The sequence below is a fragment of the Nocardioides hwasunensis genome (assembly GCF_014779665.1).
Classification (GTDB): Bacteria; Actinomycetota; Actinomycetes; order Propionibacteriales; family Nocardioidaceae; genus Nocardioides; species Nocardioides hwasunensis.
In genome coordinates this window covers 336,002-391,727 of sequence record NZ_JACXYY010000001.1, presented here as the reverse complement: position 1 = coordinate 391,727, position 55,726 = coordinate 336,002, and the positions used below count along the sequence as shown (strand labels likewise).

Sequence of the window (55,726 nt, the reverse complement as noted above, 5' to 3'; positions counted from 1 at the left end):
GCTGGTCCGGACGCCGGCTCGCATCGGTCGCGGGTCGGCGAGCCCCATCGCCATGAAGACCGGCGATCTCGCCGGGATCGGCGGTAGCCACCATCCCCTGACCTCGGCCGAGGTCAGAGCGGTGAAGCAGTTGTCGTCCGACATGAGCAGCTGCCAGGCGTGCAGGCCACCGACGTCGTCATCGAGCTCGGTCAGGCGATGGACGCCGCGGGACTCACGGACGTACGCCCTCAGGTGTGGGTGGCCCCGAACGGCCTTCGGGCGATCTGCCGGACCCGTGTCAGCTGTCATCCGGCGATGGTCGGATCGGCCGCGCGGCCACTTCCACCGCGTGCGCTCCAGCCTGTGGATCAACGGGCCCGGACGGCACCTGTGGACGGTGGCCGGTTCGGATCGGAACGAGGTGGCCGCCGCGACCCGGCTTACCCTGGCGGCGTACGACACCAGAATCGGCCGAATCGATGTCGCAAGCCGCCACCGTCGCTGCCGGCCTCGCCACCCTGGCGGCGTACGACATCCGTGCGGGCAATTCCGATGTCGCAAGCCGCCACCGTCACAGCGGGCGGGGCGGCGGGCGGAGCGAGGACCCCCGTCAGCGCGACCAGGTGCGCGCCGCGCGCTGGGCGAGCTCGGCGAGGGCGTCGGCGGAGTCGCGCATCGCACGCTCCTCGCCCACGAGGTCGACGAGGGCGTACGCCGACTCGATGCCGAGGGCGCGCATCTCGCGCGCCCCGACCAGGACCTTGCCCGCGAGCGCGATGCACGGACGCAGCGCCTCACCCGCGACGCCAGCCACGCCGTAGGGCACCTTGCCCGCCCGGCTGGAGAAGTCGAAGGCTCCCTCGCCCGTCACGACGAGGTCGGCGGCCTTCGCCCGATCCGCGAGCGAGACGGCCGCGGCGACGAGCTCGATCCCGGGCTCGCGGGTGGCGCCGAGGGCCAGCAGGGCGTAGCCGATGCCACCGGCGGCGCCGGCACCCTTCTCCAAGGACGTACGCCGGTCGGTCGCCGTCGCGAAGCCCTCGAGCAGGGCGTCGACGTCGGCGATCCGGTCCTCGGCGATGCCCTTCTGGGGGCCGAACGTCTTGGCGGCGCCGAAGAGGCCGGTGAGCGGGTTGTCGACGTCGCTCGCAGCGACGAGCCTCACCCCGGACAGGCGCTCGCGCGCGGCGGACAGCTCGACCGAGGTCACCGAGGCGAGACCGGCCGGCCCGCCGTCGAGCACCCCGTCCGAGGTCGCCCCGAGGGCGCCGAGCGCGCCCGCGCCCCCATCGGTCGTGCCGGAGCCACCCAGACCGACGACGACCTTCCGTGCGCCCGCCGACACGGCAGCGAGCACGAGCTCGCCGACACCCCACGAGCTGGCGGTCTCCGGTGACTCCGAGGCGGCGCCCGACAGCAGGTGCAGGCCCGCAGCCTGCGCGCTCTCGACGTACGCCGTCTCCCCCACGTGCAGCACCGCCGCGGGCACCTGCTCACCGTGCGGCCCGCGGACGGTGACCGCGGCGAGCGACCCACCGAGCGCGGCGTGGAGGACGTCGACGAACCCCGGCCCCCCGTCGGCCATCGGCGCGAGGTCCAGCTCGTCGCCGGGGGCGTGACGCCGCCAGCCGGTGGCGATGGCCTCGGCGGCCTGCACCGCGGTCAGGGTGCCGGCGAACTTGTCCGGTGCGATGAGGACGCGCATGGGGGGCATCCTCGCAGCGCGTGGCACCCGAGGGGGCCTCCGGGCGTCCGGCATGCTGGAGGCATGAGTATCGCCCCCCTCGTCGCGGAGGTCGTCGTGCCCGTGACGCCCACCCAGGCCTTCGTCGGATTCACCGCCCAGATGGGCGAGTGGTGGGACCCGGTGCTGAGCCCCGACGCGGCGACCTTCACCAGCATCGCGATCGACCCGAACGGCCCGGTCGCGACGGTCCACGGCGACGAGCAGTTCGTCTTCGGTCGGGTGATGACCTGGGACCCGATCGGGCACCTCGTGATGGAGTTCTGGCTCGGGCACGCCGAGGACGAGGCGACGGTGCTCGACGTGCGGTTCACCGACGCCCCCGAGGGGGCGATGGTCCGTCTCGTGCACAGCGGGTGGCGGGAGGGCAGCGAGGAGGTCCGCGCGAAGTACACGCACTGGGACGACCTGCTCCGCCGGTTCGCCGCCTACGTCTCGTGACCGCACCGGTCATCCGGCCGATGCGCGAGGGTGACCTCGAGGCGCTGGCCGACATCACCGCGACGAGCTACCACGAGGTCGACACCCGCACCCACCAACGTTCGTGGCCCGATCCCGTGCGCCGACCCGCGGCCCGCCACGGCCACTGGATCCGCCGCACCGGGCAGGCGCTGGTCACCGACCCGGGCGGCTGCTGGGTGGCCGAGGTCGACGGCGAGGTCGTCGGCGGCGCGGTCTCCCGCGTCCGGGAGCTGATGTGGATCCTGGCGTCGTTCGCGGTGCGTCCCGAGCACCAGGCGCAGGGCATCGGGACGCAGCTGATGGCCGCCGCGCTGCACCATGGTCGCGGCTGCCTGCGCGGGATGTTCGCAGCCAGCGCAGATCCCGGTGCCGTACGCCGCTACCGCCTCGCCGGCTTCGACCTGCACCCGCAGATGATGGTCACCGGGGTCGTCGACCGGTCCGCGCTCCCGGTCGTGGAGCGGGTGCGCGAGGGCTCCGCCTCGGACGTCGACCTCCTCGACTCGATCGACCGCCGGACCCGCGGCGCCGCGCACCTCTCCGACCACGAGCTGCTGCTCGAGCAGTTCCGGCTGGCCGTGGTGGACCACTCCACCGGCTCCGGCTACGCCTACGTCGACGACGACGGCGCGGCGGTGCTGCTCGCTGCGACCAACCGGCGCACGGCGGCGTCGCTGATGTGGGAGGCCCTGGCCTCGTCGGCCCCCGGAGAGCAGGTGTCGGTCCACCACGTCACCGCCGCCAACCAGTGGGCGCTCGACGTCGGACTGGCCGCACGCCTGGCGATCTACTCCCACGGCTACCTGTGCGTGCGCCGGATGAGGCCACCGGCGCCCTACCTGCACCACGGCAGCCTGCTCTAGGAGCTTCCCGGCTCCAGCCGGCCACCCGCCGGCACCCGGTCGCCGACCGAGGAGCCGCGACCGACGAGCGTGACGTCGTCGTCGTGGGCGACCCGTCGAGAGGGCTCGGCGCCGACCACGGCGCGCGGCAGGACCTCGCACCGCTCGTCGAGGACCGTCGTGCGCACCACGGCCCCGGCCCGGACCACGCAGTCCTCCATCAGCACGCTGTCGTGGACCTGCGCACCCTTCTCGACGACGACGCCAGGGCCGAGCACGCTGCCGACGACCGTCCCGCCGACGTCGGCACCGGGCGACAGGACGGAGTCGCGGCAGTCGGCAGACGCCCGCACCCGGGCTGCCGGGCGGTCGGGCCAGTGCGAGATGACGGGCCGGCCCGGGTGGTCGAAGACGTCGACCTTGCCGCGGAGCAGGTCGCGGTGGGACTGGAGGTAGAGGCCGGGCTGGCCGACGTCGCGCCAGTAGCCGGTCAACGGCACCGCGACGACGCGCCCACCATCGACCAGGCGCGGGAGCAGGTGCTCGCCGAAGTCACCGATGCCGCTGTCGCCGTCGTCGCTGCCCGCCAGCTCACGGCGCAGGTCCTGCAGCGTGGTCAGCAGCGCCTCGGTGTCGTAGAGGAAGATCTCGGTCGCCACCGTGCCGGACGACGGCCGCGACGGCTTGTGCTCCACGCCGGTGACGACCCCGTCCCGGCCCGCCAGCACGACGACGTTGTCGCTCGCATCCTTCTTGCTCACCTCGCTGGTCAGCACCGTCGCCGTACGACCGGCCGACACATGCTCCTCGACCACGGGCGCGAGGTCCATGTTGAAGACGTGGTCGGCGCTGCACACCACCAGCGTCCGGGCACCGAAGGCCTCGATGTCGGCGGAGATCCGCAGCAGCAGGTCGCCGTTGCCGTGGGCGAAGCCGCTCTCGGTCGCAGGGCCGGTGCCGGTCTGCGGCACGATCCTCCGGAAGCCGCCGCGGTTGCGGTCCAGGCTCCACGGCCGACCGCCGGAGAGGTAGTCGTCGATCGAGGTCACCTGGTACTCCAGGGAGACCCACACGTCGGCCAGGTCCGCGTGGGCCAGCCCGGAGAGCGCGAAGTCGATCAGCCGGTGCACGCCGCCGTAGGGCAGCGCGGGCTTGGCGCGCTCACGGGTGAGCACGTCCATGCGCGAGCCCTTGCCACCCGCCTGCACCAGGGACAGGACCGCGCCGCGGCGAGGCAGGGAGGGAGGCATGGCCGCAGCATGGCACGGACCCAGGGCCGCGGTGCTCCCCTCCTAGGATGAGCCACATGAGTCTCATCGACCTACCGCTCCTCCCCCTCGGCAAGGGCCGTGACCTCGATGCCGAGCGCGGCGTGGAGTGTCCCGGTGACCTCCCGGCGGCATCGGACCCCGACCTGGTGGCGCGGGCCGAGGCCGCGAAGGCAGCCCTGGGCGACCGGGTCTTCGTGCTGGGCCACCACTACCAGCGCGACGAGGTCATCCAGTTCGCCGACGTCACCGGTGACTCCTTCAAGCTCGCCCGGGACGCGGCCGCGCGGCCGAACGCCGAGTTCATCGTCTTCTGCGGCGTGCACTTCATGGCCGAGTCCGCCGACATCCTTACCTCGACCGCGCAGCAGGTGGTCCTCCCCGACCTGGCCGCCGGCTGCTCGATGGCCGACATGGCCCGCCTGCGCCAGGTCGAGGACGCCTGGGACGCGATGGCCGACGCCGGCATCCAGGACGCGGTCGTCCCGGTGACCTACATGAACTCCAGCGCCGACATCAAGGCGTTCTGCGGCCGCAACGGTGGCGTCGTGTGCACCTCCTCCAACGCCGACGTGGCGCTCGAGTGGGCCTTCGACCAGAGGGCCGACGTCGACGGCGGCGCGAAGATCCTCTTCCTCCCCGACCAGCACCTCGGCCGCAACACCGCCGTCCTGCAGATGGGCATCGCTCTCGACGAGTGCGTCGTCTGGGACCCGCTGCAACCAGGTGGCGGGCTCACCGCGGACGAGCTGCGGAAGGCCAGGATGATCCTCTGGAAGGGCCACTGCTCGGTGCACGGCCGCTTCTCCGAGGACGTCGTCGACGAGCTGCGGGCCAAGCACCCCGGCATCAACGTCCTCGTCCACCCCGAGTGCAAGCACGAGGTCGTGCTCAAGGCCGACCTGGTCGGCTCGACCGAGTTCATCATCAAGACCATCGAGGCCGCCGAGCCCGGCTCGGTCTGGGCGATCGGCACCGAGCTCAACCTGGTCAAGCGCCTGGCCGACGCCCACCCCGACAAGACGATCGTCTTCCTCGACCGCAACGTCTGCTACTGCTCGACGATGAACCGCATCGACCTGCCCCACCTGGTCTGGGCGCTGGAGAACCTCGTCGCCGGCACGGTCGTCAACCAGATCACGGTCGACCCCGAGACCGAGGCCGACGCCCTGGTCGCGCTCCAGCGGATGCTCGACCTGCCCGGCAAGTCCCACCGCGACTGAGTCGGCCGATGCGGCACGTCAGCGACTCCGAGCGGCGCAGCCGGATCGGCGTACGCCACGCGCTCTCCCCTGCGCACCGACTCGACAGCGTCGAGGCCGTCACCCGCGCGATGACGGTCCTCCACGCGACCGAAGCGGCGACGGTGCACCTCGCGGTCGCGGCCCGCGCGGAGGGCGTGGCTCCTGCCGACGTCGACGCGGCGCTGTACGACGAGCGCGCCGTGGTCAAGCAGCTCGCGATGCGCCGGACACTGTTCGTCTTCCCGCGTGACCTCCTGCCCGCCGCCTGGGGCAGCGCCTCGAGCAGGGTCGCGACAGCGGAGCGCAAGCGCATCGCGAAGGCCATCAGCGCGGCCGGGATCGCCCTCGACGGCGACGCGTGGCTCGAGGCGGCCCGATCAGCGACCCTCGAACGCCTCGCCGACGGTCCGGCGACGACCGGCGAGCTGAAGTCGTCGGTGCCGGAGCTCGCCGGGACGGTCGGGGGCGACTCTGACAAGACGTGGGACCGGCCGGTCTCGGTCGCACCCTGGGTGCTCACCCACCTCGGGCTCTCCGGCGCGACCGTGCGCGGTCGCAACGCCGGGCACTGGCGACTCAACAAACCCACCTGGACACGCACCGAGGACTGGCTCGACGACGCGCCGGCGCCGCTCGACGAGCAGGCCGGCTACGCCGAGCTCGTACGCCGCTGGCTGGGCACCTTCGGCCCCGGCACGGCCGCGGACGTGCAGTGGTGGCTCGGCTCGACCAAGACCGCCGTCACCCGCGCGCTGGTCGACGTCGAGGCCGTCGAGGTCTCGCTCGACGACGGCACGACCGGTTGGGTGCTGCCCGACGACGCCGACGTCGGACCGGTCGAGCCCTGGGCGGCGCTGCTGCCGACGCTCGACCCTTCCGTCATGGGCTGGAAGGCCCGCTCGTTCTACCTCGACCCGGCACACGTGCCGTTCCTGTTCGACACGAACGGCAACGCCGGCACCTCCGCCTGGTGGGACGGCCGGATCGTCGGGTGCTGGGTGCAGGACGGCCAGGCCGTCGTACGCCTCTCGCTCCTCGAGGACGTCGGGCCGGTGGGTCGTGCCGCGCTCGAGCACGAGGCCGAGCGACTCACGGCGTGGCTGGACGGCACCGTGATCGGCAACGTCTACGCCTCCCGGCAGATGAAGCAGGCCAGGCTGCCGTAGCCGAGGCTGGGTCAGTCGGCGATCGGCAGCTCGACCCAGAAGGTGCTGCCTCCGCCCTCTCGCCCGACGACGCCCATCGTGCCGCCGTGGGCCTCGATGATGCGGCGGCACGTGGCCAGGCCGATGCCCGAGCCCTCCACGGTCTTGTCGAGCCTGGCCAGGGGCGCGAAGACCCGCTCACGCTTCTCGGGCGGGATGCCACGACCCCGGTCGCGCACCTCGATGCGGTTGCGACCCGCGACGGTGTGGGCATCCACCTCGATCTCGGGCTCCTCGCCGTCGTGACCGAACTTCACCGCGTTGTCGATCAGGTTCATCAGGACCGACCGCAGCTGTGAGCCATCGCCACGGGCGAAGCCGAGGTCCCCGGTCGTCACCAGGTCGCGTCGTACGCGTCCGGCCAGGTCGTCGAGGGCGGTGGACAGCTCGGAGGTCAGGTCGACCAGGTCCTCGCCCGGCGCGTCGCCCTGTGAGGCGAACTCGAGCAGGCTGTTGATCATCTCGGTCATCCGGTCCACCCCGCGTCGCGCGCGCGCGACGGTGTCGACCTGGTAGTCGTCGGTGAGCTCGAGCTCGAGGGACTCCAGCGACAGCGAGACCGAGGTGAGCGGGTTCTTGAGGTCGTGGCTGACCTGGCCGGCGAAGTGGGCCAGGCGGTCGTTCGACGTGCTGAGGCGGGCGTTGACCTCGCTGAGCCGGCGCGAGGCCAGCTCGAGCTCCAGCACGTCCACCACCCGGTCAGCCAGCTGCGCGAGGCCGTTGGCGGCCTCCGGGGTGACGGTGTGCGACTGACTGTCGAACACGCACAGGGTGCCGATGGTGACGCCGGACGGCGTGGTCAGGGGGTGCGAGCCGTAGTACTTCACGTCGGCGAGCTCGCCGGTCGTCCACGGGTTCCCGGCGAAACGGACGTCGTGACCGGCGTCCTCGAGCATGATCGGCGACCCGGTCTCGACCACGAGTCGGCACATCGAGTGGTCGACCGGCGAGTCAGCTCCGTCGAACCCGGCCGTGGCGACCTGGTGCTGGGCGTGCGAGTCGAGCAGGTTCACTGCGGCGAAGGGCACCCCCGCCACCTGCGCAGCGAGCTGGACGAGCGAGTCCAGCTCGCGTCGAGGTTGTCCGTCGAGGACGTCGTAGCGGGCGATGGCGCGATCGCGTCGGTCGGCGCTGCTGGGGCTGCTCACAGCCCGGGCGCATTCCAGAGCGCCAGCCAGCGCTGAAGATCGGGTTCCATGGGGAGCTCCTGTCCGAGAAGGTCGCGCACCGACAGCTCCACCAGGGTGTCACGGGTCTGCTCCCCGGTGGGGGCGAACGCGTAGAACGTGCCCTGCTTGTAGAGGTAGACCAGGCCGAACTTCTGGCCGGCGCCGTTGGCGAACGGCACCATCGAGCACAGCAGCCCTCCCGCGAAGCCGTTCAGCTCGAGGGAGGTGTTGACCGCGTGGAGGTCGGTGCACAGGCCGGACGTGTCGGAGGGATCACCGTCGACCACCAGCCAGGTGAACCCGAAACCGTCCTGCGACACGACGACCTTCGGCGCCTCGGCGTCGCTGTCGATCAGGGACACGACGTCCTGCTGGGTCTGGGCGAAGGCAGCGCCCGCGGCCGAGCGGTAGCAGACCGAGCCCGAGCCGATCGGCTCGAATCCCAGAGCGGTCTGCAGTGTGATCGCGGCGCTCGGCACGAGGAAGAGCGCGTCGAGGTCGTTGCGCTTGGGCTGCGACCGACCTCGCATGGCCTCCCAGAGTCCCATCTCCCCTCAGTCCGTGGGCCGGCTGAGCTCGGCCTGGATGCGGGCCAGCTGCTCGAGGCGCTTCTCCAGCGGCGGGTGGGTGGCCATGAGGCCGCCCAGGTTGCCGCGGAGCGCCGGGGCGATGCACAGCGCGCTGGCCACGTTGGCCGAGCGGAGGTCGCGCTGCGGCGTGGCCGCCGCCTGGCCGCTGATCTTCTGCAGGGCCGAGGCGAGCGCCGCCGGCTTCATGGTCAGGTAGGCCCCCGACCGGTCGGCGCAGAGCTCGCGGTAGCGCGAGAGCAGGCGCAGCAGCAGGAAGCTGACGGCGTACACCATCAGGCTGACCAGGATCGCGACCATCGCGGGGATCGCGGTGCTGTTGTTGCGGGAGCGACCCAGGGCGCCGAACTGCGCGAACCTCATCAGCATGCCCGCGGCGATGCCGGCCGACGATGCGACCGTCATGACCAGGACGTCGCGGTGCGCGACGTGGCTGAGCTCGTGGGCCAGCACCGCCTCGAGCTCCTCGGCGTCGAGCGTGTGCAGGATCCCCGTCGTCACGCACACGACCGCCCGATCGGGCGAGCGCCCGGTGGCGAAGGCGTTCGGCACGGACATGTCGGCGATGCCGACGCGCGGCTTGGGCATGTCGGCCAGCGCGCAGAGCCGGTCGATCATGCCGTGCAGCTCGGGCGCCTCCTGCGGCGTGACCTCGCGGGCCCGCATCGCGCGCATCGCGAGCTTGTCGGAGGACCACCACTGGTAGAAGGCGACGCCGATGCCGGCCACGCCGATGAGCACCGACAGCCCCGGGCTCCTGACGACGAACATGAGCGTCACGACCAACCCGACGAAGAGTCCGCCGAGCAGGAACATGGTGAGGGTCATCCGGGCGGTGAGCCCGCTGTCCTTGATGAAGCGAGAGGTGGCCATGTGGTGGGCGTCAGCCCGGGATCAGTCCGTCGTCGCCCAGGAGCTCGCGGACCTCGTCGATCGTCGCGTCAGGGGGCGGGAGGATCAGGTCGGACTCGTCGAGCGAGTCGGGATCGTGGTGGGTCCCGCTGGCGCGCACGCCGGACAGCAGCCCGTGCAGGGCCGTGCGGAACATCGCCTCGTCGCCGGCCTCGATGGCCTGCTCGACCTGGTTGTCGAGCCCGTTGAGGGCGTCGAGCGCGTGGTCGTCGAGATCGTACTGGCCCTCGCCGAGGATCCGGACGATCATGCCTGGCCGCCCTCGTTGGTGCTGCGCTCGACCGGGTGCTCCTGCGGTGCCTCCTCGAGGATGTCGCCACCCTCGGAGGCCTCGATGGCCGGAGTCGACTGCGGAGCGCTGAGGCCCTTGAGGCGAGCGAGCTCGGCCTCCACGTCGGAGCCGGAGCTGAGGGCGTCGAGCTCGCGGGTGATGTCGTCGCCCGCGTTGAGCGAGGACGCGTCGTCGAGTGCGCCGGAGGCCAGCAGCTCGTCGATCGCGGCACCACGCGCCTGCATCTGCGCCGTCTTGTCCTCGGCGCGCTGGATGGCGAGGCCGACGTCGCCCATCTCCTCGCCGATGCCCGACATCGCCTCGCCGATGCGCGTCTGCGCCTCGGCGGCGGTGTAGGTCGCCTTGATCGTCTCCTTGCGGGTGCGGAAGGCCTCGACCTTGGCCTGCAGGCGCTGCTGGGCCAGGACGAGCTTCTCCTCCTCGCCCTGGAGCGTGGCCTGCTGCTCCTTGAGGTTGGTGATCTGCGACGCGAGGCCGGACTTGCGGGTGAGGGCCTCACGGGCCAGGTCCTCGCGACCGGCGCCGATCGCCTTCTCGGCCTGTCCCTGGAGCTTGGTCGCCTGCTGCTCGAGCTGGTTGACCTGGAGCTCCACGCGCTTGCGGCTGGTGGCGACGTCCGCGACACCACGCCGCACCTTCGAGAGGAGCTCGAGCTGGCGCTGGTAGCTGTAGTCGAGGGTCTCGCGGGGGTCCTCCGCCCTGTCCAGGGCCTTGTTGGCCTTGGAGCGGAAGATCAGGCTGATGCGCTGCATGAGGCTCATCTGCGGGTGAACCCTCTCTTGGGTGTCGGTCGTGAACGAGGCGCTCGTCGTCGCGGGGCGCGACGTGGAGCGTCGCCTTCACCCTAGAACCAAACCCAAGCCGGAGGTAGGCCATCCCCCTTGGCGCCCCCTCCATGCCCCCTTCGCGCCCCCGTCGCGCCCCGTCGGGGTGCCGGCTGGCCGCGCGGGCCCCCGCGACCACGGTGGTTGCGCCGCACGGCGATAGGCTGACCCCAGCATCCGAACCATGTGAAGGCAGCACACGTGTTCCGTCGTAACAGCTCCGCACAGGAGACCGAGACCGTCGCCGGCAAGGTCGGCGGCAAGGGCCGGCCTACTCCCTCCCGCAAGGAGGCCGAGGCGGCAGCCCGGGCCCGCGCGAAGGTGCCGAGGACCCGCAAGGAGCAGGCGGCGGCCCAGCGCGCCGCGCGCGGCGACAACTCGCGCAAGATGCGCGAGGCGATGAAGACCGGCGACGAGCGCTACCTCCCCAGCCGTGACCGCGGTCCCGTGCGACGCTTCATCCGCGACTTCGTCGACTCCCGGTTCTCCTTCATCGAGCTGATGATCCCGCTGCTGATCATCTCGATGATCCTGGGCTACTCACGCAGCCCCGGCCTGGTCCAGCTCGGCAACACGGTGCTGTTCACCACGCTCCTGGTGATCATCGTCGACATCGTGATGCTGCGGTTCCGGCTCCGCCGCGAGCTCGCTCGCCGCTTCCCCGACGAGTCGGCCAAGGGCGCGGTCCTCTACGCCGCGATGCGGTCGCTGCAGATGAAGTTCCTGCGCCTTCCCAAGGCGCAGGTCAGGATCGGCGAGAAGCTCCCCGAGTCCTACCGATGAGCACCACCTCGGACCCGCTCGGGGCCCTGGCCTGATGGGGCACGACCACTCCGGCGGCCCGACCGCCGACGTGTCGGTGCGCGTGGCGTGGGCCGACGACGCCGACGCCATCGCCGCCGTGCAGGTGCGCGCCTGGCCCGAGATGTACGCCGACCTGCTGCCGGCCGACGTGCTCCCGACCGACGTCGACGTGGTGGCTGCCCAGTGGCGCCAGGTGCTGGCCAGGCCGGCCGACGCCCGTCACCGGGTGCTGGTCGCACTCGAGCGCAACCGGGTGACCGGCTTCGCCCTCACCTCTCCCGCCGACGACCCCGACTGCGACCCGATCGCCGACGGAGAGCTGTCCGAGGTCACCCTCGACCCCACCGAGCGTGGCAAGGGCCACGGGTCCCGGCTGCTCCAGGCGGCCGTCGACACCCTGGCCGCCGACCGTTTCACCCGCGCCGTCACCTGGGTGAACGCCGGCGACGACGGCCTGCGCACCTTCTTCACCGACGCCGGCTGGGCTCCCGACACCGCCCACCGCGAGCTCGACCTCGACGGCAGCGGCACGACCCGCGTCAAGCAGGTCCGGCTGCACACCGCGATCGCGTAACGCGCCACGACCGCGCGCCGGCGCAGCGGGCTGCCGGCGATCAGCGCCTGCCACGCGCTCCGGCCCGCACAGGGCTGAGCATCGTGGGCACACGTGTCCGAGAGGTCGCCCCTGTCGTGCCTGGGCAAGGGCGACGCGGCGGACACGTGTCCGAGAGGTCGCCCCTGTCGTGCCCGGTCGAGGGCGGCGCGGCGGACACGTGTCCGAGAAGTCGCCCCTGTCGTGCCCGGTCAAGGGCGACGCGGCGGACACGTGTCCGAGAGGACGCCTTCAGCTCCACCGCTACCGATGCGAGCACAGCGGCCCGATCCGCCTCGACGCACGGTGCCGGTCGACCGTGCTTCCAGGTGTCCACACGCGCTCGGTCCTCGAGTCGCTCACACCCGAGTCCGCGAATCCACCCCTGGGGTGGCTTGATTTCCGCGTGACGTGGGTCACCATGGAGGTCCGGCCACCTCGCCGGATCACCACGGGGGTCCAGATGCTCGGTCCGCTTCCCACGCTCCACCGGTTCGTGCTCGTCCTGGCAGCGCTCGTGGTGTGCGTCGGCATCGGCTTCTGGTTCGGTGCCATGCCGACGATGCCGTTCACCCTGCGGCTGGGCCTCATCGCCGGCGCCGCGGCTGGAGTGATGGCGGGCTTCGTCCTGGTGCACGACTTCCACCACCGGCAGGTCGGCACCACCCGCGTACGCCGTCGGGCGCACTGACCACTCCCGCCGGTCCGGAAGGCGTGGGCACCGGGACGGAGGCCGTCGGGGATGACCTAGCCTCGGGGCGTGAACGCCCGTGCCCTGACAGCTGGTGAGCGCTCGGGGATCGTCCGGGACGGCCTCGCCGTCGGCCTCGCGACCGGTGCCTACGGGATCGGCTTCGGCGCGGTGTCGGTCGCGTCCGGGCTCAGCGTGGCGCAGACGTGCGCGCTCTCGCTGCTGATGTTCACCGGCGCCAGCCAGTTCGCCCTGGCCGGGGTCGTCGCCGCGGGTGGCGCTCCTCTGTCCGGCGCGGCCACCGCACTCCTGCTCGGCACCCGCAACACCCTCTACGGACTGCGGATGGCCCCCGTGCTCCAGTGGCGAGGCTGGCGTCGGGTCGCTGCCGCCCACGTCCTGATCGACGAGTCGACGGCGATGTCGGTCAACCGGGACACGACCGAGGGCGCCCGGCTCGGGTTCCTGACGACCGGGCTGTCCGTCTTCGTCCTGTGGAACGTCGCCACCGCGATCGGCGCGGTCGCCGGCGAGGCGGTGGGCGACCCCCGCACCTACGGCCTCGACGCCGCGGTCGGCGCGGCCTTCCTCGCCCTGCTCTGGCCGCGCCTGAAGGATCGGCGCAACGTCGTGGTCGGGCTGCTCGCGGCCCTGGTCGCGCTGGCGGTGGTGCCGGTCACGGCGCCCGGTGTGCCCGTGCTCGCCGCGGGTGGCGTCGCGGTGCTCGCCGGCGTGCTCGCGCGCAAGCCCGGTCCCACCGAGGCGCGGCCGCATCCGCTGGGAACCGACGACGCCGCGGGAGGGGAGCGCTGATGTGGACCGCGGTGCTGCTGGCGTGCGTCGGTTGCTACCTGCTCAAGCTGGCCGGCCTCTCGCTGCCCGAACGCGTGCTGAGCCACCCGACGGTCGAGCGGGTGGCCGACCTCATCCCCGTGGCCCTGCTCGCCGCGCTGGTCGCGGTGCAGGTCTTCGCCGGCGGGGCGGACGGGCCGGCGCTCACCCTCGATGCGCGTGCGCTGGGGCTCGGGTTCGCGGTGGTGGCGCTGCTGCTGCGCGCGCCCTTCCTGGTCGTGGTGGTGGGGGCGTCGGTCGTGGCGGCCCTGTCCCGCCTCGTCTGACGCCCCCACCCGACCCCGCGAGGTTCCCCTCCCTCTGCCGCAGGGGTGTGCCTCAGGCCACCGAGACCGCGCTCCAGGCGGCCGCCACGGCGTCGTGCTGGGTGCTGCCCTCACCGAAGAGGTCCTCGGCAGCGTCGAGGGTCGCGGTCCGCGCGCCCGCATAGGTGGTGCCCGACGTCATGTAGACGGTCAGCGCGCGGTACCAGATGTCACCGGCCGCCTCCCGGCCGATGCCGGCAACCGTGGATCCGTCGCAGGTGGTCGAGCTGTGCGCGACTCCGCCGATGGTCTTGGCGCCACTCCCCTCGGCGAGCAGGTAGAAGAAGTGGTTGCCGATGCCCGAGGAGTAGTGGACGTCGACGTCCTTGGCGCTCGGACTCCAGCAGTCGAGGGACGTGCCGTCGGCCGACGGCTGGTCCATCCGCCGGAAGCCGGCGTGGTCCTTCAGGTCGAACTGCTCGCCGATCAGGTAGTCGGCCGGGTCGCTCGGGTTGTCGGCGTAGAACTCCACCATCGAGCCGAAGATGTCGGAGGTGGCCTCGTTGAGCCCGCCGGACTCACCGGAGTAGGTGAGGTCGGCGGAGTTCTCGGTGACGCCGTGCGACATCTCGTGACCCGCCACGTCGAGGGAGACCAGCGGGCCGAAGTCGAGCCCGTCGCCGTCGCCGTACGTCATCTTGGAGCCGTCCCAGAACGCGTTGACGTAGCCGTTGCCGTAGTGGACCCGGTTGAACGACCCGCGGCCGTCTCCCCAGATGCCGTCGCGGCCGTGGACGTCCTTGAAGTAGTCCCACGTCTCGTTGGAGCCGTACTGCGCATCGGCTCCGGCCGTGGCCCGGTCGGCGTTGGTGCCGTCGCCGAAGGTCGTCGACGTCGAGGTGATCGTCGTGCCCGCCGAGCAGCCGATCTGGAGCACCTGGCACAGGACGGTGTCCTCGGCGTTCCTCATGTCGGTCGTGTAGGTGCCGCCGCGCGAGGCGTCCTCCAGGGTGTAGGACGACCCGGACCCGGACACCTGGAGCGGCACGCTGCCGCTGTAGAGCGTCTCGCCCCGGCCGTCGACGTTGACGACCTGCTGCTCGCTGCGGATGACCAGCCCGGTCTTCGCGTCGACGTACGTCGCCAGCCGTGACGGGGTTCCGTCGGCCTGCACGCCACCGGTGACGACCTCCCACGCCAGTCGTGGCGTGACGCCGGTCGCGTCGACGACGAGCTCACCTGCCTCGGCCTCGTCGTCACCGCGGACGGTCGTGGTGCGCGCGTTGCGAGAGAGCACGGTCCGCTGGGCGGCGGCCTCGGCGACCGAGGCCTCGGTGCCGAGGGTGAGCGGCTTGGCGAGCGTCTGGCTGACACCGGCGAAGGCGTCGTCGGCGTCGCGGTGGACGACGAGGTCGCCACCGACGACCCGCAGCCCGTCGATCGTGCGGTCGAAGCGCACGTGCGTGCTGCCGTCGGCGTCGGTCAGGGTGGTGCGGGCGACGAACGTCTGGCCGTCGGCCGCCCGCGCCGCGCCGGGACGGGCCTGGAGCGTGGCGAGGGCCTCGGACGCGAGGGCCACCTCCCGTCCCTTCAGGCCTGACGTGTCGCCCGACCTGGCGCTGGCGGGCGCCGCGGTCGGGGCACCCTGGGCGCTCGATGCCGTGGTGAGCGGCAGCGCGGCTGCTGTGGCAGCTGCGACGGCGAACGCGGCGAGTCCTGCGGTTCTGCGCATGGTGGTGCCTCCCGAGAGCAAGCCGGGTCCCCGAGTGGACCGCGGCGATCACCCGTCCAACGATCACGGGCGACCGGGAGTTACCCCACCGAGCCGGTCAGTCGATGTCGAGGAAGGCGTCGAGGCCGACCGTCAGGCCTGGGTGCTGCCCGATCGAGCGCACACCGGCGAGCACGCCGGGGGTGAAGGAGACGCGGTCGAGGGAGTCGTGACGGATCGTGAGGGTCTCCCCCGCCGTGCCGAGGATGACCTCCTGGTGGGCGACCAACCCGCGCACCCGCAGCCCGTGCACGCGCACGCCGTCGACGTCAGCCCCCCGAGCGCCCTCGAGACCGGTCGAGGTGGCGTCCGGCATGGGGCCGCTCCCGGCCCCTCGGCGTGCAGCGGCGATCAGCTCGGCGGTGCGCCGAGCGGTGCCGGACGGGGCGTCGGCCTTGTCGGGGTGGTGCAGCTCGACGACCTCGACGGACTCGAAGAACGGGGCGGCCTGCGCGGCGAAGCGCATCATCAAGATCGCGCCGATGGAGAAGTTCGGTGCGATCAGGACGCCCACGTGGGGCGCATCGGCCAGCCAGGACTCGAGCCGGTCGAGCCGCTCCTGGTCGAACCCGGTGGTGCCGACCACGGCGTGGATGCCGTGCTCGATGCAGAACCTCAGGTGGTCCATCACCACGTCGGGGTGGGTGAAGTCGACCACGACCTCCGCGCCCGACCGGGCCAGCTCGGCGACGTCGTCCCCGGCGTCGACCAAGGCCACCAGCTCGGTGTCGGCCGCGGCCTCGACGGCCCGGCAGACCTCGGCGCCGACCTTGCCGCGGGCGCCCAGCACCCCCACCCTGATCCGGCCCGTGTCGGCGCCTTGGCTCTCGTCTGTGCTCACGCGCCCAACCTATCGCCGCCGGCAGTTGGCGAGTGGCGGTGGCTGACTCGTGAACCGCGGTCTGGCAGGCTAGAGGCCATGCCCAGCCCGACCATCCCCCCGCGCATCAAGTGGGCGGTCGACCTCATGGACGTCCAGCCGAACGACCAGGTCCTGGAGATCGGCTGTGGACCCGGCGCCGGCGCGGAGGCGATCTGCAGCAAGCTGGAGACCGGCAAGCTGTTCGCGATCGACCGCTCCGAGTCCGGCGTCGACCGCACCAAGCGTCGCAACCAGAAGTACGTCGACGCCGGCCGCCTCACGGTCCGCCAGATCGACCTGGCGACGCTGCGTGTCCCGGTGAAGCGACTCACGAAGGTGTTCGCCTTCAACGTGAACCTGTTCTGGGTGCGCAACTGCGACGAGGAGATCGCCCTCCTGCACGAGCGGGTGGTGCCCGGCGGCGCCGTCTACCTCTTCTACGAGGCCGCCCGTCCGGAGCTGGTGCCCAACATCGTCAAGAAGGCCTCGGAGAACCTCCTGCGCGGTGGTTTCCGGGTGAGCGTCGTGGAGCAGAAGGCACCCCCGGTCATCGGGTTGATCGCCAAGCGCTGAGCGCAGTGCGGAGCGCAGCGACGAGCTGCGCTCGGTGGTGCTCGAGCGTGTCGAGACCCGGTCAGCCGGGAAGCAGCCTCAGCCACGGCCCCGGTTTCGACACGCGCTCCTCAACCTGCGGCGGGTGCGAACTCCGCGGCCACCGACGTGAGCGCGTCCAGCACCCGACGCACGGCCCGGCGCTCGGCACGGTCCTTGCGCAAGATCGCGAAGACGTGGCGACCCGACGCGAGGCCCGCGAGCGGTCGCAGCACGACGTCGTCACCGGCCGGCGCGGTGAAGCGAGGAAGCACCGCGACGTGGTCGCCCGCACCGACGAGCGCCTCGGCCAGCCGGTTGTCCCGCACTCGCTGGCGTACGTCGACGCCCCGGCCGGTCGCCTCCTCGACCGCGAGGCGCACGCTGTCGAACGGATAGCCGAGCGGTACGCCGACCCACGGCAGGTCGACCAGGTCGTCCGGGGTCACCCGGTCGAGCACCGCGAGCGGGTGACCCGCCGCCATCGCGATGTCGAGCGGTTCGCGCACCAGGTGACGCACCACCGTGTCCTCGGTGTGTGCAGGTGTGCGGATCGCGCTGTGCGCGACCACGATGTCGTGGTCCACGACCTCCGCGGCGTAGGCCGCCTCCGCCACGTCGAGGTCGGTGCACACCACCTCGATCGGGTCGTCCGCGAGCTCCCGGAGCACGCCGGGCAGCAGGAACGTCGCCGCGCTGGGGAGGGCCGCCAGCGAGACCACGCCGGACGCCCTGCCGCGGAACTCGTCCCACCGCGCCTCGGCCTGCGCCAGCGCGACCGCGACGTCACGGGCGGACGCGGCGAGCACGCGGCCCGCGTCGGTCAGCCGGAGGCCGCGGCCACGCGGCTCCACCAGCGGCGCGCCGAACGCGCGCTCGGCGCTGCGCAGCTGCTGCGAGACCGCGGAGGGCGTGCGGTGGGTCGCCGTCGCGACGGCGGTCACGCTGCCGCGGTCGTCGAGCTCGCGCAGCAGCTCCAGGTGTCGCACGTCCATGTAGGCAGCCTACAAAGAAAGTGGAGCACTTCTCGCTTGTCCTTCAGATTCCGGGCCGAGAGAGTGAGTGCATGCCCACCCGTCACCGCCTGCTCGCCGCGAGCGTCGCCCTCTGCTGGGGCCTGAACTTCCTGGCGATCGACGCATCCCTGCAGCACTTCCCGCCGTTCTTCCTGGTCGCCCTGCGCTTCGCGCTGATCGCCGTCCCGACGATCCTGCTGGTGCCGGTCCCCCGCGTGCCGCTGCGATGGCTGGTCGGCTACGGGCTCGGCTTCGGCACGTTCCAGTTCCTCTTCCTCTACTGGGGCATGGCGGCCGGCATGCCGGCCGGGCTGTCGTCGCTGGTGCTGCAGGCATCGGCCCCGTTCACCCTGCTCCTCGCCGCGGTGTTCCTGCGCACCAGGCTCGCCCCGCGAGCCGCTGTCGGCGTCCTGGTCGCCGTCGTGGGGCTCGCCGTGGTGGGGTGGCAGCGCCTCGACGGCCCGGCCGCCTTCGCGCCGTTCGTGCTCGTCCTGGCCGGTGCTCTCGCCTGGGCGGCGGGCAACCTCTGCTCCGCGCAGGCCAAGGCCCCGGACCCGCTGCACCTCGTCCTGTGGATGTCCGTCGTGCCGGTCCTCCCGATGCTCGCGCTCTCACTGGCCGTCGAAGGACCGCAGCAGATCATGGACTCGATGACCACGTGGGGCTCCCCCGACGCGCTGCCCGCACTCGTCGGTCTGGCCTACACCATCCTGATCGGCACCGTGCTGGGCTCGGGCATCTGGACGTGGCTGATGGCCCGACACCCGGCAGGCACGGTGGCACCGTTCTCCATGCTGGTGCCGGTGGTCGGGATGAGCGCGGCGTGGCTGGTCCTCGGCGAGACCGTCAGCCCCGGCGAGATCGCCGGCGCCGGCCTCGTGGTGGCCGGGGTGCTGGTCGCGACCGGTCGGTCGCGACCTCCGGCCCAGGAGCTCAGGCCTGCGGACCCACGACCGCGAGCAGCTCAGGCTGCGTGAAGAGCTCGTCGGCCAGCCGCGCCACGTCCTCGAGCGTGACGGCCTCGATCCGTGCGACGACCTCGTCGATGGTCAGCAGCTCCTCGTCGACCAGCTCGGTCTTGCCGATGCGCGACATGCGGGACCCCGAGTCCTCCAGGCCGAGCACGAGCCCGCCCTTGAGCTGGCCCTTGCCGCGCTCGAGCTCCTCCTCGGTGAGGCCCTCGGCCGCCACCTTGGCGAGCTCGCCGCGCACGGTCTCGAGCACGGCGTCGTACTTGCCCGGCAGGCAGCCGACGGCGACGCCGACGACGCCGGCGTCCGCGTGGTGGGTGGCGAACGAGTAGACCGAGTACGCCAGGCCGCGCCGCTCGCGCACCTCCTGGAACATCCGGGAGGAGGTGCCGCCGCCGATGGCGGTGTTGAGCACGCCCAGGGCGTAGCGGCGGGGGTCCGTGCGGGTCAGGCCCCGCACCCCGAGCACGAGGTTGACCTGCTCGAGCGGCCGGACGGTGCGGGACTCCCCGGCGGTGACCTTGCGCGCCCTCTCCGACTGGTCGGACGGCGTCGGGTCGGCCTGGCTCGACAGGAAGCCCTCGCGCCCGAACGCCTTCTTGACCTGGCGTACGACAGTTGCGTGGTCGATGTTGCCGGCGACGGAGACGACCATGTTGTCGGGCCGGTAGTGGCGCCGGTAGAAGCGGTGGATCTGGGCGCGCGTCATCGCCGTGATCGAGGCCTCGGTGCCCGCGATCGGGCGGCCGAGCGGGGTGTTCTCGCCCCACGCCTGCTGGGCGAAGAGGTTGTGCACCACGTCGTCGGGGTCGTCGTCGTGCATCGCGATCTCGTCGAGGATCACGTCGCGCTCGGCCTCGACGTCGGCCGAGGTCAAGGTGGAGGCGGTGATCATGTCGCCGAGGACGTCGACCGCGGTGGCCAGGTCCTCGTCGAGGACCCGGGCGTGGAAGACGGTGTACTCCTTGGTGGTGAACGCGTTGAACTCGCCGCCGACCGCGTCGAGCTCCACCGAGATCTCCATCGCCGACCGCTCCGGGGTGCCCTTGAAGAGCAGGTGCTCGAGGAAGTGCGAGCAGCCGTGCAGGGTGGGCGACTCGTGGCGAGAGCCCACGTTGACCCACACGCCGATGCTGGCCGAGCGCGAGCCGGCCATCTGCTCGGTGACGACCCGCAGGCCGCTGGGCAGGACCGTGCGTCGTACGCGCGAGGTCACCACGCCCTCGGCGTCCTTGACGGTGTGGAGGGTGCGGGTGGTGCCGTTCTTCTGCACGGGGGTCCTTCCAGGTGATGCGGCGGTGCTGCTGGGGTGGCGCACGGGGAGAAGCGCCACGACCGGCCGGCGGAGGCCGCCGGCCGGTCGTGGATGGAGCTGGGGTCGATCAGGTCACTCGGCGTCGACCGACTCGGGAGCGTCGGCCGCCTCCTCGGAGCCCTCGGCCTCGTCGACCACGGGGACCAGCGACAGCTTGCCGCGGTCGTCGATCTCGGCGATGGAGACCTGGACCTTCTGGCCGACCGAGAGGACGTCCTCGACCGCCTCGACGCGCTTGCCGCCGGCGAGCGCACGCAGCTTGCTGATGTGGAGCAGGCCGTCCTTGCCGGGCATGAGCGAGACGAAGGCACCGAAGTTGGTGGTCTTGACCACGGTGCCGAGGTAGCGCTCGCCGACCTCGGGCATCGTCGGGTTGGCGATGGCGTTGACCGCGGCCTTGGCGGCCTCGGCGGCCTCGCCGTTGGTCGCGCCGATGTAGACCGTGCCGTCGTCCTCGATGGACAGCGTCGCGCCCGTGTCGTCCTGGATCTGGTTGATGACCTTGCCCTTCGGACCGATCACCTCGCCGATCTTGTCGACGGGCACGCGGACGGTGATGATCCGCGGAGCGTGGATCGACATCTCCTCCGGCGCGTCGATGGCCTCGGCCATCACGTCCAGGATCGCCAGGCGCGCGTCGCGGGCCTGGGTCAGTGCGGCACCCAGCACCTCGGCGGGGATGCCGTCGAGCTTGGTGTCGAGCTGGAGCGCGGTCACGAACTCGCGGGTTCCGGCGACCTTGAAGTCCATGTCGCCGAACGCGTCCTCGGCGCCGAGGATGTCGGTCAGCGCGACGTACTGGGTCTCGCCGTCGACCTCGTCGGAGATGAGGCCCATCGCGATGCCGGCGACGGACGCCTTCAGGGGCACACCGGCCTGCAGCAGCGACAGGGTCGAGGCGCAGACCGAGCCCATCGAGGTGGACCCGTTGGAGCCCATGGCCTCGGAGAGCTGGCGGATCGCGTAGGGGAACTCCTCGCGCGAGGGCAGCACCGGCAGGAGGGCACGGCGCGCCAGCGCGCCGTGGCCGACCTCGCGCCGCTTGGGCGAGCCCACGCGGCCCGTCTCACCGGTGGAGAACGGCGGGAAGACGTACTTGTGCATGTAGCGACGGTGCTTCTCCGGCGACAGCGTGTCGAGCTGCTGCTCCATCTTGAGCATGTCGAGGGTGGTGACGCCCAGGATCTGGGTCTCGCCACGCTCGAACAGCGCGGAGCCGTGCACGCGCGGGATGACGTCGGTCTCGGCGTGCAGCGGACGGATGTCGGCCAGGCCGCGACCGTCGATGCGGACCTTGTCGCGCAGCACGCGCTGACGCACCAGCTGCTTGTTGAGCGAGCGGAACGCCGCGCCGATCTCCTTCTCGCGACCCTCGAAGTCGCCGGCGAGCTTCTCGAGCAGGCCGGCCTTGATCTCGTCGACCTTGGTCTCGCGCTCCTGCTTGTCGCCGATCTGCATGGCGGCGGCGGTCTCGTCCTTCGCAGCGGCCTCGACCGAAGCGTAGACGTCGTCCTCGTAGTCGAGGAAGACCGGGAAGTCCTGGACCGGCTTGGCGGCCTCGGCGGCCAGCTGCGACTGCGCCTCGCACAGCTGCTTGATGAAGGGCTTGGCGGCGTCGAGGCCACCGGCCACGATCTCCTCGGTGGGCGCCTGGGCGCCACCCTGCACGAGCGCGATGGTGTCCTCGGGCGCCTCGGCCTCGACCATCATGATCGCGACGTCGCCGGTCTCGGTGACGCGGCCGGCGACGACCATGTCGAAGACGGCGGTCTCGAGCTGCGAGTGCGACGGGAAGGCGACCCACTGGCCGTCGATCAGGGCCACGCGCACGCCGCCGACCGGGCCGGAGAACGGCAGGCCGGAGAGCTGGGTGGACAGCGACGCGGCGTTGATGGCCAGCACGTCGTAGGGCATGTTGGGGTCGAGCGCCATGACGGTGATGACGACCTGGACTTCGTTGCGCAGGCCCTTCTTGAAGGTCGGGCGCAGCGGCCGGTCGATCAGGCGGCAGGTGAGGATCGCGTCCTCGCCCGGGCGGCCCTCGGAGCGGAAGAACGAGCCGGGGATCTGGCCCACGGCGTACATCCGCTCCTCGACGTCGATCGTCAGGGGGAAGAAGTCGAAGTGGTCCTTGGGCGTCTTGCCGACGGTCGTCGCCGACAGCAGCATGGTCTCGTCGTCGAGGTAGGCCGTGACGGAGCCGGCGGCCTGGCGGGCCAGCAGGCCGGTCTCGAACTTGACCGTGCGCTTGCCGAAGGAGCCGTTGTCGAGGACGGTCTCGACAGCGGAGATGATGGGTTCACTCATGAAGGCAGGATCTGCTTTCTCTTCGCGGAGCGATCCGCGACACCGCATGAGATGCCGGTCTTCGATCGAGGCCCGCAGGACTGCGCCCACGAGGGGGAGCACCTGAAGGCCACTACCGAGGACCGAGCCGGATGGGCGGGTCGCTCCTGGATCTGGTGTGTTCAGTTGTGTGTTCCGGGACCGACACTAGCGCGGCGGCACCCCCGAAACCGAGCGGAGCGGCCTCCCGTGTCCGGGAGGCCGCTCCAGTGGTTCAGCGGCGAAGGCCGAGGCGCTCGATGATCGAGCGGTAGCGCTCGATCTCGGTCTTCTGCAGGTAGTTCAGCAGGCGACGACGCTGGCCGACGAGCAGCAGCAGGCCACGACGGCTGTGGTGGTCGTGCTTGTGCGTCTTGAGGTGGTCGGTGAGGTGCGAGATGCGGTGGCTGAGCAGCGCGATCTGGACCTCGGGGGAACCGGTGTCACCCTCGGTCAGGGCGTACTCGGCGATGATCTTCTTCTTGGTCTCCGCGTCGGTACCAATCGACATGGGGGCTCCTTCGGTTCTCGTTGCGCGGCGCGCCCGGGCCTGTTCACCGGGGCACTCTGGATCCGCGGCCGTCGTGACGGCGTGTCGCCCACCTGGGCAACCGGAGAAGCATAACGAGGCGCCCGCACGCGGCCCAATCCGCGTGAGGCGCCTCGAGGGCCGACGACTCAGACGGCCGGCGGCGGCGGCTCCTCCGTGGTGCGCTGCGTGGTCGCCTGGCGACCTGCGGAGTCCGTGGTGGTCGCCGTGGCGGTGTGCCGGCGGCGGGTGTTCTGCTGGACGAGCGTGAGCACCAGCCACGCCGCGCCGGCGACGACGAGGATCCAGCCGACGGTGGTCACCTGCACCGGGCCCACTTGCTGTTCGGTCAGCGCCAGCGACAGCACCAGCCCGATGACGATGAGGCCGATCGGTCCTCCGTAACCCATGACGTGCTCCGTTCGCGTGGGGGAACGCCCGGATCTGACCGGGCGGCGGCAAGTGTGCCGGAACCAACCTCGCACGCGGAACCCTCCATCAGGTGAACGTCGCGTGCTTGGATCGGAGTGTGTCCACCCACGAGCAGACCGAGAAGCGGATCGGGGTCTGCAACCTCTGCGAGGCCATCTGCGGCCTCGAGATCACCATCGAGGGCCGCGACGTCGTCGGCGTCCGCGGCAATCCGGCCGACCCGCTCTCCCGCGGTCACGTCTGCCCGAAGGGCGTGGCCATCGCCGACGTGTACGCCGATCCGGACCGGCTGCGGCGACCGGTGCGGCGCGTCGGTGCCACCTGGCAGGAGATCGGCTGGGAGGAGGCGTTCGACCTCGTCGCCGACCGGCTCGCCCGCACGATCAACGAGCACGGCGACGACGCGCTCGGGGTCTACCTCGGCAACCCCAACGCGCACAGCCTCGGGTCGATGACGCACGGGACCGCGATGGTCAAGGCGTTCCGCACCAGGAACCGCTACTCAGCGACATCGGTCGACCAGCTCCCCCACCAGCTGGTGGCGCACCTGATGTTCGGCCACCAGCTCTTCCTCCCGATCCCCGACATCGACCGCACCGCGTGGTTCCTGGTGGTCGGCGCGAACCCGATGGCGTCCAACGGCTCGCTCATGACCGTGCCCGACTTCCCTCAGCGGCTCCGTGACCTGCACGCCCGCGGCGGGCGGATGATCGTGCTCGACCCGCGCCGGACCGAGACCGCGAAGGTCGCCGACGAGCACCACTTCGTGCGGCCCGGCACCGACGCGTGGGTGCTGCTCGCGATGCTGCACGTCCTGACGACCGAGCAGACCCCGGCGGTGGCGTCGTACGTCGACGGGCTGGCGACGGTGGTCGACCTCGTGGCCGGATTCACGCCCGAGCGGGCGGCAGCGACGAGCGGGGTGCCGGCCGACGAGATCCGCCGTCTGGCGCGCGAGCTGGTGGCTGCGGACGCGGGCGTGGTCTACAGCCGCATCGGCGTCTCGGCCGGCCCGTGGGGCTCGGTGTGCCAGTGGGCGGTCAACTGCCTCAACCTCCTGAGCGGCAACCTCGACCGCGCCGGCGGCGCCATGTTCACGACCCCCGCCATCGACGCGGTCGGGACCGGCCTGATCGGGCGCGGGCACCACGACGTGTGGCGCTCGCGGGTGCGTGGGCTGCCGGAGACCGCCGGCGAGCTGCCCGTCGCAGCGCTGCGGGAGGAGATCGAGACTCCCGGCGAGGGCCAGGTGCGCGCGCTGCTGACGGTCGCGGGGAACCCGGTGCTCTCGACGCCCGCCGGCGCCCGGCTCGACGGGGCGCTGCGGGGACTCGACTTCATGGCCGCGGTCGACATCTACGTCAACGAGACGACGCGGCACGCCGACGTGATCCTCCCGCCGACCACCGCTCTGGAGCGCGACCACTACGACCTGGTCTTCCACCTGCTGGCCGTGCGCGACACCGCACGGTTCACCCCAGCGGTCTTCGACAAGGACGCCGACCAGCGCCACGACTGGCAGATCTTCCGCGAGATCGCACTGCGCACGACGGCCCGGCTCGATCGCAAGCCGCCGTTGCGGAGGCGACTCGTCCAGCGGGCACGGCTCTCCGCGAGCCCGACCCTCCTCGTGACGGCTCTCCTGCGCCGCGGTGCCAGCGGCGTGACCATGACGAAGCTGCGCGCGCGTCCCGCGGGCATCGACCTCGGCCCGCTGCGCGGCGGCCAGCTGCCCGGGCGACTGGCCTCGAGGGACCGACGCATCGACCTCGCGCCGAGGCTCGTCGTCGACGACGTGGCACGGCTCGACGCCGTCGCGGCTCTCGCCGACCACGAGCTGCTCCTCATCGGGCGACGCCACCAGCGCGACTGCAACTCCTGGATGCACAACTCCGAGCGGCTCACCCGCGGTCGACCGCGGCACCAGCTGCTGATGAACCCCGCCGACCTGGCCGACCGGTCGATCACCGACGGCTCGGTCGTCCGGGTCACCTCCCGGGTCGGCGCGGTCGAGGTGGAGGTCGCCGCCTCCGACGACCTCATGCCGGGCGTGGTGTCGCTCCCCCACGGCTACGGGCACGCGCACGACGGTGTGCTGATGGGTCGCAGCCGCGAGGTGCCGGGCGTCTCGGTCAACGACCTCACCGACCCCGACCTGCTCGACGTGTCGGGCAACGCCGCGCTCAACGGCGTACCCGTGGCGGTCACGCCCACCTGACGACGCGCCGGCCTCGCCTGGCTCCGCCGAGCCACCCCGACGCGCGAGAGCCCCCGCCGTCGTCCGGCGGGGGCTCGTCGGCCTGTGTCAGCTCCTACAGCTTCTCGCCGAGGATGGCCAGCACGTCGTCGGGCGTCTCGGCGGTGGCCAGCGAGTCGACCCCGCCCGCGGAGGTGAAGATGCCGGCGATCGCCTGGAGGACGGTGAGGTGGTCGTCGCCGGCGCCGGCGATGCCGACGACGAAGAAGGCGAAGTTGCCGTTCCAGTCGATGGGCTCGTCGTAGCGGACGAACGAGATGGCCGTGCGCTCGATGAGAGACTTGGCCTCGTTGGTGCCGTGCGGGATCGCCAGGCCGTTGCCCATGAACGTCGACACGGAGCCCTCGCGCTCGTGCATGGCGGCGACGTAGGCCTCGGGCACGGCACCGCTGGCCACCAGCAGGTTGCCGGCCTCGGTGATGGCGGCGTCCCGGTCCCGGGCCTGCCCACCCAGCACGATCGACTCCCGGCTCAGTACGTCGCTCATCTCGGCCTCATTCCTCGCAGGTGCTGGCACGATCCGCCACCGCGGACGCCGACGCGAGTGCGTCGTGGAGCCATCACACCACATCTGCGGTGACGGCCGGGTTCGCGAAGTCCGTCACACGCGGGCGCGTGCGCCTCTAGTCTGGGCGCGTCGATCGGATGCTCGTGGCGACGGTCGCAGGTCCCTTGGTCGAGCACGAGAAGGACAGTCGCATGAGTGACACCCAGACCACGCAGGCGGGCGGCTTCACCGCCCACGGCGACGGCCGCTACCGCGGCGACGACGGGCACGGCGGCGAGCTCGCCGGGATGGCGCTGTACGTCGTCCGGGCGCTCGCCCAGGTCGACCAGCTCCTCGGGCTCGGCGAGATGCAGGCCCTCCACGCAGGCGGCGGGCGCCGGGAGCTGTCGGCCACGGTCGGCCACGAGGGCGACTTCGGCCTGGAGGTGACCTGCACGCTGAGCAGCACCGGCGTCGAGCCAGCCGAGACCACCACCCAGGCTGTGGCCGCCACCCTCGGCGACGAGCTCGACCACGTGATGGACCAGGTGAGCGGGATCGAGATGGTGGCGGGCTGCTTCGTCGTCTCGGCGTCCGGTGACCTGGTGGCCGACAAGGTCCCCGGCATCGACCGCGACGGCCTGGCCGGGACCGGCCGTCGGATGAAGGTGGCCTACGACGCCTTCGACCGGTTCCTCGGCACGACGTCGCTCGTGGCCGGCTACGCCTGGGTGCAGCTGGTCTCCGCACCCGTCGGCAACGGCCTCGCCGTCGCGATCGCCGACCTCGGCTGCTCGGCCGAGGAGATCGTCTCGGCCATCCACGTCGGCGGCGGCGTGCTGAGCGGCGTGGACCTCGCGACGTTCCGCACCGGCGTCCTCGCCGACTGACCGGCGCCCGCCCGGCGGCACCCGACGTACGCCCGGGCCACCCATGCCACAGGGCCCGGTCCTCCGCTCGTGCGGATGGCCGGGCCCTGCGTCAGGTCACCCGCTCGGGACGGGTCGGGCCTGGGTCTGGCTGGGCGTCAGGAGGGGTTGTTCTCCTCCACCATCGCCACGATCTCGTCGTAGCGCGGGCTGCCCATGAAGTTGTCGACCGACACGTGGATCGCCGACGGGCTCCTCTCCTGGGCCCGGGCCGTCAGGTCCTGGTGGGTGACCACCAGGTCGACGTCGTCGCTCAGGTTGGAGATCGCCTTGTTGACCACCGTCACCTCGCTGTGACCGGCGTCCTGGATCTTCTTGCGGAGCACCGAGGCACCCATCGCCGAGGAGCCCATGCCGGCGTCGCAGGCGAACACGATGTTGCGGATCTCCTTCGTGGACGTGGACGTGGTCGTGGCGGTGCCGGCGGCCGCGGTGCCACCGGTCAGCGCGCTGGCGACCGAGGACTTCTTGCCCTTCATCTGCTCCATGGAGGCGGTCGCGTGGACCAGCTCGTCCTCGGCCTCCTCGGTCTTGTCCGTCTTCAAGATGATGGCGGCGACGACGAAGCTGGCAGCCGCACCACCGATGATGGACAAGGTGACGCCGACGTAGTCCATGACCGTGGAGTTGGTCTGGATGTAGACCGCGAACACCGAACCCGGCGCAGCGGGCGCGCGGAGGCCGACGTCGAAGATCACGTTGATGAAGATCTGCGACATGCCGCCGGCGATCATGGCCACGATCAGCTTGGGCTTCATCAGCACGTAGGGGAAGTAGACCTCGTGGATGCCGCCGAGGAAGTGGATGATGAGCGCGCCGGGAGCCGACGACTTGGCCATGCCCTTGCCGAAGAACATGTAGGCGAGGAGGAGACCCGCGCCGGCGGCGGGGTTGGCCTCGAGCAGGAACAGGATGGACTTGCCGGTCTCCTGGACGTCCGCGGTGCCGAGCGGGGTCAGCACGCCCTGGTTGATGGCGTTGTTGAGGAACAGCACCTTGGCGGGCTCGATCAGGATCGAGGTCAGCGGGAGCAGTCCTGCGTCGGTGATGGCCTTCACGCCGTCGCCGAGGATGTTGGCGATCCAGGTGAGGACCGGGCTCATCGCGAAGAACCCGAACGTGGCGAGGATGAAGCCCCAGATGCCGGCCGAGAAGTTGTTGACCAGCATCTCGAAGCCGGGCTTGATCTTGCCGTCCCAGATCGCGTCGATGTGCTTCATCGTCCAGCCGCCGAGCGGGCCCATGATCATGGCGCCCATGAACATCGGGATCGACGTGCCGGCGATGACGCCCATCGTGGCGATCGCGCCCACGACGCCACCGCGAGCGGTGTCGTTGTAGACCATCCGTCCGCCGGTGTACGCGATGAGCAGGGGCAGCAGGTAGGTGATCATCTTGCCGACGAGCCCGCCGCCCGTGTCGGCGAAGTCGCCCCACCCGCCGATCTCGGCGACCCAGCTGTCGGGCGCGAGGCTGCCCTTGCCGCCGAGGTTGAGCCAGCCCACCTCGATGAAGAGCGCGGTGATGAAGCCCCAGGCGATGAAGGCGCCGATGTTGGGCATCACCATGTTGGAAAGGAACGTGCCGAACTTCTGCACGCGCACCCGTGCGCCCGGTCCGGACGAGGTGGTGGAAGTTGTGGTCGCCATGCTTGATGTCCTCCAGTTGAACGAGGGGTGACCCCCATCACATGATGCAGGAATTAAACCTCACGAACGGGCATGTTGCCAAGCATTCGGGCAGGAATTCATGCCCGACTGTGTGGCTTTCTCAGGATCGGGTCCGCGCTAGCCACCCAGCTGGCTGTCGAACAGCGCCTTCTCCACCTCGCCGTTCCACGTGTCGCCGGGTCCCAGCTTCTCGGCGACGTCCGGCAGCGCGTCCTTCAGCTCGTCGAGCCCCGTGAGGGGGAGGTCGTGGATCTGCGGGAAGATCAGGACCTTCCCCGAGTAGGTGCCGTCGACGAGCGCCTGGAGGCCGTCTCGGACCGCTCGCATGCCGCCGACGGCCCCGACGATCGATCCCGGGGAGAGCTCACCTCGGGTGGCCAGGTCCACCACCTGCTGCTGGTCGTGGATGGTCAGGCCCGAGGTCCCGGTGTACTGGGCGTTGCTGAGGTAGACCTCGCTCAGGTTCAGCGGCGCGAGCGTCCCGTTGGGGACACCGGCGAAGAAGACCAGCATCCCGTCGGACCTCATCAGGGTGTCGGCCTCGGCCATCACGCCGGAGATGGGGACGCTGACGACCACGTCGTCGGCCCCCTGGTCGTCGGTGAGCCCCATGACGAAGTCGTGGAGGGACTGCTCCGCGGTCTGGGAGTTGAACGTGATCAGCTCGCAGCCGTTGTCCTCGGCGAGGTGGGCCAGACGGTCCTCGAGGGCCTTCAGGCGCTCGTCGCTCACCTCCGTGGCGATGATGCGTCGGGGACCGTCGGGCTGCTGGATGGCGCGCTGGACGTGCATCAGCCCCATGGGGCCGCCGGCGCCCACGAAGACGGTGGTGCCGCCCGAACGCAGGTCGCAGCGGTTGCGCTCCTCGCCGTAGGAGGCGGCGATGTCAGGGCCCTGCCCACCGACGTAGGCGGTGTAGTCGTAGTGCAGGCGGCCCACGTCGGCGTCCACCAGGCCGTCGAGGGCGGTTTCGCCCACCATGTTGAGGGTGCCCCGCCGGGCGATGTGGGTGGCCACGGCGCCCGCCGTCGCCGCGGAGCGCGGATCGAGCATGACGATGTCGTCGAAGCCGACGCCGTCGGTCAGCTCGTCCACCAGCGCCTGGTAGTCGTCGGTGCCGATGCCGTCGCGCACGACGACGGTGGCCGAGGTGTCGTCCAGCAGCTTCGCCACCGAGGCGGGCACGTCGGTCAGGACGACGGTGGCCGGGGCATCGAGCCCCGAGGAGAAGGCGTACTCCCGCTCGTCGCCGGGCCGGCCGACGATCCACATGGTCCCGCCGTTCTTGGGCTCCAGGCGGCGACGCTGCGTGTAGGCGGCCATCACGCAGCCCCAGGGCTCCAGCGTGGACGCCTCGGCGTAGCCGAAGGAGTCCGGGAGCGGCAGCAGGCACGCCCCGTCGTCGGTCTCGAGCATCTCGGCGCCCATCAGGTGGTACTGGATGAGGCCGCCGGGGATCGTGTAGCCGTAGGCCGTGCTCCTGCCGTCCTGGTAGATGTCGGGCTGCACGGCGAGCCGCTGGCCGGGGTGATAGCTGTCCTTGAGGTGCTCGCCGACCTCGATGACGGTCAGGCTCACCTCGTGCCCGAGCCGGGTGGGGTCGTGGGCCAGGTCGCGGTTGTAGAGCTTCGGGTGGCTGCCGCCCTGGCGCATGATCTTCACGTCGGAGAAGCAGAGACCGACGCTGTCGATGCGCACCAGCATGTGGTCGGCGTCGGGTCGAGGGATGGCGACCTGCTCGGGTGCACCGTCCTTGCCGAGGCTCTCCTCACCCGCGCCCCACAGGTTCCAGGCCCAGGCCTCGTCGGGCACGTCAGTGTCGGCGGCGCGGTAGCGGTCGTAGGCAGATGTCATGGTTCCTCCGTCGTGGGTTCGGTCGTCGGCGAGCGGGTTCAGTGGCCCAGCAGCTCGCGCACAGCGGCACGCGCCGCCATCGGGTCGGGCGCACCCAGCGCGGCCTCCGCGGCCGCCTCGCAGGTCTCGAAGGAGACCTTGCCGAGCTGGGCACCCACCGGGCGTACGGCGCGGGCGGCCATCGAGAGCGACGTGATGCCCATCCCGATGAGCGCCGTGGCCAGCAGCGGGTCGGCCGCGGCCTCACCGCAGACACCCACCGGCTTGCCGGCCTCGGTGCCGGCGTGCGCGGTGATCGCGATCAGCTGGAGCACAGCCGGCTGCCAGGGGTCGGTCAGGTGCGCCAGGTCGGTGGCCATGCGGTCGGCGGCCATGGCGTACTGGGTCAGGTCGTTGGTGCCGATCGAGAGGAAGTCGACGACCTCGAGCATCCGGTGCGCGAGCAGGGCGGCGCTGGGGATCTCGACCATCACCCCGGCCTTGAGCCCGCGGTCACGCACCTTCGCCGCGAAGTCGGCGGCCTCGGCGACGGTCGCGACCATCGGCGCCATCACCCAGGTCTCGGTGCCGGTCCTTTCGGCTGCCGCGGCGATGCCGTCGAGCTGGCGGTCCATCAGGCCGGGGTTGTCGAAGCTCAGCCGGAGGCCGCGCACGCCCAGCGCGGGGTTCTCCTCGCCCTCGTGGGTCGCGAACGCGATCGGCTTGTCGGAGCCGGCGTCGAGGGTGCGGACGACGACGTAGCGACCGTCGGAGTAGGGCGCGAGCACGGCGCTGTAGATCTCGGCCTGCTCCTCGACGCTCGGCTCCTCCAGCTGGTCGAGGAAGCACAGCTCGGTGCGGAACAGGCCGACGCCTCCCACGGGCTCGGAGCCCGCGGACTCCGCCGAGGCGCCGTCGGCGACGTTGGCGAGCAGCTTGAACGGCATGCCGTCCGAGGTGGAGGCGGGCCCGCTCCAGCTGGCGAGCTCCTCGCGCAGCCGGCGGCTCTCCTCCACGCGGGCCCGGGCCTCCTCGGGATCGGCGCCCTGCTCGATGGTGCCCGCCTCGCCGTCGACGACGACGAAGGTGCCGGACTCGAGGGCCGTGATCCCGGCGGCCCCGACGATGCAGGGGATGCCGAGCTGGCGGGCGATGATCGCGGTGTGGCTGGTGGCGCCGCCGCGCTCGGTGACCAGCGCCGTCACGAGGCTCGGGTCGAGCCCCGAGGTGTCGCTCGGAGCGAGGTCCTCGGCGACCAGGATCGACGGCTCCTTTGGGGTCGGGACGCCCGGCTCGGGCTCGCCGACGAGGTGCGCGACCACCCGGCGCTCGATGTCACGCAGGTCGGTCACGCGCTCGGCCATCAGGCCGCCCATGTTGGTGAAGATCGTGACGAACTGCTCGACCGCGCCCTGGACGGCCGCGACCGGCCCCTGCCCGGACTGAAGGTTCTTCGACACGCCCGAGCGCAGACCCTTGTCACGGGCCAGCCCGGCGCTCGCGGTGAGCACCTCGGCCGCGGCGCCCTGGGCGCGGGCGGCCTTCGAGGTGAAGGTGTCGGCGACGGCACCGGCCGCGTCGTCGTAGGCCGCCAGGGCCGCGTCGGCGTCGGAGAAGTCGCCCTCGCCGTAGCGCGCGATCGCGTCGGGCGAGACCTCGCCGCGCACGTGGAGGACGGGACCAGCGGCGACACCCGGCACGACCGGGGTCCCGCTCAGACTTTCGCTCTGGGACGGGTGCTCGGGTGTGGTCATGGACACACCGTAGAACACGGCGTTGTTGACAAGCAACACATTCGGGACTAAAACAACACATACGCAGATCCCGGAAGGGGGCCCATGTACGCGGAAGAGCGCCAGCAGGCGATGGCACACCTGATCAGCCGCCGCGGGCGCCTGTCCGTGGTGCAGCTCTCCGAGGAGTTCGAGGTCACCACCGAGACCGTCCGCCGCGACCTCTCGACCCTCGACCGGATGGGCCTGGTCCGCCGTGTCCACGGTGGCGCGGTCCCGGCCGGGTCGCTCACGGTCATCGAGTCCGGCATCGGCGAGCGCGACCAGTCCAACACCCAGGCCAAGGAGGCCATCGCCAACGCGGCGATCGCCTTCCTCCCCTCCCCCGACTCGGTGGTCGTGATCGACGCCGGGAGCACCACGGCCCGCTTCGCCGCCGCACTCCCGCGTGACCACCGCCTGACGGTGGTCACCCACGCGGTGCCCGTGGCGACCCGGCTGGCCGGTCTGCCGCAGATCGAGCTGCACCTGCTCCCGGGCAAGGTGCGACCCGCCACCCACGCCGCCGTCGGCGCCGAGACCGTCGCCGCGCTCGCCGAGCTCCGCGCCGACGTCGCCTTCGTCGCCACCAACGGCCTCACGGTGGGCCACGGGCTCACCACCCCCGACAGCGACGAGGCCGCCAGCAAGCGCGCCATGATCGCGTGCGCGCGCCGCACGGTCGTGCTCGCCGACTCCACCAAGCTGGGCGTCGAGACCGCGGTGCGCTTCGCCACGCTCGACAGCCTGGACGTGCTCGTCACCGACAGCGACATCGAGGCCGCGGACCGCCGCGCGCTGGAGAACGCCGGAATCGAGGTAGTGATCGCATGATCCTGACCCTGACCCCCAACCCGAGCTTCGACCGCACCGTCATGCTCGACGGTGAGCTCGAGCGAGGACAGGTCCACCGGCTCGTCTCGGTGACCTCGCAGGCCGGCGGCAAGGGGGTCAACATCTCCCGCGCGGCCGTGAGCGCCGACATCCCCAGCATCGCCGTCGTACCTGCCCTCAAGGACGACCCGTTCGTCCTCGAGCTGCTCGGGGCGGGGATCGACTGCCGCCCCGTGCGACCCGCGGGCGGCGTGCGGGTCAACCTCACGATCACCGAGCCCGACGGCACCACCACCAAGCTCAACTCCCCCGGCGCGGAGGTCGGTGCGGAGGACCTCGAGCGGATGGTCGAGGCCGTCCTCGCGCGCGCCACGACCGCCGACTGGACCGTGCTCGCCGGCTCGCTGCCCGCTGGTGCACCGGCCGGTTTCTACGCCGACCTCGTCTGCCGCCTGCGCGCGGTCGGCGGCCACGTCGCGGTCGACACCAGCGAGGGTCCGCTGCTGGCCCTGGTCGAGGCCCTGCCCGAGGCCGCTCCCGACCTGATGAAGCCCAACGGCGAGGAGCTGGCCTCCTTCACCGGCGCGGACCCCGACGAGCTCGAGTCCGACCCCGAGGCCACCGCGGCCGCCGCCCGCCAGCTCATCGCCCGGGGTGTCGGCGCCGTCCTGGCCACCCTGGGCGGCAACGGGGCCGTCCTCGTCACCCCCGAGGGGGCGTGGCACGCCACGCCTCCGCCCACGACCGTGGTCAGCACGGTCGGCGCAGGCGACTCCAGCCTCTTCGGCTATCTGCTCGGCGACATCAGGGGCCTTGCGGCTCCGGAGCGCCTGGCGTTGGCTGTGGCCTACGGCAGCGCCGCCGCAGGACTGCCCGGCACCACCATCCCCCAGCCCTCACAGCTCCGCACGGAGCTGGTCGGCGTCACCGCCCTCGGAGGCACCGCATGACCGACCTGATCACCACCGACCTCGTGCGGCTCGGTGCCGCCTGGGGCGACGACAAGCACGACGTCATCCGCGCCCTCGCCGGCGTGGTCGACGACGCCGGTCGCGCCTCCGACAGGGACCAGATCGTCGAGGACGCGTTCGCGCGCGAGTCCACCTCGGCGACCGGCCTCCCCGGCGGCATCGCCATCCCGCACTGCCGCACCGCGGGCGTCGAGACGCCGACGCTCGCCTTCGCCCGCCTCGACCCGCCGGTCGACTTCGGCGCCAAGGACGGACCGGCCGACCTGGCCTTCCTGATCACCGCGCCCGCCGGCGGCGACGCGGACCACCTGACCATCCTCACCAAGCTGGCCCGGGCCCTGGTCAAGCCGGCCTTCACCGACGCCCTGCGCACCGCCGAGACTCCCGAGGACGTCGTCGACCTGGTCAGCCACGAGCTCGGCGAGGCGCCGACCCCCACGGCGAGCGCCCCCGCGCCGTCCGGAGCCCCCTCCGGTGCCGCCACCGCCGACGGCGAGGTCGCGTCGACCCCGCAGGCCGATCCCGCAGTGACCACGAGCCCGGGCGGCAAGCCGTCACTGGTCGCCGTGACCGCCTGCCCGACCGGCATCGCCCACACCTACATGGCCGCCGAGGCGCTCGAGGCCGCGGCCGAGCGCGCCGGCGTCCAGCTCCAGGTCGAGACGCAGGGCTCGGCCGGGTCGACCCCGCTCTCCCCCGACACCATCGCGTCCGCCGGCGCCGTGATCTTCGCCGTCGACGTGGGCGTCCGCGACCGCGGCCGCTTCGCCGGCAAGCCCATGGTCAGCTCGAGCGTGAAGCGGCCGATCGACGACGCCGACGCGATGATCGCCGAGGCACTGAGGTACGCCGCCGACCCGGCCGGCTCGCCGAAGGTCGAGGGCACCGCCAGTGAGGGTGGCGCCTCGTCGACCGCGGAGGAGTCCTGGGGCGGCCGCGTGCGTCGCGTGCTGATGACCGGCGTGTCCTACATGATCCCGTTCGTCGCGGCGGGTGGCCTGCTGATCGCGCTCAGCTTCCTCCTCGGCGGATACGAGATCGTCGGTCCCTACGGGGACATCGCGGTCAACAACACCCTCTTCAGCCCACCGGACCCCGCCGCGCTCGGCCTGGACCACGCGCTGTTCGGCTCGGGGGTGCTGGCCTACATCGGCGCCATCTTCTTCATCATCGGCAAGACGGCGTTCATGTTCTTCGTGCCGGCTCTGGCCGGATACATCGCCTACGCCATCGCCGACCGGCCCGGGATCGCTCCGGGGTTCGTGATGGGTGGCCTCGCGATCAACATCTTCAACGTGCAGTCCTCCGGCGACGACCCGGTCGGCCTGGCACAGACGGGCTTCCTCGGCGCCATCGTCGGTGGTGTGCTCGCCGGCCTGATCGCGCACTGGCTGCAGCAGCGCAAGGTGCCCTCCTGGGCGCGCGGGCTGATGCCTGTCCTGGTGATCCCGCTGTTCACCTCGATCGTCGCCGGGCTCCTGATGATCCTGGTGTTCGGCAAGCCGATCTCGTGGTTGATGACCCAGCTCACCGACGGACTGAACGGCATGAGCGGTTCGAACGCGATCCTGCTCGGCGTCATCCTCGGGCTGATGATGGCCTTCGACATGGGCGGCCCGCTCAACAAGGTCGCCTACAGCTTCGCAGCAGCAGGCGTCGGCACGGCGGCAGCGGCCTCGGCCGACGCTCCGGAGCTGAAGATCATGGCAGCGGTAATGCTCGCGGGCATGGTGCCGCCGATCGCCCTGGCCCTCTCCACCGTCGTGCGACCGAGCCTCTACACCCCGGCCGAGCGGGAGAACGGCAAGGCCGGCTGGCTGCTGGGCGCCTCGTTCATCACCGAGGGCGCGATCCCGTTCGCTGCCGCCGACCCGCTTCGCGTCATCCCGGCGATCATGGCGGGCAGTGCGGTGACCGGCGGACTCTCCATGGCGCTGGACGTCTCGGTCCGGGCGCCCCACGGCGGGATCTTCGTCCTCTTCGCCGTGTCCAACATCGCGGGCTACCTGATCTCGCTGCTCGCAGGTGTCCTCGTCGGGGCCGCCCTGGTCACCCTGCTCAAGAGCCGCGGCCGGTCTGACGCCGACCTCGCTACTGTCTGACTCACGTTCCAGCCAGGCACCACCCGTCCAGCCCTGAAGGAGAACCATGCCCAGCAAGTCCGTCGTCGTCGGCTCCGCCGTCGGCCTCCACGCCCGTCCCGCCGCGATCATCGCCGAGAAGGCCGCCGAGCTCGGCTCGGACGTGACCATCAACGGTGTCGACGCCAGCTCCTCGCTGATGATCATGACGCTCGGTGCCGGCCACGGCGACACCGTCGAGGTCGCCGGTGACGACCAGGGCGCCGTCGACACGATTGCTGAGCTGGTCGAGCAGGACCTCGACGCCTGATCTCCGGCCCACCGCCTCGACGGGCGGTGCGTGAGGGGCTTCCGACGCGGTCGGGACCCGTCTCACGCACCGCCCGTCGTCGCGTCCGGAGCGTGTCGTGAGTCGGCCGCGCCGCGCACCGAGCGGTAGACCGCCCGGGCACTCACCGCGCGCTCGAGCTCGTCGAGGATCGAGCTGAAGAACTGCTTGCGATAGAGCTCGTCGGTCACCGCGTAGACGGTGAAGTAGAACCCGCTGAACGCCGCGAGGAACACCGACACCTGGACCAGCTCCCAGTTGGCGCGGTCGAAGCCGGGAATCGCGTGCAGCGACTCCTGCTGGGTCCAGGTGACGATGACCTCGGGTTGCATCACCAGCAAGCCGAAGAGGACGAAGAAGACGAACACCGACACGCTCAGCAGCACCACCTGCACGAGCTGGGTGATGAGCAGCATCAGCAGGAGGTTGGCCTTCTGCAGCCCTCCGAGCCGGGTCTCCTCGCTCGCGCGCACGTCGCCGCCGATCCCTTCGAGCGGCGTGCCCGCGCAGCGGCGCGCGATCACCTCCGGGTCGACCTCCTCGTCGAAGACCGCGAGCTCCTCGGGCAGGCGGGCGAGCAGGAAGCCGACGGTGATCGCGACGAACAGCGCCACCGTGAGCCACATGACCGAGCCGTCGAGCGTGGCCGCGACCTGCCACACCTCGGCGTTGATGAACAGGAACGTCACGAAGAGCAGGAGCAGCGGCAGGGCGCGGGTCACCAGCGGGAAGAGCAGCCCGAGGCTGGAGAACGTGCGGCGTGCCGCCCAGCGGGCGATCACCCACGCTCGCAGCGTGAACAGGGCGTACGCCGCGAGCACCAGCAGCGCGGCGTTGACGCCGGGGACCAGGCCGTTGTCCCAGCCCAGGTCGGCCAGCGCGAAGCCCGCGACGACCCCGGCGCCCAGCAGCAGCGCCACCGCGGCGACGAGCAGCAGCCGGCGACGGGTCAGGCCGCGGTGCACCTCGGCGCGGATGTCGTCGACGAAGTAGGGCAGCCCGTGACCCACGAACCACTGCTCCGCAGCGGCGAGGTCGACGGGGTCCGGCCGGTGGGCCGGCTCAGGCACCCAGGACCTCGCGCGCGCGGCGTACGTCGTCGTGCATGGTCTCGATGAGGGCCTCCATGCCCTCGAACTTCACCATCCCGCGCAACCGGTCGACGAAGGCCACCTCGACCTCGACGCCGTAGAGCTCGAGGTCGTCGCGATCGAGGACGTAGGACTCGACGCGCCGGTCGCGCTCGCCGTCGAAGGTCGGGTTGGTGCCGACCGAGATCGCGGCGGGCAGGCGCTCCCCCGTGTCGAGCCGGGTCAGCCAGCCGGCGTAGACGCCGTCGGCGGGTGCCGCGTCGACGGGCGGGATCGGGACGTTGGCCGTCGGGTAGCCCATCTCGCGGCCGCGCTTGTCCCCCTCGACGACCGTCCCGCGGACGGTGAACTCACGACCGAGCGCCTCGGCGGCGCCGGCCACGTCGCCGGTGGCCAGGCACTGGCGGACGTAGGTCGAGCTCCACACCTGCGGACCCCCGTCGAGGGGCACGCCCACGGTCTCGAAGCCGCGAGTCGCTCCGGCCTCGACGAGCGTGGCCACCTCGCCGGCCGCCTTGGCGCCGAAGCGGAAGTTCGCGCCGACCACGACGGCCTCGGCGTGGAGCGCCTGCACCAGGATCCGGTCGATGAACTCCGCGGGTGACCAGCCGGCGATCGCCAGGTCGAACCCGACCACCAGGATCGCGTCGACGCCGGCCGACTCGAGCAGTCGTGCGCGGGTGCGGATCGAGGTCAGCGTGGGCGGGGCGTGGTCCGGGCGCAGCACCGCCATCGGGTGCGGGTCGAACGTCACCGCCACCACGGTGTCGATGCCCAGTCGGGCCGCGGTGGCACGGGCCTCGCGCAGGACGTGGGCGTGCCCGAGATGCACGCCGTCGAAGTTGCCGATGCTGACGACCGTGCGGCCGAGGTCGGCCGGCACGTCGTCGACGTCTCGCCAGATCTGCACCCGGGAAGCCTACTGGCGCGCCGTCCGCCCCGCAGACGCCCCCCGGGAGCGTGGTCAGACGAAGACCGCGACCGGTTTCGCCTTCTCCCCGCGCGCCTCGTAGAGCGCGAGGAACTCCCCGTCCGGGGCGAAGACCGCGTGCGGCCCGGGACCGGGCAGGGCCAGGTGGAGGGCACGGCCGAACCGCACGTGGGCGGCCTGCTCATCGTCGAGGTCGACGCCCGGGAACGTGCTGCGTGCGGCGTCGGCCATCGGCAGCACGGTGAGGTCGTCGCTGAGCTGGTCGAGCGTGTGGGCGACGGTGAGGTCGAAGGACCCCACGGCCGTCCGCCGCAGCGCGGTCAGGTGACCACCCACCCCGAGCGCTGCACCCACGTCGCGGGCGATGGCGCGGACGTAGGTGCCGCTCGAGCAGCGGACCGAGATCCGCACGTCCGGCAGCGACACCTCGTGGACGACGATCTCGTGGATGGTCACCGGCCGTGCCTTCAGCTCGACCTGCTCACCGTCGCGCACGCGAGCATAGGCCCGCTTGCCGTCGACCTTGATCGCGGAGACGGCGGTCGGCACCTGCTCGATGTCCCCGACCAGCCTCGCCAGCTCGGCGCGTACGTCGTCCTCGCGGACACCGTCGGTCGAGGTGGTCGCGACGACGTCGCCCTCGGCGTCGTCGGTGGTCGTGGAGGCCCCGAGCCGGAGGGTGGCGTCGTAGGCCTTCTCGGTCAGCATGAGGTGACCGAGCAGCCGGGTGGCGCGGTCGACGCCGAGCACCAGCACGCCCGTGGCCATCGGGTCGAGCGTGCCGGCGTGTCCCACCTTGCGGGTGCCGGCGAGCCGACGGACCCGGGCCACGACGTCGTGCGATGTCATGCCCGGGGACTTGTCGACGACGACCAGACCGGGGGTGACCGTGGCACCGGCCATCAGGGGCGGTCGTCGTCCGGGTCGTCGTCCTCGTCGAGGTCGTCCTCGACCACGCGGGGCTTCTTGTAGGGGTCGGCCTCGCCGGCGTACGTCGCACCGCGCTGGGCCGCGACGGCCTCGTCCTGCTCCTTGGCGCGAGCGAGCAGCTCCTCCAGCTCCCGGGCGGTCTCGGGGAGGGCGTCGGGGATGAAGGTCAGCGTGGGCACGATGCGCATGCCGAGCTGCTTGGCGACCTCGGAGCGGATGACGCCCTTGGCCGACTCGAGCGCGGCCGCGCTGCTGGCACGCTCCTCCTCCGCACCGAGCACGGTGTAGAAGATCGACGCCTGCTGGGAGTCTCCGGTGACGCGGACGTCGGTCACGGTCACGAAGCCCAGCCGGGGGTCCTTGATGCGCCGCTCGAGCATCTCGGCGACGATCACCTGGATCCGGTCGGCGATCTTGCGCACACGAGGACTACTCATCGACGTACTCGCTTCGCTCCGTGCGCCGACGAGGCACGTGTTGCCCTGTGCCCACTGATTCGCTCGCTTCGCTCACTCATGGATCTCACTCTCTCAAATGTCGACCGGGCACCTGCGAGGTGCAGATGCCCGGCCGAGTTGTCCTACGTCAGGTGCGCGCGATCTCGCGCATCTCGAACGACTCCACGACATCGCCGATCTTGATGTCCTGGAAGTTGCGGAGCACCAGACCACACTCGAAGCCCTCGCGGACCTCGGAGGCGTCGTCCTTCTCGCGGCGGAGCGAGGAGAGGTCGAGGTTGTCGGCCACCACCGCTCCGTCACGCAGGACCCGCACCTTGGCGTTGCGGCGGATGAGGCCGGAGGTGACCATGCAGCCTGCGATGTTGCCGGCCTTGGACGAGCGGAAGATCTCGCGGATCTCCGCCTGACCGAGGGTCGACTCCTCGTAGATCGGCTTGAGCATGCCCTTGAGTGCCGCCTCGATCTCCTCGATCGCCTGGTAGATGACCGAGTAGTAGCGGATCTCGACACCTTCCTTGTCGGCCATCTGGCTCGCCTTGCCCTGCGGGCGGACGTTGAAGCCGATGATGATGGCGTCGGAGGCGGCGGCCAGGTCGACGTTGGTCTCGGTGATCGCACCGACACCGCGGTCGATCACGCGCAGCGAGACCTCCTCGCCCACGTCGATCTGGGAGAGGGCGTCCTCGAGCGCCTCGACCGAACCGGACACGTCTCCCTTGAGGATGAGGTTGAGCTCCTGGCTCTCGCCCTTCTCCATGGAGGCCATGAAGTCCTCGAGGCTGCGACGCACGCGACGCTTGGCCTGCATGGCCGCCCGCTCGCGCGCCTCACGCTTCTCGGCGATCTGGCGAGCCATCCGGTCGTCCTCGACCACGATGAAGTTCTGGCCCGCACCCGGCACCGCCGAGAGGCCCAGCACCATCGCCGGACGGGACGGGTCTGCCTCGGTGATCTCGTTGCCGTGCTCGTCGAGCATGGCGCGGACGCGACCGTGGGCCGGTCCGGCCACGATCGAGTCGCCCACGCGCAGCGTGCCGCGCTGGACCAGGACGGTCGCCACCGGACCGCGACCGCGGTCCAGGTGCGCCTCGACCACGAGGCCCTGGGCGTCCTGGTCGGGGTTGGCCCGCAGGTCCAGCGACGCGTCGGCGGTGAGCACGACGGCCTCGAGCAGCTTGTCGAGGTTGAGCCCGGCCTTGGCCGAGACGTCGACGAACATCGCGTCGCCGCCGTACTCCTCGGGGATCAGGCCGTACTCGGTGAGCTGGCCGCGGACCTTGGTGGAGTCGGCCTCCGGCTTGTCGATCTTGTTGACCGCCACCACGATCGGCACGTTGGCCGCCTTGGCGTGGTTGAGCGCCTCGACCGTCTGCGGCATGACGCCGTCGTCGGCCGCGACGACCAGGATCGCGATGTCGGTGGCCTGGGCACCACGGGCACGCATGGCGGTGAACGCCTCGTGACCGGGGGTGTCGATGAGGGTGATGCGACGGTCGTCGCCGTCGACCTCGGTGTGGACCTGGTAGGCACCGATGTGCTGGGTGATGCCTCCGGCCTCCTTGTCGACCACGTTGGCGTCACGCAGCGCGTCGAGGAGCTTGGTCTTTCCGTGGTCGACGTGACCCATGACGGTCACGACCGGCGGGCGGATCACGAGGTCGTCCTCGCTGCCCTCGTCGGCACCGAACTCGAGGTCGAAGGTCTCGAGGAGCTCGCGGTCCTCGTCCTCCGGCGACACGATCTGGACGACGTAGTTGAGCTCCTCTGCGAGCAGCTCGAACGTCTCGTCACCGACCGACTGCGTGGAGGTCACCATCTCGCCCAGCGAGAACAGCATCTGCACGAGCGCAGCGGCGTCGACGTTGATCCGCTCGGCGAAGTCGGTCAGCGAGGCGCCACGCGGGAGACGGACGGTCTCGCCGTTGCCCTTGCGGACGCGCACGCCACCGATGGTCGGGGCCTCCATGGCCTCGAACTCCTGACGACGGGCGCGCTTCGACTTGCGACCACGCCGCGACGGACCACCCGGGCGACCGAAGGCGCCCTGGGTCTGGCCGCGCTGGCCGGGACGACCGCCACCGGGGCGACCGCCGCCGGACGGGCCGAACCCGCCGGGACGACCCGGGGCACCGCCCGGGGCTCCACCGGGAGCGCCGCCGCGACCCGGGGCACCGCCGCGGGCGGGAGCGCCGGGACGACCGGGGCCGCCACCGGGGCCACCGCGTGCCGGACGGCCGCCGGGGCCGTTGCCGAACGCGGCCGGGGACTTCGGCATCATCGCCGGGTTGGGGCGCGGCATGCCGGGACGGGCGTCGCCGCCGGCCGGCGGACGCGGCGGACGGTTGTCGTCGCCGCTCGTGCGGGGTGCCGGCGCCGGGCGCGAGCCCATGCCCTGGCTGGGCGCGAACGGGTTGTTGCCCGGGCGCGGGGCGCCGGGGCGACCCACCGGGCGCGGGGCCGGGGAGGGCGCCTTGGCGGCCGGGGCCTCCGGCTCGGCGGCAGGAGTCTCGGGCTCGGCGACCGGGGCCTTGGGGCCGGGCCTGGGTCCCGGCCGGGCGGCCGGGGAGGCGGACTCCTTGACCGGCGCCGGGGCCGGAGCCTCGACGGGTGCCTCAGCCGGGGTCTCGACCGGTGCCTCGGCGACGGGCTGCGGAGCAGCCTTCGGGCCGGGCTTGGGTCCGGGCTTGGCACCGGACGACTTGGCGGCCGGCTTCTCGGCCGGCGCCTCGGGGGCGGGGGCTGCGGCCGCTGCGGCCTTCAGCTCGTCGCCGTACTGCTTCTTGAAGCGCATCTCGACGGGAGGCTCGACAGTCGACGATGCCGACTTGACGAACTCCCCCATCTCCTTGAGCTTCTCGAGAACGAACTTGCTCTCGACTCCGAACTCCTTGGCGAGTTCGTGGACTCGGGTCTTTGCCACGGTTGGTCTCTACTCCTTCTGGTCCGTGACCCCAGAAGGACGGGGGAAACGGAACAGCTAGTGGGTGTGCACACTCATTACGAGTTACTCATCGAGTGCTCATGAGCTGCGTGCTCCAGTTTCTGGTCGGTGCTGCTGTGATTCGGACTGGTCGTGCTGGATCGAGCGGAGGTGCTCCTCCACCGGCGCCCCGGCGAGCGTGACGCCCGAGCGCAGGGCTCGGGAGAAGGCTCGTCGTCGCACCGCGAGCTCCCAACACTCCTGCGTGGGGTGCACGTGCGCCCCGCGACCTGGTGCCCGGCGGCCCGGATCGGGCACCAGGGCCGGTCGACCCTCGGAGTCCGAGCCCGCGACCACGCGGAGAAGCTCGCTCGCAGTGGCCCTGGAACGACAACCCACGCAGGTCCGGACGGGTCCGGGCGCAGAGATGTCAGACGTGATGGCCACTGACGACCACTCTAGCCGGTGGGGCCAGTGGTTTACGAACCGGGAGGCCGGCTCACGCCTCGTCGGGGTGGGGCGCCTCGTCCGACCTGATGTCGATGCGCCAGCCGGTGAGCCGGGCAGCGAGCCGGGCGTTCTGGCCCTCCTTGCCGATGGCGAGCGACAGCTGGAAGTCGGGCACGACGACGCGGCAGGAGCGGGCGGCGAGGTCGACGATCTCCACCGAGGTGACCCGGGCCGGCGACAGGGCGTGGCCGACCATCTCTGCCGGGTCCTCGGCCCAGTCGACGATGTCGATCTTCTCGCCGTGGAGCTCGCTCATCACGTTGCGCACGCGCTGGCCCATCGGTCCGATGCAGGCGCCCTTGGCGTTGACGCCGGGGATGCGCGAGTGGACGGCGATCTTGGTGCGGTGGCCGGCCTCGCGGGCGATCGCGGCGACCTCGACGGTGCCGTCGGCGATCTCGGGGACCTCGAGCGCGAACAGCTTCTTGACCAGCGTCGGGTGCGAGCGCGACAGGGTGATCTGCGGACCTCGCATGCCCTTGCGCACCGACGTCACCAGGCACTTGATGCGCTCACCGTGGACGTACTTCTCGCCCGGCACGCGCTCGCTGACGGGCAGGATCGCCTCGAGCTTGCCGAGGTCGACCATGACGTCGTCGGGATTGCGTCCCTGCTGGATGATGCCGGAGATGATGTCGCCCTCCTTGCCGGAGAACTCGCCGAACTTGATCTCGTCCTCGGCGTCGCGCAGCCGCTGGAGCATCACCTGCTTGGCCGTCGTGGCGGCGATCCGACCGAAACCGTCGGGGGTGTCGTCGTACTCCGGGCCCGCGGTGCCCTCGTCGTCGAGCTCGCGCGCCCACACGGTCACGTGGCCGCTCTTGCGGTCCAGCTCCACGCGGGCGGGGTGGGAGGACTCGGTGGCCCGCTGGTAGGCGGTGAGCAGCGCCTGCTCGATGGCCTCGGCGAGCACCTCGAAGGAGATCTCCTTCTCGCGCTCCAGCATCCGCAGGATGCTCAGGTCGATGTCCATCAGTCGTCCTTCTTCTCGCTCTTGCGGTTGAACTCGATCTGCACGAGCGCCTTCGCGACCTCCGCGTAGGCAACCTCGTGCCGGGTGCCGGAGACGTCGAGGGTGACCGCGTCGTCCGACGAGTCGAGGATGCGCCCGGTCAGCTCCGAGCCGTCGGCCAGTGTGGCCTTGACCAGGCGGTCCTCGTTGCGGCGCCAGTGGCGCGGCAGGGTGAGCGGCCGGTCCACCCCCCGGCTGGTGACCTCCAGCGTGTAGGGCATCTCCCCCATCACGTCGGACTCGTCGAGCACCCGGGACACCTCACGCGTCGCGTCGGCGACGTCGTCGAGCGTGACGCCGCCGTCCTTGTCGACCGCGACGCGCAGCACACGACGCTTGCCGGCCGGGGTGACCTCGACGGCCTCGACGTCCATGTCCAGCACGCTCAGGGGGTCGACGAGCTCAGCCTCGATGCGGTCCCGGGTGGCGTCCTGGCGGGGAGTGCTCATGGGGTGCGACCTCCTTGTGCTGTTGAAAGGATCAACACCTTAGCGGCCGGCACCCGACGCCCGACATCGCCCGGCGGGCCGACGGAGCGGGCTCGTCGGGTGGGTAGGGTTCGGGGGTGCCAGCACGCCCGATCACCCGTCGTACGGCGGTGGGCTCGGCGCTCGCGGCGCCGCTCGTGCTGAGCGCCTGCGACATCGACCCGCCGGCCCGCGAGGTCGAGCCGCAGGGCTCGACCGCCACACCCGAGCCGCCCGAGGACGCCGCGGTCGTGGCCGCCGTGGTCGCCTCCCTGGCTCGTGCGATCTCGGTGCTCGAGGCCGCCTCGCTCAGCGTGCCCACCCTCGGTCAGCGCCTCGAGCCCGTGGGGGCCGCGCACGCCGCGCACCTCGAGGTCCTCGCCGGCGCCGTGCCGGACGCCGACCTGCCCACGCCGGCACCTCCCACGGTGGCACCCCGGATCCTGCGGGCGCTGAACGCGGTCCGGCGCTCGGAGACGCGGCTGCTGCGCGAGGTCCGCGACGGGTGCCTGGACGCGTCCAGCGGCGACCTCGCGCGTGTCCTGGCCAGCATCGCGGCGTCGACCGCGCAGCACACCGCGGCCCTGTCCACCGAGGTGACCTGATGAGCACTCCACGATGAGCACCCTCGACGCGCTACAGACCGTGCTCGCCGACGAGCACGCGGCCCTCTACACCTACGGCGTCCTCGGCGCCCGGACGTCACAGACCGCGACGCCGGCGCTGTACGCCGCCCTGACCGCGGGCTACCGACGCCACCGGGCGCGTCGCGACCAGCTGCGGATCCTCGTCGAGGCTGCGGGCGCCGAGCCCGCGGCCGCCGCACCGGCGTACGAGCTCGACGGCCGCCTGCTGCGCCCACCGCAGCTGCAGGCCGCGGCACTCACGATCGAGGCGGAGAGCGCCCAGTCCCTGCTCGCCCTCGTCGCGCAGTCGAGTGGTGACGTGCGCGAGTGGGCGCTCACCGAGGCGACGTGGTCGGCCTCGTGGCAGCTCGAGCTCGGCGGCTCGGCGCAGACCTGGCCGGGCGCCCCCGAGCTGGACTGAGGCCCGTAGCCGGCGACACGTCCCGAAATGGGGAGACGGCCCGCGGCCTCAACCATTGGGAAAGTCCCGAGATCCTTCCCAATGGCCGAGGACACGGACCGCCTGTGGGGTTGGTCAGCATCACCCATGTGGCCCCTCCTGTGGGGGTGGCGGGGCCACATGCACAATCATGCATTCGATCCGCGTCGAAGAGAAGCGGATCCTCACTGCATGTTGATGCAACGCAGAAACATGCAGCAGAGCCGCGCGGCCAGGCAGGTCACCGTTCGTCCCAGCGCCGCACCACGTCCGCCACCTCCGCGAGCGAGGCGACCGTGGCGTCGGGCTCACCCTCGGTGTGCCCGACCTGGTCGGCGGGGATGTTGCTGAGCGGGACGTGGATGGCCCGCATCCCCGCGTGATGCGCACCCCAGACGTCGTCGAAGAGCCGGTCGCCCACGTAGACACAGGCGCCCGGGTCGCTCACGCCCACCGCCTCCATCGCCGCGCCGAAGGCGAGCGGCGACGGCTTCGTCCAGGGGATCTCGCTGGAGTAGACGTCGCCGTCGACGAGGTCGTAGACGCCGTCGCGCTCGAAGAACCCGACGTGCCACGCGCGGGGCCAGATGGTGTTGGAGAGCACCCCGACCTTGAGCCCGGCGGCCCGGAGCACCTCGAACAGGGGCCGCACCTCCGGATCGGTGAGGGTGTGCGGCTCCCAGAAGTCGTAGTAGGCCGCGAGCAGCTCGGGGTCGTGGTCGAGCCCGGCCTCGGTGAACAGGTCGGCGATGGTGGAGCTCTGCTGGTGATCGCGGCTGCGCCCCCACACGACGCTGCCCGCGCGGTGCAGCCGCTCGGCGTGCGCGTGGTGGTCGTCGTCCGGCGAGGGCGTCCGTCGTACGGCCTCGGCCAGTGCGACGGACTCGGCGTGGAAGTCCACGTCGTGCCACCGCGTGAGCGTGCCGCCCCAGTCGAAGATCACTGCCTCGATGCGCGTCCCGGCCATGTCGGCGAACCTATCGAAGCGACGGGCCCGGTCCGCTGACCACGTCTCAGCCGCGGACGATCTCCAGGATGCGCGCGGCGGCGGCGTCGACGGCGACGTCCTCGCGCTCACCGCTCCTGCGGTCGCGGACCTCGACGTTGCCGTCGGCCAGGCCACGCCCGACCGTGACGATCGTCGGGACGCCGATGAGCTCGGCGTCCTTGAACTTCACACCGGGGCTGACCTTGCCGGTGCGGTCGTCGAGCAGCACCTCGACCCCGGCGTCGCTGAGGTCACGCGCCAGCTGCTCGGCGGCGGCGTGCACCGCCTCCTCCTTGCCGGCGGCGACGACGTGCACGTCGGCGGGGGCGACGTTGCGCGGCCAGCACAGGCCGATCTCGTCGAGGGTGCCCTCGGCGATCGCGGCGACCGCGCGCGACGGACCGATGCCGTAGGAGCCCATCGTCACCGTCACGAGCTTGCCGTTCTCGTCGAGCACCTGCAGCCCGAGCGCGTCGGCGTACTTGCGACCGAGCTGGAAGATGTGGCCCATCTCGACGCCGCGCGCGGACTCGAGCGTGCCCTCGGCGCAGTTGGGGCAGGCGTCGCCGTCGCGGACGTCGGCAGCCTCGATCGTGCCGTCGGGCGTGAAGTCGCGGCCCACGACCATGTCGATGACGTGGGAGCCGTGCACGTCGGCGCCGGTGACCCATCGGGTGCCCTCGGACACGCGGGGGTCGACGACGAAGCGGATGCCCGACGTCGACTCCTCGCCCAGCGCGCCGGGCCCGATGTAGCCCTTGGTCAGTGCGGGGTGCCTGGCGAACTCGGACTCGTCCATCGCCTCGACCTCGATGGGCTCGAGCTGTCCCTCGAGGCGCTTCTGGTCGACCTCGCGGTCGCCGGGCACGCCGATGGCGAGCGGCTCGCGGGTGCCGTCGGGGTGCTTGAGCACGACGAGCACGTTCTTGAGCGTGTCGCCCGCCGCCCAGGGCCGGTCGTCGCGGGGGAACGCCTCGTTGAGGTGGTCGACGAGCGAGTCGATGGTGGGCGTGCCGGGGGTGTCCTCGGCGTGCGCGGCCGGGACGTCGTCGTACGACACCGGGGCGGGCGCGGGCACGGTGACGGCCTCGACGTTGGCCGCGTAGTCGCAGTGGGTGCACCGGACGTAGGTGTCCTCACCGACGGAAGCCTTGGCGAGGAACTCCTCGCTGGCCGAGCCTCCCATCGCGCCGGAGGTCGCCTTGACGATGACGTACTCGAAGCCGAGCCGGTCGAAGATCCGGACGTAGGCGTCGCGGTGCTGCTGGTAGGACTTCTCGAGACCGGCGTCGTCGATGTCGAAGGAGTAGGAGTCCTTCATGACGAACTCGCGCCCGCGCAGCAGGCCCGCCCGGGGACGTGCCTCGTCGCGGTACTTGGTCTGGATCTGGTAGATCGAGAGGGGCAGGTCCTTGTAGGAGGAGTAGAGGTCCTTCACCACGAGGGTGAACATCTCCTCGTGGGTGGGGCCGAGCAGGTAGTCGGCACCCTTGCGGTCCTGGAGCCGGAAGATGTTGGGTCCGTACTCGGTCCAGCGCCCGGAGGCCTCGTAGGGCTCCTTGGGCAGCAGCGCGGGGAAGGACAGCTCCTGCGCGCCGATGTCGTCCATCTCCTCACGGATGATGGCCTCGATCCTGCGCAGCACCCGCAGGCCCAGCGGCAGCCAGGTGTAGATGCCCGGGGCGTTGCGGCGGATGTAGCCGGCGCGGACCAGCAAGCGGTGGCTCGGGACCTCGGCGTCGTTGGGGTCGTCGCGCAGGGTGCGCACGAACAGGGTCGACATGCGGAGGACTCGGGCCATGGGCGCAAGGATAGGTGTGCGTCGCCGAGCGCCGCGAACCAGTTCCCGCGACCCGGCTACACACCGAGGACGGTGAACGACGCCGCGGTCGCCGCCAGCACCGGGTCCCCCGCGGCCGACCGGCGTGCGGCGAGCAGCGCGTCGCCGAGCCCGCCGCCCGAACGGAGGCTGGCGTGCAGGGCCACCATCACCTCGACGGTGGCGGCGTCGTCGACCTCGGCGAGGCTCGAGACCACCCCGGCCGTGCCCATCGAGAGCAGGGCGGCGGCGAGCCCGAGCAGCTCCTGGTCACCGACGGGCGCCATCACGCCGGACTCGCACGCCGACAGCACGACGCGGTGCGGCGGGCGTTCGAGGCGCTGGAGGTCGTGGACCAGCAGGGGGCCGTCGGCCAGGGTGAGCGAGGAGAAGAGCGGGCTGTCCTCACGGAAGTGCCCGTGCGCCGCGACGTGGGCCAGCGACGCTCCGTCGAGCGCCGCGAGCGACGCCGCGACGGTGGCCTCCGATCCGTCGAGCACCTCGGCCGCCGGATCCTGCGCGGCGACCGCCGGGACCTCGGCACCGCCGCTGCCCAGCCCAGGCCCGACCAGCAGCACGCGGCGATCACCCTCCGCGGTGGACCTGCGGGCACGCAGCCACAGGCGCGCGGACGGGGTGCTGCTGAAGGGACGGTCGGCCAGCGCCGGCAGCAGGCCCCACGGCACGCCCTGCAGCGTCGAGGTCCCGGAGACGACGACCCGCGACTCCCCCAGCCGGTCGAGCGCCGTGCCGAACAGCGCCTGCTGGAGGCGGGAGCCGGCCACCTCGACCTGCGTACGACGACCGCGCGAGGCCTGTCGCAGCGTGAAGAGGGAGAAGTCGACGGCCTTCGCGGCCGTGGCTGCGGGCCCGACGTGGAGGTGGCGGACCCGACCGCGGGCGGCGACGAGGGCGTGGAGCTCTCCGTCGACCTCGGTGAGCTCGACGAGGGTCGTGTCGTCCTCGGAGAGGGCGTCGAGGAGCTGACGCACGTCGAGGGCCGAGGCAGTCTCGCCGGAGCCGCGCAGGTGGAACAGGCGCTGCCGCACCGACTGCTCGAGCCTGGTGACGCGTGCCCGGAGTCGGTCGGTCGGTGCGCCCTCGGCGGCGGCCTCGGCCAGGCGTTGGTGCTGCGCTCGCAGGGCGGCCAGGTCGGCGGTGGTCGCCGGGTCGTGCTCCGCGGCGCCCGACGGCAACGCGAGCGCGGTGGCACGCCACCTCTCGGACCAGCGCAGGAGCTGCCTGGCGTCTCGGGAGGCCAGCGCCGTCCGTGCGCCGAGCTCGGCCAGCTCGGAGCCGTGGCCGGACGACAGCGCCCGCAGCTCCTGGCTGCCGAACGTCGCGCTGTGCTCGTCGAGCGCCACGAGTCCCCGGTCGCACGCGCGGAGCACGGCGCCCTGGTCACCGGAGAGCTCGCTCCGGCGTGCGTGCGCCAGCCAGCCCAGCGCGCGCTCGGCGGACGTGGAGGCGTGCCTGGACGAGCTCGCCTCGGCCAACCAGGCATCGGCGAGCCCCGCGGCGCGTGCCGAGCGCACGTGCCGCGCCAGTCGCGCGCCGAGCATCAGCGCCTGGGGCAGCTCCTGAGCGCCGACCTCGCGCGCCGATCCGATGAGACGCTCGGCCCGTCGCAGCAGGGGCGCGCCGTCGCCTCCGCGCACCGCCCGGCCGCTGAGGGCCAGCAGGTCGGCGCGGACCCGGTAGGTGTGGCGCCCCTGTGCCTTCATCAGCCGCGATGCCTCGTCGGCGGCAGCCACGGCGCGATCGGCATCGCCCGCGGCGAGGGCCGCGTCGGCCACGGCGACGAGGAGGTCGGCACGCTCGGGAGGGAGCAGCGGTCGGGAGGTGAGCACCTCCTCGACCACCACCAGCGCCTCGGCCGCCAGCCCGCTCGCGAGGTAGGCGTCGCACCTGTCCGCGACCAGGTCGGTGCTCGTCTCCCCGATGGCGTCGAACCTCTCGCTCGCCTCGGCGTACCTGGCGAGCGCGAGCGGCAGGTCGTCCGTCACGCGCGCCACCCAGCCCAGGTTGTGCACGGCGGTCGCGACCGCCGTCGCGTGGTCGTCGAGCTCCGCGAGCCGGGCGGACTCCTCGAACGCCGCGGTCGCCTGCTCCAGCTCGCCGACCGCCGCGTGCGCGAGGCCCTGCAGGTTGCGGGCCCGCCCCTCCCAGACCCGGTCGCCCTCCTCGGCGAAGATCGGCAGCGCTCGTCGGAGGTCGTCCATGCTGTCCTCGTAGCGCGCCAGCACGAACCCGACGACCAGCGCGCGTCGCACCAGGAGCCTGGCGAGCGCCAGCCCACTGACCTCCTCCGACGCGCGGTCGAGCTGGGCCATCCCCTCGCCGACCCGTCCCAGCCGCGCGAGGGTGGCGCCCAACGTCGCGCGGACATCCCCCACGCGGTCGCTGTCACCCGACCGTCGCGCGAGCCGCAGGGCGGTCCGGAGGGACGCCAGGGACTCCTCCGCCTTCGCCTCCTCCCGGAGCACGATCCCCACCACCTGGTGCCCGATCGAGGAGAGGTAGGGGTCGGCATCGGGGACGAGCTGCGCGAGCGCGCGTGCGCCGGCCGCGGCGGGATCCGAGAAGAGGGTGCGGAGCAGCTCCTCCGCCTCGTCCCTGTGCACTGCGCCATCCTTGCCGATCAGGCCGGAAAACCTGCGCAAACCACCTCCGCTCGGCGGCTGCTCGGCGATAGCGTCTCGCCCATGGGCGACTGGATGATCGGTGACGACGGACGACGACGCAGCACGGACCAGCTCCGCGACCTCAGGGAGGCCAACGACGGTCAGGTCCGGTGGGACACCGAGGCGCCGGCCGACTTCACCTACCTCTTCCACCCCGACCACGTGCTGGTGGGGGCCGAGGACGCCGACGACTTCGAAGCCGCCGTGGCACGCCTCGATAAGGACGTCCTGACCGGACCGCCGCGCCGCGACGACGTACGACTGCTCGGTGGTGACCTCGTCCGCTACGTCCTCCCGGAGCGCAGGGGCGGTGAGACGGTTCCCGACGTCCTCGACCTGCTCGAGGCCGACGGTCTGCCCGCCGGCACGGCCAGCCCCGACCACTGGGTCCACGTGAGCCCGGGCGGCGGAGGCGGCAAGACGTGTCCCGCCACGGAGCCGGAGGAGACCGGCCTCGCCGAGCCGTGGCCGCCCGCCGCGCCGCAGGGGAAGGGGCGCCAGGTCAGCGTCGTCGTGGTCGACACCGGCTGGAACCCTCCGTCGGGCACCGACTCGCGCACTCCGTGGCTGAGCGGCGTCGAGGGAGACGACGAGAACAACGGCACGGACCTGCGCCCCTACGCCGGTCACGGCACCTTCATCGCCGGCGTCGTGCGCTGCACGGCGCCGCTGACGGACGTGTGGGTCGAGGGGTTCGCCGTCGACGGTGTCGGTGGTGGCGGCATCCTGGAGTCGGAGATCGTGGGGCAGCTCGAGCAGGCCATGACGCACGATCCGTCGGTCATCAACCTGTCGGCCGGGTGCCGCACGCGCATGGACCGGCCGTCCATCGCCTTCGCCAGGTTCTACCGCCGGTACCTGAGGCGAGCGGACTGCGTGCTGGTCGCCGCGGCCGGCAACGACTCGTGGGCGGCGCCGTTCTGGCCGGCTGCCTTCGACTGGTGCGTCGGCGTCGGCTCGCTCGACCGGGACGGCCGGGTGTCGGAGTTCTCCAACTACGGAGTCTCGGCCGACGTCTACGCGCTCGGCCGCAACCACGTCAACGCGTTCCCGGACGGCACCTTCGTGTGCCACGAGACGCCCGACAAGGGCGACGTCCGGGTGTTCGGCACGGGCCTGGCGCGCTGGAGCGGCACGTCGTTCGCGGCGCCGGTCGTGGCCGGGCTGATCGCCCGCGAGATCTCGGAGACGGGCTGCTCGGCCACGCAGGCACGCGACGCGGTGCTCGCCCGCGCCGTCTACGACTCCGATCCGACGATCGGCCCCCACCTGGAGCTGCGCCAGCCCTACGCCTGACGGCCCTGGAGAGCCCTCAGAGCTGGACCCAGCGGCTGCTGACGGCGTTGCCGCGGTAGTGGACGGTGAAGCGCACCTCGCCGGCCGGCCGGGCCTCGATCGAGAAGAAGCCGAACTCGTCGAGACCGGCACGCCACAGCTCCGCGGCGCTGCCGCGCGTCTCCACGACCACCTCGACGGACCCCATGTCACCGTCGAAGTCGAGGAGCTGGCCGCGCACCTGGTCACCGTCGATCTCGGCGTCGAGGGACCAGCCCTCGGCGACGGTGAAGTAGAGCATCCGCGCCGTCGCGAGGCCGCGCACCTGGGCGGCGGCCTCCTCGGCGGAGTCGCGGACCAGGACGAGCAGCTCCCACTCCTGGTCGAGCTCGGCCGCCGCGACGGCAGCGATCATGGTGGCCACCAGGTCACTCGGCGGCGGGTCGTAGGTCAGCCACATGTCACGCAGCTCCTCGAGGAGGGCGTTGTCCCCCGTGTCGTGCTCGGTCATCGCCCGCCTCCTTTCGCTAGAGCGGTTCGAACCTTGGCCAGGCACCGCGCCCGCGTGGGCCCGATGCTCCCGACGGGCATGTCGAGGTCCTGGCTCAAGGACTGGTAGTCGGGTCGGTCCATGAAGGCCACGACCCGGAGGAGCTTCCTGCACCGCTCGTCGACGGACGCCACGGCACCCCACAGCCGTGCCGCCTCGTCGTCGAGCATCGCGAGGGCCTCCGCCGATTCCACGTCCGGGATCAGGGCGTGCAGCGACTCGTCCTCCACCGGGTCCGCGCGTCGCGCGGACCTGGCATGTGCGGCTGCGCCGCGCCTGGCTGACGTGATCAGCCAGGACGCGACCGCCTGTGGGTCCGCGATGGTCTGGTGGTGGCGCACGAGTCCCAACCAGGTCGACTGAATCACGTCCTCAGCCGCCTGCCGGTCCAACCCGTAGGCCCTCACCACGTGCCACAGCACAGGAGTCATCGTCGAGACCAGCTCGTCCACGGCCCTGGCGTCCCCCGAACGCCAGGCGATGAACGCCCCACTGGCCTTGCTCCACGGTGACTCGTCGGGCTGCCCCTCAGCCCTGCTGCGCTCCGACATGGTGACCATTGTCCCCATGTCTTCTCAGGAGTGGCCACACGACCTGCTGATACACACCTGTCGGAAAATTTTTCCCAGAGCGGCTCGCGGGGCCTCGCCCCTCAGAACATCAGGGTCGCGAACGTCGCCGTCTGCTCGAACCCGACCCGGGCGTACGCCGCGCGCGCAGCGCTGTTCCACTCGTTGACGTAGAGCGAGACCACGGGCGCCATGCCGGAGCCGAGCACGTGGGCGACGACGGCCGACATGCCGCTGACGGCGAGGCCCTCCCCGCGACGGTCGGGACGCACCCACACCCCCTGCACCTGGGCGGCGTACGGCGTGACGCAGGCGACCTCGGCCTTGAACACCACGCCCCGGTCGTCGAAGCTCGCCATCGACCAGCCGCGCCCGATGAGCTGCTGCACGCGCGCGCGGTAGAGGTCGCCGCCGCCGGCGTCGTTCTCCGGTGAGACGCCGACCTCCTCGGTGTACATCGCCACGCAGGCCGGGTAGAGCACCTCGAGGTCACGCTGGGTGGTGGGGCGTACGTCGGTCGCTGCCGCCACGGTGGGGACGTGGGCGATCTCCAGGTGCGGCTGGCACATCCGGACCTCGCGCGGCCGGGCCCATCGGGACTCGACCAGCGACCAGAGGGAGGTGACCACGTCGCTCGGGCCCACGATCGTGCCCACGCTGCTGCGGCGCCGCAGGGCCACCTCGACGAAGGCACCCACGTCGTCCGGGGTGCACTGGACCGGCACCAGGTTCGCCCCGAGGTGACAGCCGGCGACCAGCTCCTCACCGTCGAACCGACCCCAGACCTGCCCCCCGAGCCAGCGCTCGTCGAGGTTGGTGAGCCGAGCCCGGTAGTCGGCGAACACGTTGACCACCGGCTCCTGCTCCGCGAGCGCGATGAAGCGGTCCCGGTCGGCGGGGCCCAGCACGCGCACCTGGCTCAGCTCGCGGGTCCTCAGCACGCTCGGAGCCTACTCACGCACCCGGTCGGCACGACACCGTCGTCACGAGACGGAGACCGTGGCCTCCGCGCCGTCGACCGGCTCCATGCCCTCGGCGATGCGCATGGCCTCCTCGATGAGGGTCTCCACGATCTGCGACTCGGGGACCGTCTTGATGACCTCGCCCTTGACGAAGATCTGTCCCTTGCCGTTGCCCGACGCGACGCCGAGGTCGGCCTCGCGGGCCTCGCCGGGACCGTTGACGACGCAGCCCATGACGGCGACGCGGAGCGGCACCTCGAGGCCGTCGAGGCCCGCGGTGACCTGCTCGGCGAGCGTGTAGACGTCGACCTGGGCACGACCACAGCTGGGGCAGGACACGATCTCGAGACGGCGCGGCTTGAGGTTGAGCGACTCCAGGATCTGGATGCCGACCTTGACCTCCTCGACCGGTGGGGCCGAGAGCGAGACACGGATCGTGTCGCCGATGCCCTGGCTGAGCAGGTGGCCGAAGGCCACGGAGGACTTGATGGTGCCCTGGAACGCCGGGCCGGCCTCGGTGACGCCGAGGTGCAGCGGCCAGTCGCCGGCCTCGGCCAGCAGCTCGTAGGCGCGCACCATCACGACGGGGTCGTTGTGCTTGACCGAGATCTTGAAGTCGTGGAAGTCGTGCTCCTCGAAGAGGCTGGCCTCCCACACCGCGGACTCGACCAGCGCCTCGGGCGTGGCCTTGCCGTACTTGTCGAGGATGCGCTTGTCGAGGGAGCCCGCGTTGACGCCGATCCGGATCGAGGTGCCGCGGTCCTTGGCGGCCTTGGCGATCTCCTTGACCTGGTCGTCGAACT

General features: G+C 71.7%; 54 protein-coding genes (2 of these 54 cut by a window edge). 20 read left to right on the top strand and 34 right to left on the bottom strand.

All coding sequences use genetic code 11. The features are described from left to right. Nucleotides 1–291, bottom strand: the start of a protein-coding gene (locus tag IEZ25_RS01965) for a hypothetical protein (RefSeq protein ID WP_191197703.1). It extends 654 nt beyond the left edge of the window; only the first 291 of its 945 coding nucleotides appear in the window; its start codon is at nt 289–291; the stop codon falls past the left edge of the window. A gap of 301 nt (nt 292–592) precedes the next feature. After that, nucleotides 593–1,687 carry a glycerate kinase family protein gene (locus tag IEZ25_RS01960; protein WP_191197702.1) on the bottom strand — a complete coding sequence of 365 codons (1,095 nt, stop codon included), beginning with the start codon at nt 1,685–1,687 and terminating at the stop codon, nt 593–595. Between the two features lie 63 nt (nt 1,688–1,750). Here IEZ25_RS01960 and IEZ25_RS01955 point away from each other — a divergent pair, with 63 nt between their 5' ends. Both IEZ25_RS01955 and IEZ25_RS01950 read left to right on the top strand, forming a co-directional pair. Further along, a complete protein-coding gene (locus tag IEZ25_RS01955; protein WP_191197701.1) occupies nt 1,751–2,167 on the top strand; it encodes an SRPBCC domain-containing protein in 417 nt (138 codons plus the stop codon). Next, nucleotides 2,164–3,051 carry a GNAT family N-acetyltransferase gene (locus tag IEZ25_RS01950; RefSeq protein ID WP_318151986.1) on the top strand — a complete coding sequence of 296 codons (888 nt, stop codon included), beginning with the start codon at nt 2,164–2,166 and terminating at the stop codon, nt 3,049–3,051. Before IEZ25_RS01955 ends, IEZ25_RS01950 begins: the two co-directional genes overlap by 4 nt. On the opposite strand, the gene IEZ25_RS01945 is transcribed toward IEZ25_RS01950, so the two are convergent. Continuing rightward, nucleotides 3,048–4,280 (bottom strand): glucose-1-phosphate adenylyltransferase family protein, encoded by a 1,233-nt coding sequence (locus tag IEZ25_RS01945; RefSeq protein ID WP_191197700.1) that lies wholly within the window; start codon nt 4,278–4,280, stop codon nt 3,048–3,050. The two genes, IEZ25_RS01950 and IEZ25_RS01945, sit on opposite strands and share 4 nt — an antisense overlap. A gap of 56 nt (nt 4,281–4,336) precedes the next feature. On the opposite strand from IEZ25_RS01945, the gene nadA reads away from it, so the two are divergent. Together nadA and IEZ25_RS01935 are read left to right on the top strand one after the other, a co-directional pair. Continuing rightward, nucleotides 4,337–5,521, top strand: coding sequence for a quinolinate synthase NadA (gene nadA, locus IEZ25_RS01940; RefSeq protein WP_191197699.1), 1,185 nt, complete (start codon nt 4,337–4,339; stop codon nt 5,519–5,521). A gap of 8 nt (nt 5,522–5,529) precedes the next feature. Next, nucleotides 5,530–6,708, top strand: a complete 1,179-nt coding sequence (locus IEZ25_RS01935) for a winged helix DNA-binding domain-containing protein (protein WP_191197698.1) — start codon at nt 5,530–5,532, stop codon at nt 6,706–6,708. Between the two features lie 11 nt (nt 6,709–6,719). Here IEZ25_RS01935 and IEZ25_RS01930 read toward each other — a convergent pair whose 3' ends face one another. From IEZ25_RS01930 to IEZ25_RS01910, 5 genes are read right to left on the bottom strand one after another with little or no spacing between them, the layout of a single operon-like run. Continuing rightward, on the bottom strand, nt 6,720–7,895 hold the full coding sequence (locus tag IEZ25_RS01930) for an ATP-binding protein (RefSeq protein WP_191197697.1): 1,176 nt from the start codon (nt 7,893–7,895) through the stop codon (nt 6,720–6,722). Next, nucleotides 7,892–8,464 (bottom strand): PspA-associated protein PspAB, encoded by a 573-nt coding sequence (pspAB, locus tag IEZ25_RS01925; RefSeq protein WP_191197696.1) that lies wholly within the window; start codon nt 8,462–8,464, stop codon nt 7,892–7,894. Before pspAB ends, IEZ25_RS01930 begins: the two co-directional genes overlap by 4 nt. 6 nt (nt 8,465–8,470) lie before the next feature. Then, entirely contained in the window at nt 8,471–9,376 is a 906-nt protein-coding gene (gene htpX, locus IEZ25_RS01920; protein WP_191197695.1) for a zinc metalloprotease HtpX, read from the bottom strand. A gap of 10 nt (nt 9,377–9,386) precedes the next feature. Then, nucleotides 9,387–9,665, bottom strand: coding sequence for a PspA-associated protein PspAA (pspAA, locus tag IEZ25_RS01915; RefSeq protein ID WP_191197694.1), 279 nt, complete (start codon nt 9,663–9,665; stop codon nt 9,387–9,389). Continuing rightward, the gene (locus IEZ25_RS01910; RefSeq protein ID WP_191197693.1) at nt 9,662–10,468 is read right to left on the bottom strand and encodes a PspA/IM30 family protein; all 807 of its coding nucleotides are present in this window, start codon (nt 10,466–10,468) and stop codon (nt 9,662–9,664) included. Before IEZ25_RS01910 ends, pspAA begins: the two co-directional genes overlap by 4 nt. 264 nt (nt 10,469–10,732) lie before the next feature. Between IEZ25_RS01910 and IEZ25_RS01905 the strand changes: the two genes are divergently transcribed. The 5 genes from IEZ25_RS01905 to IEZ25_RS01885 all read left to right on the top strand — a co-directional run bounded on the left by IEZ25_RS01905 (nt 10,733) and on the right by IEZ25_RS01885 (nt 13,736). Then, nucleotides 10,733–11,314: a DUF3043 domain-containing protein gene (locus IEZ25_RS01905; RefSeq protein ID WP_191197692.1), complete on the top strand. Its 582-nt coding sequence runs from the start codon at nt 10,733–10,735 to the stop codon at nt 11,312–11,314. 34 nt (nt 11,315–11,348) lie between these two features. Further along, the gene (locus IEZ25_RS01900) at nt 11,349–11,909 is read left to right on the top strand and encodes a GNAT family N-acetyltransferase (RefSeq protein WP_191197691.1); all 561 of its coding nucleotides are present in this window, start codon (nt 11,349–11,351) and stop codon (nt 11,907–11,909) included. A gap of 424 nt (nt 11,910–12,333) precedes the next feature. After that, nucleotides 12,334–12,618, top strand: a complete 285-nt coding sequence (locus IEZ25_RS01895; protein ID WP_191197690.1) for a hypothetical protein — start codon at nt 12,334–12,336, stop codon at nt 12,616–12,618. Between the two features lie 69 nt (nt 12,619–12,687). Further along, complete coding sequence (locus tag IEZ25_RS01890; protein WP_191197689.1) at nt 12,688–13,431, top strand: AzlC family ABC transporter permease; 744 nt, start codon at nt 12,688–12,690, stop codon at nt 13,429–13,431. Beyond that, nucleotides 13,431–13,736, top strand: coding sequence for an AzlD domain-containing protein (locus tag IEZ25_RS01885; RefSeq protein ID WP_191197688.1), 306 nt, complete (start codon nt 13,431–13,433; stop codon nt 13,734–13,736). Before IEZ25_RS01890 ends, IEZ25_RS01885 begins: the two co-directional genes overlap by 1 nt. A 52-nt stretch (nt 13,737–13,788) precedes the next feature. On the opposite strand, the gene IEZ25_RS01880 is transcribed toward IEZ25_RS01885, so the two are convergent. Both IEZ25_RS01880 and dapB read right to left on the bottom strand, forming a co-directional pair. Beyond that, a complete protein-coding gene (locus tag IEZ25_RS01880) occupies nt 13,789–15,447 on the bottom strand; it encodes a M4 family metallopeptidase (RefSeq protein ID WP_191197687.1) in 1,659 nt (552 codons plus the stop codon). A gap of 97 nt (nt 15,448–15,544) precedes the next feature. After that, nucleotides 15,545–16,288, bottom strand: a complete 744-nt coding sequence (dapB, locus tag IEZ25_RS01875; protein WP_191198098.1) for a 4-hydroxy-tetrahydrodipicolinate reductase — start codon at nt 16,286–16,288, stop codon at nt 15,545–15,547. Between the two features lie 117 nt (nt 16,289–16,405). Between dapB and IEZ25_RS01870 the strand changes: the two genes are divergently transcribed. Then, the gene (locus IEZ25_RS01870; RefSeq protein WP_191197686.1) at nt 16,406–16,921 is read left to right on the top strand and encodes a class I SAM-dependent methyltransferase; all 516 of its coding nucleotides are present in this window, start codon (nt 16,406–16,408) and stop codon (nt 16,919–16,921) included. A gap of 110 nt (nt 16,922–17,031) precedes the next feature. On the opposite strand, the gene IEZ25_RS01865 is transcribed toward IEZ25_RS01870, so the two are convergent. Next, entirely contained in the window at nt 17,032–17,934 is a 903-nt protein-coding gene (locus tag IEZ25_RS01865; protein ID WP_191197685.1) for a LysR family transcriptional regulator, read from the bottom strand. Between the two features lie 71 nt (nt 17,935–18,005). Between IEZ25_RS01865 and IEZ25_RS01860 the strand changes: the two genes are divergently transcribed. Then, nucleotides 18,006–18,932, top strand: a complete 927-nt coding sequence (locus IEZ25_RS01860; protein ID WP_191197684.1) for an EamA family transporter — start codon at nt 18,006–18,008, stop codon at nt 18,930–18,932. Here the strand turns inward: IEZ25_RS01860 and IEZ25_RS01855 are convergent. The 4 genes from IEZ25_RS01855 to IEZ25_RS01840 form a co-directional block, all read right to left on the bottom strand. After that, on the bottom strand, nt 18,889–20,199 hold the full coding sequence (locus IEZ25_RS01855) for a M16 family metallopeptidase (protein ID WP_318151985.1): 1,311 nt from the start codon (nt 20,197–20,199) through the stop codon (nt 18,889–18,891). The genes IEZ25_RS01860 and IEZ25_RS01855 overlap by 44 nt on opposite strands. Before the next feature lie 114 nt (nt 20,200–20,313). Continuing rightward, nucleotides 20,314–22,548 (bottom strand): polyribonucleotide nucleotidyltransferase, encoded by a 2,235-nt coding sequence (locus IEZ25_RS01850; protein WP_191197682.1) that lies wholly within the window; start codon nt 22,546–22,548, stop codon nt 20,314–20,316. A 253-nt stretch (nt 22,549–22,801) separates the two neighbouring features. Beyond that, a complete protein-coding gene (gene rpsO, locus IEZ25_RS01845) occupies nt 22,802–23,077 on the bottom strand; it encodes a 30S ribosomal protein S15 (RefSeq protein WP_191197681.1) in 276 nt (91 codons plus the stop codon). A gap of 167 nt (nt 23,078–23,244) precedes the next feature. Further along, entirely contained in the window at nt 23,245–23,505 is a 261-nt protein-coding gene (locus tag IEZ25_RS01840) for a DUF6458 family protein (RefSeq protein ID WP_191197680.1), read from the bottom strand. Nucleotides 23,506–23,624: 119 nt separating this feature from the next. On the opposite strand from IEZ25_RS01840, the gene IEZ25_RS01835 reads away from it, so the two are divergent. Then, complete coding sequence (locus IEZ25_RS01835) at nt 23,625–25,745, top strand: molybdopterin-dependent oxidoreductase (RefSeq protein ID WP_191197679.1); 2,121 nt, start codon at nt 23,625–23,627, stop codon at nt 25,743–25,745. A 94-nt stretch (nt 25,746–25,839) separates the two neighbouring features. On the opposite strand, the gene IEZ25_RS01830 is transcribed toward IEZ25_RS01835, so the two are convergent. Next, on the bottom strand, nt 25,840–26,271 hold the full coding sequence (locus tag IEZ25_RS01830) for a PTS sugar transporter subunit IIA (protein WP_224748265.1): 432 nt from the start codon (nt 26,269–26,271) through the stop codon (nt 25,840–25,842). A gap of 212 nt (nt 26,272–26,483) precedes the next feature. Between IEZ25_RS01830 and IEZ25_RS01825 the strand changes: the two genes are divergently transcribed. After that, nucleotides 26,484–27,161 carry a hypothetical protein gene (locus IEZ25_RS01825; protein WP_191197677.1) on the top strand — a complete coding sequence of 226 codons (678 nt, stop codon included), beginning with the start codon at nt 26,484–26,486 and terminating at the stop codon, nt 27,159–27,161. A 137-nt stretch (nt 27,162–27,298) separates the two neighbouring features. Here the strand turns inward: IEZ25_RS01825 and IEZ25_RS01820 are convergent, their stop codons facing one another. The 3 genes from IEZ25_RS01820 to ptsP all read right to left on the bottom strand — a co-directional run bounded on the left by IEZ25_RS01820 (nt 27,299) and on the right by ptsP (nt 32,457). Further along, on the bottom strand, nt 27,299–28,849 hold the full coding sequence (locus IEZ25_RS01820; protein WP_191197676.1) for a PTS mannitol transporter subunit IICB: 1,551 nt from the start codon (nt 28,847–28,849) through the stop codon (nt 27,299–27,301). A gap of 138 nt (nt 28,850–28,987) precedes the next feature. Then, nucleotides 28,988–30,724, bottom strand: a complete 1,737-nt coding sequence (locus IEZ25_RS01815; RefSeq protein WP_191197675.1) for an alcohol dehydrogenase catalytic domain-containing protein — start codon at nt 30,722–30,724, stop codon at nt 28,988–28,990. A 38-nt stretch (nt 30,725–30,762) separates the two neighbouring features. Next, nucleotides 30,763–32,457 carry a phosphoenolpyruvate--protein phosphotransferase gene (gene ptsP / locus IEZ25_RS01810; RefSeq protein ID WP_191197674.1) on the bottom strand — a complete coding sequence of 565 codons (1,695 nt, stop codon included), beginning with the start codon at nt 32,455–32,457 and terminating at the stop codon, nt 30,763–30,765. Between the two features lie 84 nt (nt 32,458–32,541). Between ptsP and IEZ25_RS01805 the strand changes: the two genes are divergently transcribed. Genes IEZ25_RS01805 through IEZ25_RS01790 form a run of 4 tightly spaced genes read left to right on the top strand, consistent with a single transcriptional unit; the run spans nt 32,542 to nt 36,671 of the window. After that, nucleotides 32,542–33,309: a DeoR/GlpR family DNA-binding transcription regulator gene (locus IEZ25_RS01805; RefSeq protein ID WP_191197673.1), complete on the top strand. Its 768-nt coding sequence runs from the start codon at nt 32,542–32,544 to the stop codon at nt 33,307–33,309. After that, complete coding sequence (locus tag IEZ25_RS01800; RefSeq protein WP_191197672.1) at nt 33,306–34,259, top strand: 1-phosphofructokinase family hexose kinase; 954 nt, start codon at nt 33,306–33,308, stop codon at nt 34,257–34,259. The genes IEZ25_RS01805 and IEZ25_RS01800 overlap by 4 nt, the downstream gene beginning before the upstream one ends. Beyond that, nucleotides 34,256–36,382 carry a PTS fructose transporter subunit IIABC gene (locus IEZ25_RS01795; RefSeq protein ID WP_191197671.1) on the top strand — a complete coding sequence of 709 codons (2,127 nt, stop codon included), beginning with the start codon at nt 34,256–34,258 and terminating at the stop codon, nt 36,380–36,382. Before IEZ25_RS01800 ends, IEZ25_RS01795 begins: the two co-directional genes overlap by 4 nt. 46 nt (nt 36,383–36,428) lie before the next feature. Then, nucleotides 36,429–36,671: an HPr family phosphocarrier protein gene (locus IEZ25_RS01790; RefSeq protein ID WP_191197670.1), complete on the top strand. Its 243-nt coding sequence runs from the start codon at nt 36,429–36,431 to the stop codon at nt 36,669–36,671. Between the two features lie 62 nt (nt 36,672–36,733). Here the strand turns inward: IEZ25_RS01790 and IEZ25_RS01785 are convergent, their stop codons facing one another. The 8 genes from IEZ25_RS01785 to rimP form a co-directional block, all read right to left on the bottom strand. Then, nucleotides 36,734–37,759 carry a hypothetical protein gene (locus IEZ25_RS01785; protein ID WP_191197669.1) on the bottom strand — a complete coding sequence of 342 codons (1,026 nt, stop codon included), beginning with the start codon at nt 37,757–37,759 and terminating at the stop codon, nt 36,734–36,736. Further along, the gene (locus IEZ25_RS01780) at nt 37,752–38,690 is read right to left on the bottom strand and encodes a bifunctional riboflavin kinase/FAD synthetase (protein ID WP_191197668.1); all 939 of its coding nucleotides are present in this window, start codon (nt 38,688–38,690) and stop codon (nt 37,752–37,754) included. Before IEZ25_RS01780 ends, IEZ25_RS01785 begins: the two co-directional genes overlap by 8 nt. A gap of 54 nt (nt 38,691–38,744) precedes the next feature. Then, on the bottom strand, nt 38,745–39,614 hold the full coding sequence (truB, locus tag IEZ25_RS01775) for a tRNA pseudouridine(55) synthase TruB (RefSeq protein WP_191197667.1): 870 nt from the start codon (nt 39,612–39,614) through the stop codon (nt 38,745–38,747). After that, nucleotides 39,614–40,078: a 30S ribosome-binding factor RbfA gene (gene rbfA, locus IEZ25_RS01770; RefSeq protein ID WP_191197666.1), complete on the bottom strand. Its 465-nt coding sequence runs from the start codon at nt 40,076–40,078 to the stop codon at nt 39,614–39,616. Before rbfA ends, truB begins: the two co-directional genes overlap by 1 nt. A 148-nt stretch (nt 40,079–40,226) precedes the next feature. Continuing rightward, nucleotides 40,227–43,022 (bottom strand): translation initiation factor IF-2, encoded by a 2,796-nt coding sequence (gene infB / locus IEZ25_RS01765; protein ID WP_191197665.1) that lies wholly within the window; start codon nt 43,020–43,022, stop codon nt 40,227–40,229. A 99-nt stretch (nt 43,023–43,121) separates the two neighbouring features. Next, a complete protein-coding gene (locus IEZ25_RS22075; protein ID WP_397182870.1) occupies nt 43,122–43,379 on the bottom strand; it encodes a YlxR family protein in 258 nt (85 codons plus the stop codon). Nucleotides 43,380–43,521: 142 nt separating this feature from the next. Next, on the bottom strand, nt 43,522–44,505 hold the full coding sequence (gene nusA / locus IEZ25_RS01755; RefSeq protein ID WP_191197664.1) for a transcription termination factor NusA: 984 nt from the start codon (nt 44,503–44,505) through the stop codon (nt 43,522–43,524). Further along, on the bottom strand, nt 44,505–44,993 hold the full coding sequence (gene rimP, locus IEZ25_RS01750; RefSeq protein WP_191197663.1) for a ribosome maturation factor RimP: 489 nt from the start codon (nt 44,991–44,993) through the stop codon (nt 44,505–44,507). The genes nusA and rimP overlap by 1 nt, the downstream gene beginning before the upstream one ends. A 116-nt stretch (nt 44,994–45,109) precedes the next feature. On the opposite strand from rimP, the gene IEZ25_RS01745 reads away from it, so the two are divergent. Continuing rightward, on the top strand, nt 45,110–45,616 hold the full coding sequence (locus IEZ25_RS01745) for a hypothetical protein (protein WP_191197662.1): 507 nt from the start codon (nt 45,110–45,112) through the stop codon (nt 45,614–45,616). Nucleotides 45,617–45,629: 13 nt separating this feature from the next. Next, a complete protein-coding gene (locus tag IEZ25_RS01740) occupies nt 45,630–46,058 on the top strand; it encodes a DUF4439 domain-containing protein (protein WP_191197661.1) in 429 nt (142 codons plus the stop codon). 259 nt (nt 46,059–46,317) lie between these two features. On the opposite strand, the gene IEZ25_RS01735 is transcribed toward IEZ25_RS01740, so the two are convergent. The 3 genes from IEZ25_RS01735 to IEZ25_RS22070 are packed head-to-tail and all read right to left on the bottom strand — an operon-like array spanning nt 46,318 to nt 51,507. Next, complete coding sequence (locus IEZ25_RS01735) at nt 46,318–47,043, bottom strand: HAD family hydrolase (protein ID WP_191197660.1); 726 nt, start codon at nt 47,041–47,043, stop codon at nt 46,318–46,320. A gap of 46 nt (nt 47,044–47,089) precedes the next feature. Beyond that, complete coding sequence (locus IEZ25_RS01730; RefSeq protein WP_224748264.1) at nt 47,090–48,865, bottom strand: proline--tRNA ligase; 1,776 nt, start codon at nt 48,863–48,865, stop codon at nt 47,090–47,092. A 56-nt stretch (nt 48,866–48,921) separates the two neighbouring features. Further along, a complete protein-coding gene (locus IEZ25_RS22070) occupies nt 48,922–51,507 on the bottom strand; it encodes a CHAT domain-containing protein (RefSeq protein ID WP_191197659.1) in 2,586 nt (861 codons plus the stop codon). A gap of 81 nt (nt 51,508–51,588) precedes the next feature. On the opposite strand from IEZ25_RS22070, the gene IEZ25_RS01720 reads away from it, so the two are divergent. Next, nucleotides 51,589–52,863 carry a S8 family peptidase gene (locus IEZ25_RS01720; protein ID WP_191197658.1) on the top strand — a complete coding sequence of 425 codons (1,275 nt, stop codon included), beginning with the start codon at nt 51,589–51,591 and terminating at the stop codon, nt 52,861–52,863. A gap of 16 nt (nt 52,864–52,879) precedes the next feature. Here the strand turns inward: IEZ25_RS01720 and IEZ25_RS01715 are convergent, their stop codons facing one another. The 4 genes from IEZ25_RS01715 to ispG form a co-directional block, all read right to left on the bottom strand. Further along, nucleotides 52,880–53,353 carry a hypothetical protein gene (locus tag IEZ25_RS01715; RefSeq protein ID WP_191197657.1) on the bottom strand — a complete coding sequence of 158 codons (474 nt, stop codon included), beginning with the start codon at nt 53,351–53,353 and terminating at the stop codon, nt 52,880–52,882. After that, nucleotides 53,350–53,943 (bottom strand): RNA polymerase sigma factor, encoded by a 594-nt coding sequence (locus IEZ25_RS01710; RefSeq protein ID WP_224748263.1) that lies wholly within the window; start codon nt 53,941–53,943, stop codon nt 53,350–53,352. Before IEZ25_RS01710 ends, IEZ25_RS01715 begins: the two co-directional genes overlap by 4 nt. 101 nt (nt 53,944–54,044) lie before the next feature. Next, a complete protein-coding gene (locus IEZ25_RS01705) occupies nt 54,045–54,902 on the bottom strand; it encodes a GNAT family N-acetyltransferase (protein WP_318151984.1) in 858 nt (285 codons plus the stop codon). A 42-nt stretch (nt 54,903–54,944) separates the two neighbouring features. After that, nucleotides 54,945–55,726: the 3' portion of a flavodoxin-dependent (E)-4-hydroxy-3-methylbut-2-enyl-diphosphate synthase gene (gene ispG / locus IEZ25_RS01700; RefSeq protein ID WP_191197655.1), read on the bottom strand. The gene runs 370 nt beyond the window's last position; 782 of the gene's 1,152 nt are visible here — the last part of the coding sequence; its start codon lies off the right edge, out of view; it ends in the stop codon at nt 54,945–54,947.

Bases quoted from the DNA above. Each gene is read 5' to 3' on its own strand.
- IEZ25_RS01960 (WP_191197702.1), bottom strand. From the start codon at position 1,687: ATGCGCGTCCTCATCGCACCGGACAAGTTCGCCGGCACCCTGACCGCG.
- IEZ25_RS01955 (WP_191197701.1), top strand. From the start codon at position 1,751: ATGAGTATCGCCCCCCTCGTCGCGGAGGTCGTCGTGCCCGTGACGCCC.
- IEZ25_RS01945 (WP_191197700.1), bottom strand. From the start codon at position 4,280: ATGCCTCCCTCCCTGCCTCGCCGCGGCGCGGTCCTGTCCCTGGTGCAG.
- nadA (WP_191197699.1), top strand. From the start codon at position 4,337: ATGAGTCTCATCGACCTACCGCTCCTCCCCCTCGGCAAGGGCCGTGAC.
- IEZ25_RS01935 (WP_191197698.1), top strand. From the start codon at position 5,530: ATGCGGCACGTCAGCGACTCCGAGCGGCGCAGCCGGATCGGCGTACGC.
- pspAB (WP_191197696.1), bottom strand. From the start codon at position 8,464: ATGGGACTCTGGGAGGCCATGCGAGGTCGGTCGCAGCCCAAGCGCAAC.
- htpX (WP_191197695.1), bottom strand. From the start codon at position 9,376: ATGGCCACCTCTCGCTTCATCAAGGACAGCGGGCTCACCGCCCGGATG.
- pspAA (WP_191197694.1), bottom strand. From the start codon at position 9,665: ATGATCGTCCGGATCCTCGGCGAGGGCCAGTACGATCTCGACGACCAC.
- IEZ25_RS01910 (WP_191197693.1), bottom strand. From the start codon at position 10,468: ATGAGCCTCATGCAGCGCATCAGCCTGATCTTCCGCTCCAAGGCCAAC.
- IEZ25_RS01900 (WP_191197691.1), top strand. From the start codon at position 11,349: ATGGGGCACGACCACTCCGGCGGCCCGACCGCCGACGTGTCGGTGCGC.
- IEZ25_RS01885 (WP_191197688.1), top strand. From the start codon at position 13,431: ATGTGGACCGCGGTGCTGCTGGCGTGCGTCGGTTGCTACCTGCTCAAG.
- IEZ25_RS01880 (WP_191197687.1), bottom strand. From the start codon at position 15,447: ATGCGCAGAACCGCAGGACTCGCCGCGTTCGCCGTCGCAGCTGCCACA.
- IEZ25_RS01870 (WP_191197686.1), top strand. From the start codon at position 16,406: ATGCCCAGCCCGACCATCCCCCCGCGCATCAAGTGGGCGGTCGACCTC.
- IEZ25_RS01865 (WP_191197685.1), bottom strand. From the start codon at position 17,934: ATGGACGTGCGACACCTGGAGCTGCTGCGCGAGCTCGACGACCGCGGC.
- IEZ25_RS01860 (WP_191197684.1), top strand. From the start codon at position 18,006: ATGCCCACCCGTCACCGCCTGCTCGCCGCGAGCGTCGCCCTCTGCTGG.
- IEZ25_RS01850 (WP_191197682.1), bottom strand. From the start codon at position 22,548: ATGAGTGAACCCATCATCTCCGCTGTCGAGACCGTCCTCGACAACGGC.
- rpsO (WP_191197681.1), bottom strand. From the start codon at position 23,077: ATGTCGATTGGTACCGACGCGGAGACCAAGAAGAAGATCATCGCCGAG.
- IEZ25_RS01840 (WP_191197680.1), bottom strand. From the start codon at position 23,505: ATGGGTTACGGAGGACCGATCGGCCTCATCGTCATCGGGCTGGTGCTG.
- IEZ25_RS01830 (WP_224748265.1), bottom strand. From the start codon at position 26,271: ATGAGCGACGTACTGAGCCGGGAGTCGATCGTGCTGGGTGGGCAGGCC.
- IEZ25_RS01825 (WP_191197677.1), top strand. From the start codon at position 26,484: ATGAGTGACACCCAGACCACGCAGGCGGGCGGCTTCACCGCCCACGGC.
- IEZ25_RS01820 (WP_191197676.1), bottom strand. From the start codon at position 28,849: ATGGCGACCACAACTTCCACCACCTCGTCCGGACCGGGCGCACGGGTG.
- IEZ25_RS01815 (WP_191197675.1), bottom strand. From the start codon at position 30,724: ATGACATCTGCCTACGACCGCTACCGCGCCGCCGACACTGACGTGCCC.
- ptsP (WP_191197674.1), bottom strand. From the start codon at position 32,457: ATGACCACACCCGAGCACCCGTCCCAGAGCGAAAGTCTGAGCGGGACC.
- IEZ25_RS01805 (WP_191197673.1), top strand. From the start codon at position 32,542: ATGTACGCGGAAGAGCGCCAGCAGGCGATGGCACACCTGATCAGCCGC.
- IEZ25_RS01800 (WP_191197672.1), top strand. From the start codon at position 33,306: ATGATCCTGACCCTGACCCCCAACCCGAGCTTCGACCGCACCGTCATG.
- IEZ25_RS01795 (WP_191197671.1), top strand. From the start codon at position 34,256: ATGACCGACCTGATCACCACCGACCTCGTGCGGCTCGGTGCCGCCTGG.
- IEZ25_RS01790 (WP_191197670.1), top strand. From the start codon at position 36,429: ATGCCCAGCAAGTCCGTCGTCGTCGGCTCCGCCGTCGGCCTCCACGCC.
- truB (WP_191197667.1), bottom strand. From the start codon at position 39,614: ATGGCCGGTGCCACGGTCACCCCCGGTCTGGTCGTCGTCGACAAGTCC.
- rbfA (WP_191197666.1), bottom strand. From the start codon at position 40,078: ATGAGTAGTCCTCGTGTGCGCAAGATCGCCGACCGGATCCAGGTGATC.
- nusA (WP_191197664.1), bottom strand. From the start codon at position 44,505: ATGGACATCGACCTGAGCATCCTGCGGATGCTGGAGCGCGAGAAGGAG.
- rimP (WP_191197663.1), bottom strand. From the start codon at position 44,993: ATGAGCACTCCCCGCCAGGACGCCACCCGGGACCGCATCGAGGCTGAG.
- IEZ25_RS01740 (WP_191197661.1), top strand. From the start codon at position 45,630: ATGAGCACCCTCGACGCGCTACAGACCGTGCTCGCCGACGAGCACGCG.
- IEZ25_RS01735 (WP_191197660.1), bottom strand. From the start codon at position 47,043: ATGGCCGGGACGCGCATCGAGGCAGTGATCTTCGACTGGGGCGGCACG.
- IEZ25_RS01730 (WP_224748264.1), bottom strand. From the start codon at position 48,865: ATGGCCCGAGTCCTCCGCATGTCGACCCTGTTCGTGCGCACCCTGCGC.
- IEZ25_RS01720 (WP_191197658.1), top strand. From the start codon at position 51,589: ATGGGCGACTGGATGATCGGTGACGACGGACGACGACGCAGCACGGAC.
- IEZ25_RS01715 (WP_191197657.1), bottom strand. From the start codon at position 53,353: ATGACCGAGCACGACACGGGGGACAACGCCCTCCTCGAGGAGCTGCGT.
- IEZ25_RS01710 (WP_224748263.1), bottom strand. From the start codon at position 53,943: ATGTCGGAGCGCAGCAGGGCTGAGGGGCAGCCCGACGAGTCACCGTGG.